The organism is Micromonospora citrea (assembly GCF_900090315.1).
Classification (GTDB): domain Bacteria; phylum Actinomycetota; class Actinomycetes; order Mycobacteriales; family Micromonosporaceae; genus Micromonospora; species Micromonospora citrea.
In genome coordinates, this window is sequence record NZ_FMHZ01000002.1 from 1,774,613 (window position 1) to 1,829,911 (window position 55,299).

Here is a 55,299-nt window from a genome sequence, read left to right on the forward strand (position 1 = left end):
CGGATCACTCTGGCGGGTGGGAGCGAGCTGGTGTTCTGTGGGCACCACGCGAACAAGTACGCGGAGGATCTCGTGAAGATCACCGTGCGGTACGCGACGGACCCGGAGTTCAGCTGGCGTGGCGCCGATCTGATGGCGAACTGAATCCGCAAACCCACGACATAGCCGGCCGGAGGCCCCCCACGGGGAGCCTCCGGCCGGCTTTTGCGTACCCGGTCACGGCAGCGGCCCGACGGACGGCCTGTACGGACCGGCGCGGAACGCATCACGCCGCGGGGCACGGCGCGGACGGGCCATACCCGGACCGCGTCACGCCGCGCGGGCGCGCCACGGACGGGCCATACCGGATCGCGTCAGGCCGTGCGGGCGCGGCGGCACGGACGGGCCCTCGTGCCGGACAGCGTCACGCAGCCGTCAGAGGGTCTGGACGGTGGCGATGCGCTCCTCGAGCTGTTCGATCGTGGCCTGGGCGCTCGGCGGGCCGCCGCAGAGGCGACGCAACTCGGCGTGGATCTTGCCGTGCGGTTGCCCGGTGCGATGGTGCCGCGCGGCCACGAGGGCGTTCAGCTGCCGCCGCAGGGCGACCCGACGCTGGGCGGCACTCATCGGTGCCGGCGGCGCCGTGGGCGCCTCTGCGGCCGTCTCAGCGGGCCTGGCGGCCCGTCGCCGCTGGGCCGCGAGCTGCTCCTGCTGGCGCTTGGTCAGCAGCAGGGCCACCTGGTCGGCGGTGAGCAGCCCGGGCAGGCCGAGGTATTCCTCCTCCTCGGGGGTGCCGGCCTGCGCGGCGGTGCCGAACGACGCGCCGTCGAAGATCACCTGGTCCAGCTCGGCCGTCGCCGAGAGCGCGGCGAAGCGCTTCTCCAGCTCGCCGCTGGCCTGGTCGTCGCGCTGGGCGCGCTCCAGCAGGTCGTCGTCGAAACCCTCGCGGTCCTTCGGTTTGCCGAGCACATGGTCCCGCTCGGCCTCCATCTCGCTGGCCAGGCCGAGCAGGTGCGGCACGCTGGGCAGGAAGACCGAGGCGGTCTCGCCCGGGCGGCGGGCGCGGACGAACCGGCCGATCGCCTGCGCGAAGTAGAGCGGGGTGCTGGCGCTGGTCGCGTAGACGCCGACCGCCAGCCGGGGGATGTCGACGCCCTCGGAGACCATCCGGACCGCCACCAGCCATCGCTGCTCGGACGCCGCGAACGTCGCGATCCGCGCGGACGCGCCCACGTCGTCGGAGAGCACCACCGCCGCCCGCTCGCCGGTCACCTGCTCGATCAGCTTCGCGTACGAGCGGGCGGCCTGCTGGTCGCTGGCGATGACCAGCCCGCCGGCGTCGGGCATCCCCGCGTTGCGCAGCACGGTCAGTCGGGCGTCGGCGGCCCGCAGCACCTGCGGCATCCAGTCGCCGGCCGGGTCCAGGGCGGTTCGCCACGCCTGCGCGACGAGATCCTGGGTCATCGGCTCGCCGAGCCGCGCCGCCAACTCCTCCCCGGCGTTGGTGCGCCACCGGGTCTCCCCCGAGTACGCCAGGAACAGCACCGGGCGGACGACGCCGTCGCGCAGCGCGTCGGAGTAGCCGTAGACCGAGTCGGCGCGGGAGCGGAGCAGGCCGTCGCCGCCCCGCTCGTACGTGACGAACGGGATGGGGTTGTCGTCGGAGCGGAACGGGGTGCCGGTGAGCATCAGCCGGCGCTCCGCGCCCTCGAAGGCGGCCTTCACGCCGTCACCCCACGAGCGGCTGTCGCCCGCGTGGTGGATCTCGTCGAGGATGACCAGCGTGCGCCGGGTCAGGGTGCGCCGCTTGTGCACCTGCGGCGCCATGCCCACCTGCGCGTACGTCACCACCGCGCCGTGGAAGTCGGCGGAGGAGTGCAGGTCGGCGTTGCGGAAGGCGGCGTCGAGCTGGATGCCGACCCGGGCCGCCGACTGCGCCCACTGGGTCTTCAGGTGCTCTGTCGGGGCCACCACGGTGACCGCCTCGACGGTGCCGTCGGCGAGCAGCTCGGCGGCGATCCGCAGGGCGAAGGTGGTCTTTCCGGCGCCGGGGGTGGCGACCGCCGTGAAGTCGGGGTCGCGCCGGCGCAGGTACTCCACCAGTGCCTTGCGCTGCCACGCGCGCAGTGCCGGAAACGTCTCGATCGCCGGCAACCGGGCCGCCACGCGAAGCTCCTCTCCGACCGCCTGATGGCGGACCCCGGCCGAGGGCCACGGGTACCGCCGCCCATGAAAACGCCTCCGCGCCGATGGTGCCGCGAAGGCCGACTCAGCATAACCAGCGCGGCCCGCCCGACCCAGCCGACACAACGCTGCTCACACCGACCCCCGCCGCCCGCCCACGGACGCGCGGGCCCGTCCTCCCGGACGACCTCCGCGATCTTGCACCTTCGGCCCCCGCTTCGCACCTTGAGCGGCTTTTGACGGGACAGAAAGTGCAAGATCGCGGGCGCGGCGGGGGCGGGTGGGTCAAGGGGTTAGGGGTGGGGGCCGGGGGTGTGGGTGCGTGGGGGGCGGAGCGTGGCGATCGGGGCCGACCAGCGTCGGCGCAGGGCGACCAGGCGGAGCAGGAAGACGAACGCCGCCGCGACGGTCAGCCAGGCGGCGTTGGCGTGCCCGAGGGCGTCCAGCAGCGCGACGGCGATCGAACCGGCGAGCGCGGCGACGGCATAGATCTCCCGCCGCAGCACCACCGGGATCTCGGCGGTGAGCAGGTCCCGGCCGAGGCCGCCGCCGATCGCGGTGAGCATGCCGATCACGCACGCCCCGACCGCCGGCACCTGTGCGTCGAGGGCCTTGACCGTGCCGGTGACCGTGAACAGCCCCAGTCCGGCGGCGTCCAGCACCAGCACGGTGGTGCGCAGGCGGGCGAGCTGGGGGTGCAGCCAGAAGACGGCGGCGGCGGTGACGGCGGCCGTGGCCGCGTACCGCCAGTCGGCGAAGGCCAGCGGCGGCACCTCGTCGATCGCCAGGTCCCGGAAGATCCCGCCGCCGAGCGCGGCGACGAAGCCGACGAAGACGACGCCGAAGAGATCGAGCCGCTTGGCCACCGCCGCCGAGGCCCCGGAGGCGGCGAAGACCGCCACTCCGGTCAGGTCGGCGAGGAGCAGGGCGGTGGAGGTGGTCACCGCCGAAGGTTACGCGGGCGGCCGGAACGACCGCCCGGGATCACTCGGCGTACGAGTCGTAGATCTCCTTGCACTTCGGGCAGACCGGCGAGCCGGGCTTCGCGGCCTTGGTCACCGGGAACGTCTCCCCACAGAGCGCGACGACGAAGGTGCCCATGACGGCACTCTCGGCGATCTTCTCCTTGCGCACGTAGTGGAACATTTCGGGACCGGTGTCGGCGTCCTTCAGCTCCGGACGCTCGAGTACCTGTGTGCTCACTTCTGCACCTCCGACCGACAAGTCTGGCAGGTCAACGCGGTCCGGTCCACTTCAGGCCACCCGGAGGGACGCCGTACGGTGGTGACGTGACCGACTTTCACATCCACTACGGCACCGAGGTGGCCGAGGCGCTGCGCGAAGGACGCCCCGTGGTCGCCCTGGAGAGCACGATCGTCTCGCACGGCCTTCCCCGGCCCGACAACCTGCGGGTGGCCCGGCAGATCGAGCAGGCGGTCCGGGACGCGGGCGCGGTCCCGGCGACGATCGGCATGGTCGACGGCCGGCTCGTGGTGGGCCTGGACGACGCGGAGCTGACCCGGCTCGCCACCGTCGACGGGGTCGCCAAGCTCTCCGTACGCGATCTCGCCGTGGCGGCCGCGACCGGCGCGGACGGCGCCACGACGGTGGCCGCGACCAGCGCGGTGGCCGCCGCCGCCGGGATCGGCGTGTTCGCCACCGGTGGCCTCGGCGGCGTGCACCGGGAGGCGGCGCAGACCTTCGACGAGTCGGCCGACCTGGTCACCCTGGCCCGGACCCCGATCGCGGTGGTCTGCGCCGGCGTCAAGTCGATCCTCGACGTGGGCGCCACCCTGGAGCGGCTGGAGACCCTCGGCGTCGGCGTCGTCGGCTACCGGACCCGGCGGTTCCCCGGCTTCTTCATCACCGACGGCGGTTTCGACCTCGACTGGTCGCTGGACTCCGCCGAGCAGGTCGCGGACGTCCTGGTGGCCCGGGAGCAGCAGCGCGTGCACCACGGCGGCCTGATCGTGGCCAACCCGCTGCCGACGGACGAGCAGCTCGACCCGGAGCTGCACGACCGGACCCTCGCCGACGGGCTGGCGCTGCTGGAGCGCGACGGGGTGACCGGCAAGGCGGTCACGCCCTACCTGCTCGCGCACTTCCACTCGGCCACCGAGGGCGCGAGCCTGGCGGTGAACGTCCGGATCATCCTGCGCAACGCCGACCTCGCCGCCCGGATCGCGGTCGCCGCGGCCGCCCGCCGCGCCGACGCATGACCGCAGGCCGCGTCCTCGTCGTCGGTGACCTGATCACCGACGTGGTGGCGGTGCTGGCCGGCCCGCCGGCCACCGGGTCGGACACCCCAGCGGCGATCCGGTTCAGCGGCGGCGGGCAGGCCGCCAACACCTCGGCCTGGCTCGCCGCCCAGGACGTGCCCGTGACCCTGGTGGGCGCGGTCGGCGACGACAGCCAGGGGCGGGAGCGGGTCGCCGAGCTGGAGCGGGCCGGGGTCGACTGCGCCGTCACGCGGCACCGGGACCACGCCACCGGCACCGTCATCGTGCTGACCGCCGCCGGCGAGCGGACGATGATCACCGAACGGGGCGCGAACCTGTGGCTGACCCCGGCGGACGTCGACGCCGCGCTGGCCGGCGCGCCCGACGCGCGGCACCTGCACCTGTCCGGGTACACCCTGCTGGACGCCGAGTCCCGCCCGGCCGGGCTGCGGGCGCTGGCCGCCGCCCGCGAGCGCGGGCTCACCACGAGCGTCGACGCGGCCTCCGCGGCGCCGCTGCGGCGGGTCGGCGCGCCGGCCTTCCTGTCCTGGGTACGCGGGATCGACCTGCTCCTGGTCAACGCCGACGAGGCGACGGTGCTGGCCGGCGGGCTCGACCCGGCGGCGCAGGGGCGGGCGCTGTCCGCCTCCGCCCGCCGGATCGTCGTCAAGCAGGGGGCGGCGGGTGCGGTCTGGGTGGACCGCGACGCCACCGTCGCCGCCGCCCCGGCCCGCCGGGTGGCGGTGGTGGACGTCACCGGTGCCGGCGACGCCTTCGCGGCCGGGCTGCTGGCCGCCTGGCTCGACGGCGCGGGCCCCGAGACGGCCCTGCGCCGGGCCGGCGACCTCGGCGCCCTGGCGGTCTCCCAGGTAGGCGCCCGCCCCATCCCCTGACCCGCCCCTCGCCCCTCGCCCCTCGCCCCTCGCCCCTCGCCCCTCGCCCCTCGCCTGCGCGATCTTGCGGTTTATGCCCCTCGTTCGCCCGTTCGGCGGCTTTTGCCGGGGCAGGAACTGCAAGATCGCGGCCGAGAGTGGGGTGGCGGCGGGGCCAGGGCTGGCAGGGTGGGGCGGGGTGGGTCAGGGTTCGGCGTCGATGATCTTGTGGGGGCGCTCCTCGGCGGTGAGGCTCATCGGCGGGGTCTCGTCCCGGTGTCGCGGCTGGAACCGGTTCGCCAGCCGGTGCTGTTCCTTGGGCGGTCGGTCGTTGGCCAGCAGCACGGCCAGCCACGGGATGAGCACCATGCCGAGGGCCACCAACGGCAGCCAGAGCCAGAGCATCGGGGCCTGCACCCCGACCAGGACGGCACCGACGATCACGCAGGCCACCCGGATCCCCATCATCAGCACGTAGCGCTTCTGCCGGCTGGTGAGCTGGTCGTCCTGGCTGCGCGAGGCGTCGGTGATCAGAATCGGCTGGTACGCCTGACGCTTCACCACGGACCTCCTCGAGGGATTACGCCCCATCCTGTCACCTCCCGCGCATGATCAGCGAAATTCGCTTCGGCCGGCTGCGTGTTACATCCGTGGTACGCTCGCGCCGTGGGCAGCAGGTTCAGCTTCACCGACGAGGCGTTGGCCAACCTGAGGGTCTACGACGTCACGCCCGGGGAAGTCTGGGAGGCGCTGCACAGCACCCGCCGGGTGATCCGTCACCTGGGTGACGACGTGATGGTCGTCTACGCCGCCGCCCGCCGGGGGCGCAGGCTGGCCGTGCTGCTCGCCGAGGCCGACGGCACCGACAACGACTGGGACATCCTCTCCGCCCGTGAGCTCAGCGACGCCGAGGCGAAGCGCTACGACGAGGCCGTGCGGAGATCTCGCCGATGAGGAGGCGGTGACGATGAACCGTAACGACGCGACCAAGCAGTTCCACAGCGGCGGTGACCGGCTCGCGGAGCTGATCGACGAGAGTCACCCTGTGGAGCTGCCCACCCCCGACACCGACACCCCCATGGTCAGCCGCTCGGTGCGCCTGCCGCTGGAGACGTACGAGCGGGTCCGCGCGGCCGCCGACGCGCGCGGCATCGGGGTCACCACGCTGATGCGGCAGTGGATCGAGGCGGGCCTCGCCGACCTGGACGACTCAGCGACGGTCTCCCTCGCCGACGTGCGGCGGGCGCTGGCCGCCCTGTCCCGGCCGACCGCCGCCTGACACCGCCCGCCGGCCGCCGCCTGAGACCAGAGTGCCGGCGGGCCGCCGCCTGACAGCGCGCGTCGACCGGCCGGCCCTCACGGGGTCCGGTGGTAGTCCCCTCCCCCGGCCTCGCCGTGCAGGAGTGGCGAGGCGGGCAGCTCCGGGGTCCGGCGGCGACTGCGCCACCCGTCGGCGATCGCGACCCCGGCCAGCGTCGCGGCGACCGCCGCCAGCGCCACCATCGGCGGCCCCAGGGTGAGCACCGGCGCCAGCAGGAGCAACGCCAGCAGACCGCCCCAACGTGACCAGGACACCCGGCCGAAGATCTCGTACTCGAAGCGGGCACGGGCGGCCAGGAAGATCGCCGGGCCGCCGACGACGAAGACCAGCCAGGCCGGGTCCATCCGGCCGAACGGGTGCACGATCACCAGTTCGTAGCCGACGGCGGTGCTCAGCACACCGACGACGATGACCAGGTGGGTGGCGGCGACGGAGGCGCCGAGCCGCCCGGGCGACCGGGCGACCCGCAGCGCCTCGGCGAGCACGTGACCCGCCCGGTGGAAGTAGATCCGCCAGAGCAGCGCCGTGGTGACGAACGCGACGGTGAACGCGCCGGCCCGGTTGGCGGTGAAGTCCGTGCCGCTGTACGTCAGTCCGATGACCAGGATGGTCTCCCCCAGCGAGATGAGGAAGATCTGCTGGTACCGGTCGGCGAGGTGCTCGCCGGCGATCAGCCAGCCGGACGCGCGCGCCGCGCCGAGCCGGGGCAACGGCCAGCCGAGCACGAGACCGGTGCCGTCGATGGCCAGCGCGAGCACCCACAGTGGCAGGCGCAGCTGGTCCGGCGCGAACGCCCCGGCCAGCCAGGGCACGGCGCCCACGGCCGCCCAGGCGGCGAGTTGCAGCGGCACCGTACGGCGCGGGTGGCTGCGCATCGCCGTGGCGATGACCAACGGCCGGCCCACCATCACCGTCAGGTACGCGAGCACGAACGGCAACGCCCGTCCCTCGAACGCCCCGGGCAGCGCCACCGCCATCACCATGGCGCCGAACATGGATCCCACCACGACGAACTGGATCACCGACCGCTCCGGCTCGTACCGGCTGGTGACCCAGGTGGTGATGGACCAGAGCAGCCAGAGGGCGAGGAAGAGCACGCCGGTGCGCGCGATCTCGGCGGCCAGCCCGGCGGCGGAGGCACCGGCGCCGTCGACCAGGCGCAGCGAGACGCGGGTCAGCGCGAAGACGAAGACCAGGTCGAAGAAGAGTTCCAGGAAGGTGGCCCGGGTCGAACTGATCTCCGGGCGCAGCAGCTGCCTACCGCGTCGGTCCGTCATCGGCTGCCCGTCGTCGCCATCCTGGCTACAACGACCGCGGCGGCGGACGGTTGCGTCAACCTTCGGCGGTCTTCGCCTTCGCCGCCGCCTTCGCCTGCTGCTTGTACTCGCGCACCCGGCGCAGCGACTCGGCGTCGACGACGTCGGCCACCGACCGGTGGGCGTCCGCGTCGCCGTATCCGCCGGCCGCCTCCCGCCAGCCCTCCGGCGTGACCCCGAACCGCTTGCCGAGCAGGGCGACGAAGATCTGTGCCTTCTGCCGGCCGAAGCCGGGCAGGTCGGCGACGCGCCGGAGCAGCTCCCGGCCGTCGGCGACGCCGGACCAGAGCCCGGCGGCGTCGCCGTCGTACCGGTCGACGAGGACCCGGCACACCTCCTGCACCCGGGACGCCATGGCCTTCGGGAACCGGTGCAGCGCCGGCGGCTGGGCGAACAGGGCGACCAGGACCTCCGGATCGTGGTCGGCGAGGCTGCGGGCGTCCAGGCCGCGCCCGAGCCGCTGGGTCAGCACGTACGGCGAGGAGAACGCCTTCTCCATCGTCACCTGCTGATCGAGCACCATCCCCAGCAGCAGGGCCAGCGGATCCCGGTTGAGCAGGTCGTTGGCCTCGGGGTCGATGGGCAGCGCGAGCGTCATGCAGGCCATGGTCGCGTACCCGGCGACGGCGATGTGTGCCGGCACGCCGGAAACCCCGCACGCGAGGTGCCGGGGTGTCGCGGGCACGGGGCGTACCGTCACCGACGGCGCTCCGCAGGTCGTCGCCGCCCCGTGCCCGCACCGCTCACCGCGCCTGCCGGCGGTCCTACCCCGTCCTCAGGAGGAGATCTCCGGGCTGCCGGTCAGGCTCCAGGTGAAGTCGCCCTTGCCGTCGCCGTCGATGTTGTACTTGACGTACCCGTCGGCGCTCCAGCCGCTTCCGCTCGTCACGCTGGTGGGTGCACCGTACAGCTCGATGCTGTCGGAGGCGCCCCAGTTGTTGATCTCGTCGGTCAGGTCGAAGCTGTCCATCCCGACAACCGCGTCGTTGCGCTCCAGCCGCAGGTGGAGGTCGAAGTTGTCGAACTCGTACCCGCCGGCGTCCGCCCAACGGACGTAGGCCATCGCGTCGTTGTAGTGGCTACGGAAGCAGAGCTTGATGTAGACGTCGACGTTGGCCCCCGGAGTGTCCATCTCCTTGTGCTGCTCGGCGCTGCACGAGGTGGCCGCCTGCGCCGGGGTGGCGCTGACCAGGGCGGCACCGAGCAGGGCGGCAGACGCGGTCAGGGCGGTGCCGAGCCGCGCCAGCGTACGCCTCTTCGTGAACATGTCGATCTCCTCGCTCAGCGGACGCGGCGAGCCGCGCCCGTCTTCCATTCGGTGAGGTGCCCGACGCCGCGCACCGCGCGGACCCGCCGTTCCGCCCCTGCCCGTGCCCCCGCGAGGGCTCGCTGTGGACGGCGACGGCGGCCTGGCCGGCGCCGCCGGCCGTACGGGACGTCGTCGCACAGGAGGTGGCGCGGTACGTGCCGCTGCGGCCCGCGCGACGACGGGCCCCGGCACCCGGCCGACCCTCGCCGGGCGGGTGCCGAGGGGAAACCTAGCCAGGGAGGAAAAGGTGTCCGCTCGGCCACCGTCGCCGGGTCCGCCGCGCGACGCCCGGGGCGCCGGCCGGGGTTGTCGCGGGTGGGTCCGCCCGGCGAGGGCGGCACCAGGCAGGATGGCGGCGTGGACGGACACGACATGCTGCTCTCCCCCGCCGGCGTCGAGGCGCTGCGGAGCGCGCTGACCCGGGCGGGCTACACCTCGAACGGGATCGCCGCCCGGCTCGGCCCTCAGGCCACCGGCGGGATGGCCCGCAACGACTTCCGGGCCGCCCTGCGGGCCACCCGGGACGGTGACCCGCTCGACACGCTGATCCGGGTGTTCATCTGCGAGCAGACCGAGCCGGAGGCCGCCGTGGCCGCCGCGCTGGCGCCGCTGGCGCTGGAGGAGGCGCTCGCCGGAGGCCTGGTCGAACGGCACGGCGACGGACTGCGGATGGGGCTGGACCTGGAGCCGTACGGGGACGACTGGTGGGTGCTCGCCGACGTGCCCGCCAGCGCCCGGCCCGGCCGCCCCCTGCACGCCGAGCACGTCCTCGGCATCGGCGGGGCGACCCAGACGCTGATCGGCGCGACCGTCCGCCGGCCCGTGGAGACCGCGCTGGACCTGGGCACCGGTTCCGGCGTGCAGGCGCTGCACCTGGCCACCCACGCCCGGCGGGTCACCGCCACCGACGTCTCCGCGCGGGCGCTGCGCTTCGCCGCCACGACGGCGGCCCTCAACGGCCAGGACTGGGAGCTGCTGCGCGGCGACATGGTCGCTCCCGTCGCGGGGCGCCGCTTCGACCTGGTGGTGAGCAACCCGCCCTTCGTGGTGGGGCCGGGCACCACCACGCACGTCTACCGGGACTCCGGACGCGTCGGCGACGCGATCGGCGCGGAGCTGGCCGCCGCCGCGCCGGGCCTACTCACCGAGGGCGGCACCATGCAGTACCTGGCCAACTGGGTGCACGTCACCGGCGAGGACTGGGGCGAGCGGGTCGCCGGCTGGTTCGCCGGGACCGGCCTGGACGCCTGGGTCATCCAGCGGGAGGTGGCCGACCCGATGGCGTACGTCAACCTGTGGCTCACCGACGTCGGCGAGAGCGCCGACCCGCGCCGGGCCGCCGACTGGCTGGACTGGTTCGACGCGCACAAGGTGGAGGCGATCGGGTTCGGCATCGTGTCGCTGCGCCGTTCCGGCCACGACGACCCGGTGGTCCGGGTGGAGGACCTGCGTCAGCGCGTGGAGGCGCCGCTGGGCGACCGGATCGGCGCCTGGTTCGACCGCCAGGACTGGCTTCGCCCACGCGACACCGACGCCCTGCTCTCCGCGCGCTACCGGGCGGCCGAGGGTCTCCAGCTCCGGCAGGAGGCCACGATGGGTGACGAGGGTTGGGCGGTGGACCGGCAGGTGCTCGCCATGCCGCACGGGCTGCGCTGGACCGAGGAGATCGACCCCCTGGTGCTGGCCCTGGTCGGCGGGGCCGACGGGCGGCTGCCGCTGCGCGACCAGCTCGCCCTGCTCGCCGCCGCGCACGACGTCGCCCCGGAGGAACTGGCCGACGCGGCCGGGCCGATCGTGGCGCACCTGGTCGAGCGCGGCTTCGTCGAGCCGGTGGACGGCTGATGCGGGCCGTGGTGCAGACCGTCGGCCGGGCCGCCGTGACGGTCGACGGCGAGGTGGTCGGCGCGATCGAGGACGGGCTGCTGGTGCTGCTCGGGGTGACCCACACCGACACGGACGAGATCGCGCGCACGATGGCCCGCAAGGTGCACGAGCTGCGCATCCTGGACGAGGAGCGGTCTGCCGCCGACGTCGGCGCGCCGATCCTGGTGGTCAGCCAGTTCACGCTCTACGGCGACGCCCGCAGGGGACGCCGCCCGAGCTGGACGGCGGCGGCCCCCGCCGAGGTAGCGGAGCCGCTGGTGACGGCGGTCGTGACGGCGCTGCGGGACCGGGGCGCGACGGTGGAGACCGGCCGCTTCCGTGCCCACATGCTGGTGGAGAGCGTCAACGTCGGCCCACGCACACTGCTCCTCGACCTCTGAGCCCACTTCCCCACCTCCCGCCGGCCCCAGCGCGGTTGGCCATGAAGTCGTTGCCGCGACACGCTGCGGCGGATGGCGACAACTCCATGGTCAACCCGCGCCTGTCGGGGGAAGGGGTCAGGAGAAGAGGCCGCGGCGGTGGAGGGACTGGCGGATCCAGCCGTCGAGCTGGGCCGTCCAGTCGGTGCGCTCGGCGGTGGCGTGGTCGATGGTGAAGCGGCCGAAGGCGTCCCGGCCCTCGGTGAAGAGGCCGCCGCGCTTGTCGAGCTCCAGCACCACCTGGATCTGCTGCGGGTCGGTGACGAACGTGACCTCGAGCTGGTTGATGGCGCCGGCGTACTGCGGGGCGGAGTGGAACTCGATCTCCTGGTAGAAGGGCAGGCTCTGCCGCACGCCGTAGATGTGGCCGCGCTCCACGTCGGCCCGGGCGAAGCGGAAGCCCAGCCGCAGGAACGCCTCCAGGATCTTCTGCTGGGACGGCAGCGGGTGCACCGCCACCGCGTCCAGGTCGCCCTTGTCGACCGAGCGGGCCACCTCCAGCTCCGTACGCAGCCCCATCGTCATCCCGTGCAGGTGCTGCCCGTACAGCTCGGTCAGCGGCGTCTCCCACGGCACGGCGAAGCGGAACGGGATGTCGTGACGCTGGCCCGGCTCCAACCGGAAGGCGCCGGTCGCGGCCTGCCGGTGGAACTCCTGCGTGGTCTCGTAGTCGTTGTCGCCGCTCTCGACCTCGACGCGGGTGACCAGGCCCAGCGCGACGTAGGAGATGTCGACGGCGTGGTCACCGCCGGCCACGTGCACGACTCCCTCCAGCTGGCCACCGGGGCGGCAGTTCGGGTTCGCCAGCACCGTCTCGACCGACGGGCCGCCGACGCCCATCGCCTGCATGAGCCGCTTGAAGACCACGACACCCTCCACAACCTGTTCCGGTGCGCCGACGTCGTCGGCGGCGTCGGCCCCACTGGCCGACCGCTGGCACCGTAGCCGCTTCCGGCAAGGAACGCTCGGCGACGGCCCGGGCACGCCGAGCAGGGCTGCGACCGGATTCCTGTCGGGTCTCCGATCGCCTCACCCCCGTTTCACGCCCCGCCCGCCAAGCTTGTGTCACACCGGCACCACTGGGCCGGAACGACGGCACAGACGTGGACACGGGGAGAAACCGAGATGGCCCTGCAGATGATGGAGCACCGGATGCGCCCGGCCGGCACCACCGAGGCCGACCACGCCACCGACACCCTGACCGACCTGGACGCCACCGACGAGCGCGGCGTCTCCACGGACCTGGTCCGGGCATACCTGAACGGGATCGGGCGGACGAAGCTGCTGACCGCCGCGCAGGAGGTCGACCTGGCCAAGCGGATCGAGGCCGGGCTGTTCGCCGAGGAGAAGCTGGCGACGTGCACCCCGGTCTCCGCCGAGCTGCGGGCCGACCTGGAACTGATCGTCGCGCAGGGCCGCGCGGCGAAGGACCACCTGCTGGAGGCGAACCTGCGCCTGGTGGTCAGCATCGCCAAGCGCTACACGGGCCGCGGGATGGCCTTCCTCGACCTGATCCAGGAGGGCAACCTCGGCCTGATCCGCGCGGTCGAGAAGTTCGACTACGCGAAGGGCTACAAGTTCTCCACCTACGCCACCTGGTGGATCCGGCAGGCGATCACCCGGGCGATGGCCGACCAGGCCCGCACCATCCGCATCCCGGTGCACATGGTCGAGCAGGTCAACCGCATGGTCCGGGCCCGCCGCGAGCTCTCCGTCTCGCTGGGCCGCGAGCCCACCGTCGCCGAGGTGGCCCGGGCGATGGAGATCCCGGAGTTCCAGGTGATCGAGCTGATCTCGTACGACCGGGAGCCGGTGAGCCTGGACCAGGCGGTCGGCGAGGACGGCGAGAGCGCGCTGGGCGACTTCGTCGCCGCGGTGGACCCGAGCGCCGAGCCGGGCGACGCCGCCGCGCAGGGCGAGCTGCGCAACGAGGTGAGCATCGTGCTGGCCACCCTCTCCCAGCGGGAGCAGGCGGTGATCCGGCTCCGGTTCGGGCTCGACGACGGCCGGCAGCGCACCCTCGACGAGGTGGGGCGGGAGTTCGGCCTGTCCCGCGAGCGGATCCGGCAGATCGAGAAGGTGACGCTGCTGAAGCTGCGCGCCCCGGAGCGGGCGCAGCGCCTTGAGGCGTACGCCTGCTGACTCCCGAGCCACGCGAGGCCCCGGCGGTTCGCCGGGGCCTCGCGTGCGTCGGCGCGCCGAGCCGGTGCTTGACCGGGACCGGCGGACGCGATAGAAACCAACTGGTTATGAAACCAGGGGGTTATCGGCAGTGGACACCGACGGCTTGGACGCCACCTTCGCGGCGCTGGCCGACCCGACCCGGCGGGCCATCCTGGCCCGGCTGGCGGCCGGCGAGGCGACGGTCACCGAGCTGGCCGCGCCGTTCGCGATGAGCCAGCCCGCCATCTCGAAACACCTGCGGGTCCTCGAACGGGCCGGGCTGGTCAGCCGGGGGCGCGACGCGCAGCGGCGACCGTGCCGCCTGGAGGCCGGCCCGCTGCGGGAGGCCACCGCCTGGCTGGCCGGCTACCGCGACTACTGGGCCGAGAGCTACCAGCGCCTCGACGCCCTGCTCGACGAACTCCAGGCCGTCGACCGGGCCGCCACCGGTACCGACGCGCCCGGCCGGACTCCGGGTCCCGGGCGGGGCGAGGCCGGCCAAGCCGGACGGGACGAGGCCAGCCGGACCGGACGGGACGCGACCCCGGCCACCGGCCGGGACGAGGCCAACCGAGCCGCGCGGGACGAGGCCAGCCAAGCCGCGCGGGACGAGGCCAGCCAAGCCGCGCGGGACGAGGCCAGCCAAGCCGCGCGGGACGAGGCCAGCCGAACCGGGCGGGACGAGGCGCCGGGCGGCGGGCGGTGAGCGGACCCGATGATCCGCTGGTGGTGCACGCCCCGGGTGATCGCGAGATCGTGCTGAGCCGGATGTTCGACGGCCCCGCGCCCCTGGTCTTCGCCGCCTTCACCCGGCCGGAGCTGCTCGTCCGTTGGTACGGCGCGCGCGGCTGGCGGCTGGTCGAATGCGAGGTGGACCTGCGGGTCGGCGGGCGGTGGCGTTTCGTCTCGGCGGGGCCGGGCGGCGAACGGATGGGCCAGAGCGGGGTCTACCAGCAGGTCGAGCCGGCCCGGCGGCTGATCTGCACCGAGCTCTTCGACGACCAGTCCTACCCGGGCGAGACCCTGGTCGCCCACGAGTTCACCGAGCTCGTCGGGCGGACCACGGTCACCACCACGCTGCGCTACGCCACCGCCGAGGGCCGGGACACCGTGCTGCGCTACCCGATGGCCCGCGGCGTCGGGGAGAGCTTCGCGCGCCTGGCCGACCTGCTGCACCAGACATCGACGACACGAGGAGAGGCACCATGAACTGGACCCTGGAAGTGGTGATCGTCCCGGTCTCCGACGTGGACCGGGCCAAGGCGTTCTACGCCGACCAGCTCGGCTTCAACGTGGACCACGACACCGTGGTCGGCGACGAAGGACGGATCGTGCAGCTCACCCCGCCCGGCTCGGGCTGCTCGATCGTGATCGGCAGGGGCGTGGTGCCGGAGATGCCGCCGGGCTCCCTCAAGGGCCTCCAACTGGTCGTGCCGGACCTGCACAAGGCCCGCGCCGAGCTGGTCGAGCGCGGCGTGCGGGTCAGCGAGATCCAGGTGGTGGGCAAGAACCCTCGCCCCGTGCCGGATCCGTTGGACAACGTCGGCTTCGTCTTCTTCAGCGACCCGGACGGCAACGCCTGGGCCGTGCAGCAGATCTCCGAACGGGCCTGACCGCCCGCCGTCGCCCCCGCACCGGGTCTCCGCCGCGGGCGGCCCCCGTCCTCACCGCCCGGCAAGGGCCGGTGTCGGGGCGGAGTGCCCGTCCTCACAGCCGACGGGGGCCGGTGTCGGGACGGGTGACGGCGGAGCCGACGCGGACGGTGGCGTGCAGCACGGAGATGCCGTCCGGGCGGGCCAGCACCGGGTTGAGCGTCAGCGCGCGGACCCGGGGCTGCTCGTCGGCGAGCTGGCCGACCCGCAGCAGCAGGTCGGCCAGCGCCGCCCGGTCCACCGGCACCGCGCCCCGGTGCCCGCGCAGCAGCGGCGCCGCCCGCGGCTCGTCGACCAGCTCGGCGGCGTCCAGGTCGGTCAGCGGCACCGCCCGCCAGGCCCGGTCACCCAGCAGCTCGGTGGCGACACCGCCGAGCCCGAAGCCGACCACCGGGCCGAACGCCGGGTCCTCGACCAGCTCGACGACGCAGGCCACGCCCGGCGGCACCATCGGCTGGACCAGCACGTCCGCGCCGAACACCGCCGCCATCTCCGCGTACGCGCGGTGCACCGTGGCCGCGTCGGGCAGGTCGAGCCGGACCGCGCCGAGGTCGAGCCGGTGCCGCAGACCGGGAGCGGCGGCCTTGAGGGCCACCGGGAACCCGAGCCGGGCCGCCGCCTCCACGGCCTCGCCGGCCGAGCGCGCCGGCACCGAGTCGACCACGTCGATGCCGTACGCCGCCAGCAGCCCCATCGGGTCGAGGGCCTCGGGTCGCAGGGCCGCGTGCGCGGCCTCCCGGTCGACCCGGGGCAGCTCCGGCGGCACGCCCGCCGGGCGGCGGAGCCAGTCGGCGTACGCGGCGACCCGGGCGAGGGCGCGGACGGCCTCCTCCACGCTCGGGTACGCGGGCACCCCGGCCGGCGCCCGGCCGACCAGGAACGTCGCCACGGTCGGCTTGCCGGCGGCGAGGGCGGCCGGCAGGGCGGCGGTGAAGTCCGCCTCGGTGTCGGTGAGCTGCCCGGGCAGCGGCGGGGCGAAGACCACCACCAGCGCGTCCACGCCCTCGTCGGCGGCGGTGTCGGCGAGCGCGGCGGCGAACTCGGCCGCGCCGGCGCGGGGCCCGACGTCGCGCGGGTAGCCGTGCGCCACGGTGAGCCCCTGCGCGGCGCAGGCGGTGGCCGCGAGCCCGGTCAGCGCCGAGGAGTTGCCGACCACGCCGACGCGCGGCCCGGCCGGCAGGGGCTGGTTGGCCAGCAGCACCCCGACGTCGAGCAGCTCGGCGACCGTGTCCACCCGGATCACGCCGGACTGGGCGAACAGCGCGCCGACGGCCACCTCGTCCGGCCCGGCGGAGTCGCCAACGCCGGGCGGGCGGGCCGGCGAGGCGAGCGCCACGACCGGCTTGTCCCGGCCGATCCGGCGGGCCAGCCGGGCGAACTTGCGCGGGTTGCCGAAGGTCTCCAGGTACAACATGATCACGTCGGTGCCCGGGTCGTCCTGCCAGTACTGGAGCAGGTCGTTGCCCGAGACGTCGGCCCGGTTGCCGGCCGAGACGAAGCTGGACAGGCCCAGCCCACGCCGGTCCGCCTCCGCCAGCAGCGCCACCCCGAACGCGCCGGACTGGCTGAAGATGCCCACCCGGCCGGGCACCGGCAGCCGCGGGGCGAGGGTGGCGTTGAGGCGTACCGCGGGGTCGGTGTTCGCCACCCCGAGGCAGTTCGGGCCCACCACGCGCATGCCCGCCGCGTGCGCCGCCCGCACCAGCGCGCGCTGCGCGGCCGCGCCCTCGCCGCCGGCCTCGGCGAAGCCCGCGGAGATGACCACCAGGCCGTGCGCGCCCGCCGCCGCCGCGTCGGCGACCACCTCCCGCGCCGACTCCGGCGGCACCGCCACCACGGCCAGGTCGACCGGCACCTGCGCGTCGGCCGCCGACCGGTACGCGGGCAGCCCGGCGACGGTGCTGGCGCTCGGGTGCACCGGGACCAGCGGACCGGAAAACCCGAAGTCACGCAGGTGCCCCAGCACCGCCGCGCCGACGCCCTGCCCGGTGGCGCTGGCCCCGTAGACGGCGACGCCGCGCGGGGCGAGCAGCCGGGCCACGGAGCGCGCCTCGGTGCGGTGCTCCCGGCCGCGCTGCACCTCCAGCGTCGCGTCGGTGGGCGCGATCGGGAAGGTCAGGTGCACCACGCCGTCGGCGAACTGCCGCTGGACCTGGTAGCCGAAGTCGGAGAAGACGCGCAGCATCGCGCCGTTGGCCGGGAGCACCTCGGCCACGAAGGTCACGATGCCGCTGCGGGCCGCCGCGTCGGCCAGGTGCTCCAGCAGCACCGAGCCGATGCCCCGGCCCTGGTAGGCGTCCTCGACCACGAACGCCACCTCGGCGTCCGGCGCCGCCGGGCCGAGCCGCTCGTAGCGGCCCACGGCGACGATCCGGTCGCCGGCCAGCACCACGAACGCCTCCCGGTCGCGGTGGTCGACGTTGACGAAGCGTTGCAGGTCACGCTCGGGGATGCGCGGGTACGGCGAGAAGTAGCGCAGGTAGCGGGTGCGCTCGGAGAAGCGCGAGTGCATCGCCACGATCTCCGGCGCGTCCGACGGGCGGATCGGTCGCAACTGGACTGTCGTACCGTCGCTGAGCAGCACGTCCACCGGTTGTTCCACCGTGGTCATCGTCCCGGCCCTCCCCGGCCGGCTCAGTCGCGCGGGTCGTGCGGATCGAGCCCGAACAGCGGGAACGCCGTCTTGCGGGCCGCCGCGATCGCCCGGTCCACCGCGGTCGGCTCGCCGGTCGGCTGCCACGGCTCGTACGACGGGTCGACGTCGTCGGTCATCCGCAGCGGGATGTCGCGGCCCGGCCGGCGCGCGGCGGCCAACTCCCGCCAGGCCGGCGGGGTCAGCGTGGCCGGCGCGATCGGCTCGCCGGTCGCCACCGCGAGCAGGTGCGTCCAGGCCCGGGGCACCACCTCGACCAGGGCGTACCCGCCGCCGCCGGTGGCCACCCAGCGCCCCTCGCACAGTTCGTCGGCGAGCGCCCGCAGGGCCAGGTAGGTGGCGCGCTGCCCGTCGACCGAGAGATTCAGGTCGGCGAGCGGGTCGAGCCGGTGCCCGTCCGCCCCGCACTGGGTCACCAGCACCTGCGGCCGGAACGCGCGCAGCACCGACGGCACGACCGCGTGGAAGGCGCGCTGCCAGCCCGCGTCGTCCACCCCGGGGGGCAGCGGCAGGTTGACGGCGCTGCCCTGCGCCTGCGGGCCGCCGGTCTCGTCGGGGAACCCGGTGCCGGGGAAGAGCGCCAGCGGCGTCTCGTGGACGCTGACCGTCAGCACCCGCGGGTCGTTCCAGAAGACCTGCTGCACCCCGTCGCCGTGGTGCACGTCCACGTCCACGTACGCGATCCGCTCCGCGCCCAGGTCGAGCAGGCGGGCGATCGCCACCGCCGGGTCGTTGTAGACGCAGAACCCGGCGGCGCGGGCCGGCATCGCGTGGTGCAGCCCGCCCGCCACGTTGACCGCCTGCCGGGCCTCGCCCCGCCACACCGCCTCGGCGGCGGCCACGGTGGCCCCGGCGACCAGCGCGCTCGACTCGTGCATCCCCTCGAAGACCGGGTTGTCGGAGGTGCCCAGCCCGAAGCCGGCGAAGAGCGGGTCGCGCGGGGCGATGCGCACCGCGTCGAGGTAACGCTGGTCGTGCACCCGGGTCAGCAGCGCGTCGTCGGCCGGCGCGGGCTTGACCAGCCGCACCCCGGGACGCTCCAGGACACCCAGCTCGCGGGCCAGCGCGACGGTCAGCTCCACCCGCACCGGATCGAGGGGGTGATCCCCCATGTCGTAGGCGAGCAGCGACTCGTCCCACACCACCACCGTGTCGTCGGACATGGCCACATCGTCGCACGCGCCCCGGCGTGCCCCCGGCGCACGCGCTGCTCACGTGGGCGGTGTCGCTCCGGTGGCCACCGGGCGGGACGGGTCGGCGACCCAGTTGCTCCACGATCCGACGTAGAGCGCCGCGTCCGGCCGACCGGCCAGGTGCAGGGCGAGCACGGCCTGCGCGGCGGTCACCCCCGAGCCGCAGTACGCCCCCACCGGCACGCCCTCGGCCACCCCGGCGTCGGCGAACCGCTTCCGCAGCGCGTCGACGGCCGGGAACCGGCCCTCGGCGACGTACTCGCCGGCGGGCAGGTTCACCGCGCCCGGCACGTGCCCGGCGACCGGGTCGATCGGCTCCGTCTCGCCCCGGTAGCGCGGCGCGGCTCGCACGTCCAGCAGGACGCCCTCGCCGGCGGCGGCCAGCCGGGCCGCCTCCCCCGCGTCGAGCACCGGCAGCGCGCCGGGGCGCACCTCGACGTCGCCCGGCTGCGGGGTCGGCACCGCCGTGCTGACGGGCAGCCCGGCGGCCTGCCACGCCGGGAAGCCGCCGTGCAGCAGCCGTACCGGCCGGTGGCCCGCCCAGCGCAGGGTCCACCAGGCGCGGGCGGCGGCCATGCCGTCGCCGCCGTCGTACACCACCACCGGACGACCGGCGCGGACGCCGGCGGCCCGCAGCGCGGCCTGGAGCGCGGCGGGGTCGGGCAGCGGGTGCCGGCCGGCGTCGCCCGGCGGACCGCAGAGCGCGGTGTCGAGGTCGACGAAGACCGCGCCGGGCAGGTGACCGGCGGCGTAGTCGTCCCGGCCGGGCGGGCCGGCGAGGCGCCAGCGGACGTCGAGCAGCGTGGGCGGGTCGGCGCGGTCGAGCTCGACCGCGAGCCGGTCGGCCTCGACCAGCAGATCCTCGGTTGCGGACATGAGGTCAAGTCAACACCATCCGGGGCCGCACCCCGCGGTTCGTCAAGGGTCGTTCGGCCTTTCCCGAGGTAGCATCGTGGGCCGGAGGGCCGCTGACGTGAAGCATGATCTGGTCGACACGACCGAGGATTTCGGTAACCACCGCCACGGTATGGAGGTCGTGACGCTGTGAAGTCCCACGACCTGGTGGACACGACCGAGATGTACCTCAAGACCATCCTCGAGCTGGAGGAGGAGGGGGTGCCGCCCCTGCGCGCCCGGATCGCCGAGCGGCTCGGGCAGAGCGGGCCCACCGTCAGCCAGACCGTCGCCCGGATGGAGCGCGACGGGCTGCTCACCGTCGAGGGCGACCGGCACCTGGCGCTCACCCCGCACGGCCGCAGCACCGCCGTGTCCGTGATGCGCAAGCACCGGCTCGCCGAGCTGCTGCTGGTCAACGTCATCGGGATGCCCTACGAGGAGGCCCACGAGGAGGCCTGCCGGTGGGAGCACGTGATGAGCGACGCCGTCGAGAAGCGGGTCTACGACCTGCTCAACCGGCCGACCCGCTCCCCCTACGGCAACCCGATCCCGGGGCTGGAGGAGCTGGGCATGCCGGAACCCGAGACCGCCGAAGCGGCCGAGGGTGAGCGCAACCTGGCCTTCCCCGGCCTCTCCGGGCCCGTGGTGGTCCGGCGGATCTGCGAGAGCGTGCAGACCGACGCCGACGTGCTCCGGCAGCTGCACGCCGCCGGCGTCGACCCGGGCGCGACGGTGACGGTGGCGCAGGAGCGCGACGGGGTGTCGATCGACCGCTCCGGCGACCGCATCCGACTCCCCCGCGAGGTCGCCTCCCGCGTCTTCGTAGCCGCCCACTGATCCCTGCCCTCCCTGTCCCTCCTCCCGCCCCGCCGCGGCCCCCGCGCCCCCGCTCGGCGCGGCGATCTTGCACTTTGTGCCCCGATATCTCGGGCACAAGGGGCAGACCGGGGGCCGAAAGTGCAAGATCGCCGCACACAAGGCGGCGCGGGGCAGAGTGCGGGGCGCTCCGCCGGGCCGGGCAGGCGCGGGGCGGGGCAGGCCGCGTCAGAGGGCGCGGATGTCGAGTTGCTTAGCCAGTGCGACGAGGGCGTCGGCGAGTTTGTCGGCGTCGGGCTTCGCCGTGTCGGGCGAAGCGGCGTAGCGGAGGGTGGCGAGGCGGCCTCCCGGGCTCAGCCAGCCCACCTCCGCGACCGGGCCGGCGGCGCCCTTGGCCGAGGTGGTCCGCTGGTACGCCTTCTGACCCAGCCCGGTGACCTTGGCCGCCTTGTCCGGCACCACGTCGGCGGTGAAGGTGGCCGCGTCGATCGACGAATCGGTGACGGTCAGCGTCAGCTCCGGCAGGGTGGCCTGCTCCGCGCGGACCACGCACGTGTGGCTGTCGCCGGTCGCGCTGGCGGCGGCCACGTCGAAGCGGAACCCGGCGTGCTGCTCGATCACGCCGAAGTCGAGCAGCCGGCACGCCCCGCCCGACGAGGCGGCGGCCACGTCGACCGCGATCGGCGCGGGCGGCGGCACCGCCACCGGTTCGTCGGCCTCCGCGCCGCACCCCGTCGCCAGCAGTACGGCCACCCCGGCGCCCACGATCCGCCCCCGCACGATCACTCCTCCGCTGTCCACCCCGACGTGTCCGCCGGACACCGTACGACCTGCCCCGCCCGCGCGGTAGCCCTCGATTCGGTCACTGTCAGTCGTCGACGTACGGGCAATGCCGGCAGCCGCGACCGCAGCAGGTGCCGCGCCGGGCCAGGAATCCCGCGCTGAGCACGAAGAGGCCGGTGGCCGGGTCGAGGTAGCCGGCCTCGCCGGCCGCCAAAGCGGCTGCGTGCGCGGCAATGATCCGCGCCCGGTCCGGGTGCTCCGGCGACAGCCGGGACGGGTGCGGCTCGGTCAGCGGCCGGTCAGCCAGCGGTCGTCGCTCTCCGGTCACCGGCGCAGTCTAGAGAACCTCGCCGCCAGCCGTGCCGGGCCAGGGCGGCGGCGATCTCCGCACGGCCCGCGCCGGCCGCGAGCAGCAGCCGCAGCAGCACCTTCGCCTTGTACGGGTCGAGCAGCCCGCCGTCGTCGTCGAGCGTCACGGTGTGCAGCGCGACCCGGGTGGCGTCGAGTCGCGCCGGGTCACCGCCCGCGAGGCGACGCCGACCACGTCGAGCAGTTGGCGGTACGTCAGGTGCGCGCTCGGCACCGCGTGGGTGTCGCGGACGTCCAGTGGCAGGCCCAACTCGTCCAGCCCGGGCGCGGCGGCGGTCAGGTCCGTGCCGGTCAGCCGGGTGACCACCCCGGCCCGGCTGGGATCCGCTCCGCCCATCGCGATCGTGCCGCCGAGGGTGAACAGGGCGATCGACACGCCGGCCTCCCGTCCGCCGCTGCGGAAGGCGACCCCGCAGACCGTACCGCCCGGGTCGGATAACCGGTGGCGCCGGTCCGCGTGCACTCGGCAGGCTGGCCCGATGGATCACCGCCGCACCTTCCCGCAGCGTGCCCTGCGCTCGTCGGGCGTCGGGGCGTCGCCGCTATCCCGCCGGCGGTCGTCGGCGCGGGCCGGGGACGGGACGTGACACAGCAGGTGGCCCGGCCCGTCGAGGCCGGCCCACCGGCGCGGTCGTCGCTGCTGCGCAGCCGGAACTTCGGGCTGCTCCTGGCCGGGCAGACGGTCAGCGAGCTGGGCACCCGGATCTCCGGGGTGGCGGTGCCCCTGCTCGCCGCCGGCACCCTCGACGCCGGCGTCTTCCAGGTCTCGCTGCTGACCGCGCTCGCCTGGCTGCCGTACCTGCTCTTCTCGCTGCCCGCCGGGATCCTCGCCGACCGGGTCGACCAGCGGCGCCTGATGGTCGCCTGCGACCTGGGCCGGGCCGCGTTGCTGCTGTCGGTGCCGGTGGTCGCGCTGGTCGACCGGCTCACCCTCGGTTTCCTGTACGCGGTGGTCGGGCTCTCCGGCATGCTCACCGTGCTGTTCACCGTGGCCCACAGGAGCGTGCTGCCCCGGCTGGTGCCGTCGGCCCGGCTCGTGGACGCCAACGCGAAGCTCACCGTCACCCACGACTCCGCCGAACTCGTCGGCCCGACGGTCGGCGGGGTGCTGGTCGGGCTGGTCGGCGCCGCGAGGACCTTCGTCGTCACCGGCCTGGCCTTCGCCGTCAGCGGGGTGACCCTGCTGCTGATCCGCGACGCGCCGACGGCACCGGAGTCCCGGGACCGGGTGCCGCTGCGGGTGGAGATGACGGAGGGGCTGGGCTTCATCCGGCGCCAGCCGATCCTGCGCAGCATCCTCGCCTGCACCACCGTCTCCAACTTCTTCGTGATGGCGTCCGCCTCCATCGAGGTGGTCTTCCTGCTCCAGGAGCTGCACGCCCCGCCGGCGCTGGTCGGGTCGGTCTTCTCGGTCAGCGCCGTCGGCGGGCTCGTGGTCGGCGCGCTCGCCGACCGGTTGACCGCGTGGCTCGGCTCGGCCCGGCTGGTCTGGGTGGCGATGGCAGCCCCCGGCCCGCTCTATCTGCTCATGCCCCTGGCGCAGCCGGGCTGGGGCGTGCTGCTCTACGGCGTCGGGCTGGCCGCGTTCTCCGCCAACGCGGTGCTCTACAACGTCGCCACCCTGACGTACCGGCAGCGGATCACCCCGCCGGCCCTGCTGGGCCGGGTGAACGCGGCGTTCCTGTGGATCTGCTTCGGCGTGATCCCGCTCGGCGCGCTCGCCGGCGGCACGCTCGCCAGCCAGCTCGGGCTGCGGCCGGCGCTGTGGATCTGCGTCCTGGGCACGTGGAGCGCCGCGCTCTTCGTCGTCTGCTCCCCGCTGCGGCGGATGCGGGACATGCCGGCGACCTGACCCGTCGCGTCGCGGGCCGACGACCAGCGCGCTCACGGCTGACGGGCGCCCTGCCGGGTGAGGCCGGTCTCCGGGCCGACGGAAGCACGTTGGCTTTCCGATCCGCCCGGCCTATGGTGGCTGCATGTGTTCGTACGGTCAGCAGAGGAGCACCGCCGTCCCGGTGACGACGGCGTCCCCTGCTGCCCGTCGGTGTGTCCTGTCCGTGACCGTCGCGACCCGGGTGGTGCGATCCGCCGTCGCGCCGTCGTGCCTCGGCTCGGTCGCCTCTCGACTGCCGAGCCCCGTCCCCGCCGGACGTAGCCCTCCTGGACCGCTTGCAATTACGCGAACGGCCACCAGGGCGAAGCTTCCCAAGCTTCGGCCCTTTTTCTTTTTCCGAGGAGCTACGCCATGACCACGCACACCCAGCCGGACCAGAAGTGGCTCGATGAGCTGCGGGCGACACTGACGACCGACTTCGAGGCGCAGACCGTCCGGCTCACGCAACTGACGGCCGACACGGGCGACCCGGGCGAGGCGCACACCCAGAGCGCGATGATCGCCGCGACCCGGCAGAGCCTGGACCAGATCAGCGGTGCGCTGCGGCGCATCGCCGAGGGTCGCTACGGCATCTGCGAGAAGTGCTCCGCGCCGATCCCGCGGGAGCGCCTGGAGGTGCTGCCGCACGCCCGCTTCTGCGTGCCCTGCCAGCAGAAGCAGCACTGACCTGAGGGGGCGTGGGCTGCCTCGGGACGACGAGGCAGCCCACGACGCCTGAGCACGTGCCGGTCGGCTCCCGGCGCCGATCACCCGTTGCGGGGCGTGCGGAACTCCTCGATCAGCACGGGATACTGCTCTCCACCGTGTCCGGCGGCGATCGCCCGGTCGGCCATCGCCCTGATCAGCTTCGGCAGTTCGGCGTTGACGCCCACCGCCTCGCTCTCCTCGACCAGGTGCGCCATCGCCCGCGCGTCGGTCTCCAGGGCCGACACCTCGGCCGGGAAGGATCCCTTGTCGATCTGCTCGGCGTACCCGGGCAGCCACTCCGCCACGCCGACAGCGATCTGGCGCGCGAACTGCGCGTACGTCGCGGCGTCGACACCGGCCGTGGCGAGCATGGCGGTGCCCTGGAGCCAGGCGTTCAGGATGCTCCACATCATGGCCAGGCCGGCGACGTCGTACAGGGAGGCCAGCCCGTGGTCCGCGCCGAGGTGGGTGACGGTGCCGAGCGCGCCGAGGGTCGACTCGTGCGCCGCGAAGTCCGCCTGCGGCCCGCTGTGCAGGATCACCGCCTCGGCGGTCCCGATCGCCGGCGGGACGGCCATGATGGCGCCGTCGAGGTAGCGGGCGCCGCGCTGCTCGGCCCACCGGGCGGCCTCCCGGGCCTGGGCAGAGGAGCCCGAGGTCAGGTTGACCAGCGTGGTGCCGTCCAGCGCGACGTCGGTCGCGCCGAGCAGTTCGTGGACGGCCTGGTAGTCGGTGAGGCAGATGACGGTCAGAGGGCTCGCCGTGAGCGCGTCGCCCACCGACGGCGCCAGCCGGGCGCCCTCGGCCACGAGCCGGTCGGCCTTGGCGGTCGTACGGTTCCAGACCGTCGTGGAGTGCCCGGCCTTCAGGAACGCGCCGGCGAGCGCCTGGCCCATCAGTCCGAGCCCAATGACCGTCACGGATGTGTCGTGGTTGTTGTTCATGGCAACATCGTCAACGTTGATACCGGTATGAAGGTCAAGCGGGGATTTTCGATGCGGATCGGTGAACTGAGTCGTCGGACGGGCGTCAACGCCCATCAGCTGCGCTACTACGAGGCCCAGGGCCTGCTGGAGGCCGACCGCGGCGCGAACGGTTACCGCGCGTACGGCGAGGACGCCGTGCTGCGGGTGAGGCAGATCCGGCACCTGCTCGGTGCCGGCCTGTCCTCCGAGGACATCGCCTATCTGCTGCCCTGTGCGGTCGGCGAGGCCCCGGAGCTGTTCGGGTGCCCCGAGTTGCTGGCCGCGATGCGGTCACGGCTGCGGCGGCTCGACGACCAGATGGCCAGGATCGCCCAGTCCCGCGAGGCTCTCGCCGACTACATCGACGCGGCCGAGCGGACGGGGGCCGAGACCTATCCTCCCTTCGACGCCGCGAACCTGGAGCCGGTGCCCGCCTGAGCGGTCGGGGCACCGGTCCCGGCCTTGTCGACGGGGAACGGCGGCAGGCGGTACCCGCTCGCCGCGCGACGGGCAGGCCGCCCTCGGCGGCCCTCATACCGGGCGACCGCGTTCGGCGCCTCCTGTCGTCCGCTCCCCGGGTCGCGGCGCCCTGCGCCGCGAGATCTCCTCCAGGTGCTGGCGCTTGTGCTGCCGCACCATCTCGTCCCAGACATCCTGGTCGTAGTCGGGATCGGGCGGGATCCACCTGTGGGAGCCGTCGCTGTAGTGGAATCGCTCGTCGCCGCGCCGGATCACGCTCATCGGACCCACCCCAGGAAGCGCCGGTGCAGCAGCCCGGCGGGCACCCAGGTCAGATCTTCGGCCGCCCACACCAGGTAGGACCCCATGTAGAGGGCCAACGACACCGGCGCGCCCTCGAACTCGGCGTGCAGCTCCCTGCGCCGGGTCCCGCACGGCCAGGGCGCGTCGCACCCACCGCAGGTCCACACCGGAAGGACCGGCCCGTGGGTGGTCACGACGAGCCGTCCAGGAACAACCGGGTCGCGACCCGGGCACGCCAGCGGGCGGCCCATTCGGCCTGATAGCAGGGGTACGGCACCAGCCGCGCCCACCACCGGCGGCATCCGGCGCACAGGCCGTCGACGCCGGGCAGGTGGACCGCCAGGACCCGCCCGACCTGATCCTCCGTCACTGCTGCTCCTCCCCCGGCCAATGACCGCGGCAGATCGGCGTTCGGTGTCGGGCCCGGCAGGGCAGCTCCGACCCGCACCGACAGATCCGGCGCCACCGCCGCCAGGACCAGACCGGGCGGTGCCTGCGGGCCAGCGTCAGCGCCACCGCCAACAGGTACTCGTCGTACGACACGGTTCGCCTCACACCGCCCCCAAAACTTGGACTCCTATTTTGGTAGTCCAACCAGGGTAGAAGCTGGACTTCCAATTTGGGAATCTGCTGCGGCGTGTCGCGGCATCACCGGCGGACGGGGCCATAATCGGCCGATGGTCAACCCGACGATCCAACGGCGACGACTTGGACTTGCGTTGAAGCGCGCCCGTGAAAGCGCCGGCAGAACGCAGGACGAGGCAGCGGTCGTCATCGACGCAGCGGCAAGCAAGATCAGCAGACTTGAGCTGGGGCAGTCAGGGATCAAGCTGACCGATCTGAATCTGCTGCTCGCCTTCTACGGCATCAGTGGCGAGGAGGCGGAGTCACTGCGCGAGCTCGCACGGGCAGGACGCCAGCGCGGCCGCTGGAGTACGTATCGCAATGCCGTACCCGACTGGTTCCGCCAGTACCTCGACCTGGAAGGCGACGCGTCGGAGATCCGCTGGTATCAGCCGGAGGTCGTCCCCGGGATCCTCCAGATCGAGCCCTACATCCGCGCGATGAACGCCACCGCTCAGCCGCTCCCAGCCGCTGAGGATGTCGACCGGCAGGTCAGGGTCCGCCTGGAACGTCAGGCGATCCTGCGCCACGACGGTGGCCCCGAACTGAGCTTCATCCTGAGCGAGTCGGCGTTGCGGCGAAGCATCGGGGCCACGGCAACGATGCACAGCCAATTACTGCACCTGGCCGAGGTCGGCAAGCAGCCGAACGTCGCACTCCAGGTCTTCCCGTTCGACGCGCAGACCTACGAGACGGCGTCCTTCAACTTCGTCATCCTGCGATTCAACGACGATGCGGCATCGGACGTCATCTACGTCGAGACGTTCACCGACGCCGATTACCTCGACCGTCCGGACGCCGTGCGGGCCTACACTCGCCTGTGGGACCGACTCCGGGCAGCCGCTCTCGGGCCGGTAGAGTCGCGCAAGCTCATCCTGCGGATGGCGCACGACATGGAGCGGCAAGGGACCTGAGAGAGTGATCATGGAGACCTCGGATCGCCCGGTCTGGCGCAAGTCGAGCTACAGCGACAACAACGGCGGCGCCTGCGTCGAGGTCGCCACCAGCAGTGCTGGGATCCGCGTCCGGGACAGCAAGGACCCCAGCGGACCCACGCTGGGCTTCTCTCGTGAAGCGTGGACCTGGTTTGTCAGCGAGTTCCGGGCTCGCCGATAACCGTTCTCCCGTCTGTTCGGGTCGCTGATCCGTCCACGCGCCCTCGATCCAGGCTCGCGCAGCGGCGACACTGCTGATGAGCCGTGCGTGACAAGCGCAGACCTTCACCCCGGTGAAGCGACCGCGCTTGTACGGGCCCGGCGAGTTGGCCGCCCTGTTCGGCGTGTCACGACAGCGGGTCCTGGAGATCACCCGCAGGCCCGGCTTTCCTGAACCTGTCGCCCGCCTGATCGGGACGACCGCCTGGGACGCGGACGAGGTGGACGAGCGCGCGAGCCGTGGCCGCGGCCGGCGTCCGCGGAGTCGATCAGGAACCGTAAGAAACGGATGAGCCCCGGGCGCAGAACGCCCGGGGCTCATCGCGGTCGAACGTCAGCTGCAGCCGCTGGTGGAGCCGCAGCCCTCGCAGACGTAGCAGCTACCGGCCGGGCGCATCTTCGTACCGCAGGTGAAGCAGAGCGGCGCGTCGGCGGCCTTGCCGATCACGGCCTCCAGCAGCTCGGTGCTGGAGCCGACGGACGGCGCCGGCTTGGCGGCGGCGACGTCGGCCACTTCCTGCGCCGGCTGGGCGACCGGGCCGGTCTTGGGCTCGGCGTGCGTCTCGACCGGGGCGGAGGCGGCCATCGCGGTGAGGTCCGCACCGTTCGCCTCCGCCTCCGCCTCGGCCCGGAGCTGGGCGGCCCGCTCCTTGGCGGTGAAGATGCCCAGCTCCGCGCGGCGCTCGTACGGCAGGAAGTCCAGCGCCAGGCGACGGAAGATGTAGTCCATCACCGAGGCGGCCATCCGCACGTCCGGGTCGTCGGTCATGCCGGCCGGCTCGAAGCGCATGTTGGTGAACTTGCTGACGTACGTCTCCAGCGGGACGCCGTACTGGAGACCGATGGAGATGGCCACCGAGAAGGCGTCCATCACGCCGGCCAGGGTCGAGCCCTGCTTCGACATCTTGAGGAAGACCTCGCCGAGGCCGTCGTCCGGGTAGGACGAGGCGGTGAGGTAGCCCTCGGCGCCGCCGACGGAGAAGCTGACCGTCTGGGACGGGCGCTTCTTCGGCAGCCGCTTGCGCACCGGGCGGTACTCGACGACCTTCTCGACCACCTTCTCCGCCTCGGCCGGAGCCTCGGTGGTGGCGGCGGCCTTGCCCGGCTTGGCGGCCGACAGCGGCTGGCCGACCTTGCAGTTGTCGCGGTAGATCGCCAGCGCCTTGAGGCCGAGCTTCCAGCCCTCGAAGTAGATCTTCTCGACGTCCTCGACGGTCGCCGCCTCCGGCATGTTGACCGTCTTGGAGATGGCGCCGGAGATGAACGGCTGGACGGCCGCCATCATCCGCACGTGACCCATCGGGGCGATGGACCGCTCACCCATGGCGCAGTCGAAGACCGGGTAGTGCTCCGGCTTCAGGCCCGGGGCGTCCACCACGTGACCGTGGTCGGCGATGTGCTCGACGATCGCTTCGACCTGCTCCTCGGGGTAGCCGAGGCTGCGCAGGGCGCGCGGCACGGTCTGGTTGACGATCTGCATGGAGCCGCCGCCGACCAGCTTCTTGAACTTGACCAGCGCCAGGTCCGGCTCGACGCCGGTGGTGTCGCAGTCCATCATCAGGCCGATGGTGCCGGTCGGGGCGAGCACGCTGGCCTGCGAGTTGCGCCAGCCGAACTTGTCACCGATCTTGTTGCCCTGGGTCCATTGCTTCGTGGCCTCGCGGACGATCGCGGTGGCCACGGTGCCCGAGGGCTTGATCTCGTCGTTGGCGGCGGCGTGCTTGCGCATGACCCGCTTGTGCGGCTCCGCGTTGCGGGCGTAGCCGTCGTACGGGCCGACGATGCCGGCCAGCTCGGCGGAGCGGCGGTAGGCGGTGCCGGTCATCAGCGAGGTGATCGCCGCGGCGACGGAACGACCCTGCTCCGAGTCGTACGGCAGGCCGGAGGCCATCAGCAGGGCGCCGAGGTTGGCGTAGCCGATGCCGAGCTGCCGGTAGGCGCGGGTGGTCTCGCCGATCTTCTCGGTCGGGAAGTCGGCGAAGCAGATCGAGATGTCCATCGCGGTGATGACCAGCTCGACCGACTTGACGAACTTCTCCACCTCGAAGCCGCCGTCGGCGCGGAGGAACTTCATCAGGTTGAGCGAGGCCAGGTTGCACGAGGAGTTGTCCAGGTGCAGGTACTCCGAGCACGGGTTCGACGCGGTGATCCGCCCGGTCTCCGGGCAGGTGTGCCAGTCGTTGATGGTGTCGTCGTACTGCAGGCCGGGGTCGGCGCACTCCCAGGCGGCCTGGGAGATGCTGCGGAACAGGCCCTTGGCGTCGATGGTCTCGATCACCGCGCCGTCGAGGCGGCCGCGCAGGTCGAAGCCGCCGCCGTTCTCCACGGCGGTCATGAACTCGTCGGAGACCCGGACGGAGTTGTTGGCGTTCTGGTACTGCACGCTGACGATGTCGGCACCGCCGAGGTCCATGTCGAACCCGGCGTCGCGCAGCGCGCGGATCTTGTCCTCCTCGCGCGCCTTGGTGACCACGAACTCCTGGATGTCCGGGTGGTCCACGTCGAGGATGACCATCTTGGCCGCGCGCCGGGTGGCGCCGCCGGACTTGATGGTGCCGGCGGAGGCGTCCGCGCCACGCATGAAGCTGACCGGGCCGGAGGCGTTGCCGCCGGAGGAGAGCAGCTCGCGGGAGGAGCGGATCCGCGACAGGTTGACGCCGGAGCCGGAGCCGCCCTTGAAGATCAGCCCCTCCTCCTTGTACCAGTCGAGGATCGAGTCCATCGAGTCGTCGACGGCCAGGATGAAGCAGGCGCTGACCTGCTGCGGCGACGGCGTGCCGACGTTGAACCAGACCGGCGAGTTGAAGCTGAACACCTGGTGCAGCAGCATCCAGGTCAGCTCGTGGGCGAAGACCTCGGCGTCGGCGGGGCCGGCGAAGTAGCCGTACTCCTCACCGGCGGTTCGGTAGGTGGTGACCACCCGGTCGATCAGCTGCTTGAGCGACCACTCCCGCTCCGGGGTGCCCACCGCGCCCCGGAAGTACTTGGTGGTCACGATGTTCGCCGCGTTGACGCTCCACGACTCGGGGAACTCGACCCCCCGCTGCTCGAAGTTGACCGAGCCGTCGCGCCAGTTGGTCATCACGACGTCGCGGCGCTCCCAGGCGACCTCGTCGTAGGGGTGCACCCCCTCGGTCGTCCAGACCCGCTCCACCTTGAGCCCCGCGCCGGCCTTGCTCCGTGCCCTGCTCGTCGTCACACCATCCCCCGACATCTCATCCGCCCCCTCGTCCGCGCGGCCACCCGCCGCGCGATCCGACTGTAAAACTGCTCAAGAACTTCAACTGGTACGGCCGGCGGCCTCGACCGCGTCGGCCCCGGCGCCCTCCCGGGCGCGTGCGGCGGCCCGCAGCGTCTCGATCTCGCGCTCGAAGTCGGCGAGCGAGTCGAACGACCGGTAGACGCTGGCGAACCGCATGTAGGCGACCTCGTCAAGGTCCCGCAGCGGGCCCAGGATGGCCAGCCCCACCTCGTGGCTCGGGATCTCGGCGGCCCCCTTGGCCCGGACGGTCTCCTCGACCTTCTGCGCGAGCAGCGCGATCGAGTCGTCGTCCACCGGCCGGCCCTGGCACGCCTTGCGCACCCCGCCGATGATCTTCGTGCGGCTGAACGGCTCGGTGACCCCGCTGCGCTTGACGACCGCGAGGACCGCCTCCTCCACCGTGGTGAACCGCTTGCCGCACTCCGGGCAGGAGCGCCGCCGGCGGATCAACTGGCCGTCGTCGGCCTCCCGCGAGTCGACGACCCGGGAGTCAGCGTGTCGGCAGTACGGACACCGCACAGCACCCGACCTCCTTCATCGATCGCGGGCGCGCCGACCGCCTCCCGGGCACGCGGCAGCGCGGCGGAGCCATCTGCCGATGGTCTGCGCCGTGCCGACGGTACGGGAGTGCGGTCGGTAGTCGAACCCAACCTGTAGGCGACTTACGCCCGTGTGACTACTACATCTAGGGGTTGACCGTATGCCGCCGACGATCCGCGGTCAAGTTGGGCGGCGTGTCCGGCGCGTCACCGCCATCCGGAGTCCACCGGCCACCGCCGCCCACCCGAGGACCAACCGCCGGACACCCCCTCGGGTTATTCGTCCGGCCGCCCGGAAAGCGTTCGACCGCCGGGCGGATGTCGAACACCCGTTCGATCCGACGTACCATTTATCAGAACGTGAGTACGAGCAGGCCCGTTTTTCACCCCGACACGCCGAGGCGATGTCGTACAGACGTTTGAAAATGACTGATCTCACCTATACGGTCATCAACAACCGGGCGCGGATTCTGCCGCAACCGGCCACCGGGCACCACCGCGCGCACCCGGCACCGCCGGGGGTGCCAGGCACCACCGACAGCGCCGCCGCACGCACCAGCACCACCGCACGCACCACGAGCCGCCAAGGCACCCAGCGCCGACCAGGGAGGACGGACGTGACCGAGGACCGGGCCAGCCGGCCCAAGAGCCCGCAGCAGATCACCGAGGCGGGCCCGCCGGCCACCCGACGCCGGGGCGCCGCGCGCAGCCGGACCGGGCAGCCCGCCGTGCGCCCGGTCACCCCGGTGGTCAGCGCCTTCCCCGACCCGGCGACGGTGGACCTCACCGCCCGACAGCGCCGGATCCTGGAGTTCATCCGCACCTGGGTGGACCGGCACGGCTATCCGCCGAGCGTGCGCGAGATCGGCGAGGCGGTCGGCCTGGTGTCGCCGTCGAGCGTCGCCTACCAGCTCAAGGAGCTGGAGAAGAAGGGCTTCCTGCGCCGCGACCCCAACCGGCCGCGTGCCGTCGACGTCCGGGCCCCCGGCGACGTCGACGACGAGCTGACCCGCTCGCAGCGCCCGGCCCCGGCCTACGTGCCGATGCTGGGCCGGATCGCCGCCGGTGGTCCGATCCTGGCCGAGCAGGCCGTCGAGGACATCTTCCCCCTCCCCCGCGAGCTGGTAGGTGAGGGCGAGGTCTTCATGCTCCAGGTCAAGGGCGACTCGATGCTCGACGCGGCGATCTGCGACGGCGACTGGGTGGTCGTCCGGCAGCAGCCCACCGCCGACGCCGGCGACATCGTCGCCGCCATGCTCGACGGCGAGGCGACGGTCAAGACCTACCGTCGCCGCGACGGGCACGTCTGGCTGATGCCGCAGAACCCGGCCTTCGACCCGATCCCCGGCGACGACGCCACCATCATGGGCCGGGTCGTCGCGGTGCTGCGCCGGATCTGACCCGGGCCGACCCTCCGGGTGTCCGCCGACGGCGGTCCCCCGTGGGCCGGCCGGCATCAGTGCCCGCGTCGGGAATCACGCCTGGGCGGTGTCCGGGTCGACCGGCGCCCCGGGCCGCGTCGGGGACCAAGCCGACCGGGCCAGCAAGCCGTGCCCGGCAACCACGCCGGTCCGGCCAGCCAAGCCAAGCCGGGCTGGCCAGCCAAGCCGGGCCGGCCAGCCAAGCCGGGCCGGGCCGGGAACCGAGCCGGCCGGATCGGGTATCGGGCCCCGTGCGTAGTTCAGTAACGGTCGCCCCGGTAGCTCCGGCCGCTGCCGGGCGGCTGGCCGTAGGGGGCGCCGCGACCATCGTCGTAGCCGTCGTCGCGCCGGCGGGCCGGGCGCTGGCCACGAGGATCCGGCTCGCCCCGGCGCGGTGGTTCCGCCCGACCGCCGCCGGGGCCCGGTTGGCCGCCGTAGACGCCGCCACCGGAACGCCCGCCACCCTGGCGACCGCCGCCACCGCCGGCAGGGCCAACGGGGCCGGGCTGCCGGCCGCCGCCGTAGACCCCGCCACCGGCCGGGCGGCCACCACCGCCGTAGGTGCCACCGCCCGCCGGTCGACCGCCACCGTAGACGCCGCCACCGGCCGGCGCGGCCCCGCCGCGTCCACCGGCCGGCACCGCACCGCCGCGACCGCCGCCCGGCGGCACCGCACCGCCGCGACCGCCGCCCGGCGGCACCGCGCCGCCGCGACCGCCGTACACGCCGCCGGAGGGCGCGCCGCCGTAGACGCCGCCGCGCGCCCGGTCGCCGGGCGGCAGGTAGTCGTCGTCCGCCAGGCCCCTTAGGTCGTCGGCGGGGGCATCGTGACGATCCGGGCCGTCGCCGTCGCGCCTCGGGGCGGCCGGTTTGCGCCGGGCCCGCAGGATGCCGAAGACGCCGGCCGCCACCATCAGCGCACCGACCACGCCGACCGCGGCGATCAGGTACGTGATGTCGGCCAGGCTGAGACCGTCGAGCCAGGACTGACCGGCCGCCTTCTTCTGCCCGTCGCCCTCGCCGGCCAGCGGCTTCGCGCCCTCCGTGGACGGGGTGTAGGCGAGGATGTCGACCGCCTCGCCGTCGTCGAGCTGGCCGCCGTCGGACACGGTGAGGAAGGTCTTGCCGTCCGGCGTGTAGGCGATCGCCTCACCGAACGGGTCGGCCAGCGCCGTCACCCGTGGCTTGCCGGTGGTCAGGGCCGCGACGATGTCGCCGCCGGCCACGTCGTACTCGAAGGCGTCGGCGTAGGTGCGCACCACCACCCGGGACCCGTCGGGGGACCGCGCCGCTCCGGTGATCGCCACCCGGCCCGGTGCGCCGAGCCGATTGTCCGTGTCCGTCCTCGGCAGGGTGATCTCGCCGACCTTCTTCATCGGCACCGGTTCGGTGTCCCCGCTCTTCATCTTCGCGGCGGGGGTGAAGATCTGCGCCTTGCCCGACATCACCTTAGTGATGATCAGTGGGTTGCCGTCGTCGCCGATCAGCAGCGCCTCGGCGTCGTGCGGCTTGCGCTCGGGATAGGAGAGTCGGTGCAGCACCGGCCGCTTGGACCCGCTGACCGGCATGCTCCACAGCGCCACCCGGTCACGGCGCTCCCGGCTGGTGATGTTGTCACCCGTGTCGGCGATCCAGAGCGTCCTGCCGTCGGGAGAGAGCGCCAGGTCCTCCGTGTCGAACGGCCCCTGCCCGGAGTAGCGGACCGGCTCCTTGGCGATCCCGCACTTGCTGTCGAGGAAGAAGACCCGCTTGCGGCTCTCCACCTCGGTGCCGTCGTTGATCACGATGTAGCCGGTCCTGGTGGCGACCAGGCCCGACAGCTCCCGCAGCCGCTCGTCGGTCACCGTGCACCGCTTCTTGCCCGGGGCGGCCGCGAGCGGGGACGAGGCCGAGGCGGGCGCCGCCGAGGCGACCCCTGCACACGCCACGGTCGCCCCCAGCAAGCCGAGGGCGACCGTGACCGAAGAAACAGCGCGGCGCATTGAATCAGTGTCGCATGCCGCAGGTTTCCGCCGGGTGACGCCGGGACGCCGTCACCGTGCCGCGGCGACCGCCTGATCCTCCGGCGTCGTCCGGAACGGAGCCAGCTCGGCGGCGAGCGCGTCGCCCACCCGGACGTGCACCAGCGTCCCCTCCGGCAGGTGGGAGGTGCTCAGCACCTCGCCCTGCCGGTGCACCCGCGCGACCAGGTCACCCCGGTCGTACGGCAGCACCGCGCGGACCTCCACCGCCGGGCGGGGCAGCCGCGCCTCGACGGCCTCGCGCAGCCCGTCGATCCCGCGGCCCGTGTGCGCGGAGACGAAGACCGCCTCCGGCCAGAGCCGCTTGAGCCGAAGCAGCGTCTCCTCGTCGGCGGCGTCGGTCTTGTTGACCACCAGCAGCTCGGGCAGCCGGTCGGCGCCCACCTCGGAGAGCACCTCGCGGACCGCGCGGACCTGCTCCTCCGGGTCCGGGTGGGTGCCGTCGACGACGTGCACCACCAGGTCGGCCTCGGCCACCTCCTCAAGCGTGGAGCGGAACGCCTCGACGATCTGGTGCGGCAGGTGTCGGACGAAGCCCACCGTGTCGGAGAGCGTGTAGAGCCGCCCGTCCGAGGTGGTGGCCTTGCGGGTGGTCGGGTCGAGGGTGGCGAAGAGGGCGTTCTCGACCAGCACGCCCGCCCCGGTCAGCCGGTTGAGCAGGCTCGACTTTCCGGCGTTGGTGTAGCCGGCGATGGCGACCGCCGGAACGGCGTTGCGGGACCGCCGGGCGCGCTTGGTCTGGCGTACCGTCTTCATGCCCTTGATCTCCCGGCGCAGCCGGGCGATGCGGTGGCGGATCCGGCGTCGGTCGGTCTCCAGCTTGGTCTCACCGGGACCGCGCAGGCCCACGCCGCCGCCCGCGCCCCCGCCGCGACCGCTGCCACCGGTCTGCCGGGAGAGCGTCTCACCCCAACCGCGCAGGCGGGGGAGCAGGTATTCGAGCTGGGCCAGCTCGACCTGCGCCTTGCCCTCCTTGCTCTTGGCGTGCTGGGCGAAGATGTCGAGGATCAGCGCGGTGCGGTCGACCACCTTGACCTTGGTGCGCTGCTCCAGGTTGCGCAGCTGGGACGGCGACAGCTCACCGTCGCAGATCACCGTGTCGGCGCCGCTGGAGAGCACGACCGAGCCGAGGTCGTCGACCTTGCCCCGGCCGATGTAGGTGGCCGGGTCGGGGCGGCTGCGCCGCTGGATCAGCCCTTCGAGCACCTGCGAGCCGGCGGTCTCCGCCAGCGCGGCGAGCTCGGTGAGGGAGTTCTCGGCGTCGTTCTGGGTACCCTCGGTCCAGACACCGACCAGCACGACGCGCTCCAGGCGCAGCTGGCGGTATTCGACCTCGGTGATGTCGGCGAGCTCGGTGGAGAGGCCAGGGACCCGCCGCAGTGCCTGCCGCTCTGACAGCTCGAACTCCCCGGTGGTGGCGTCGAGCTCGTCGTCGGTGTGGGGGAGGAAGGTCTCCTGGTTGGTCAAGCTGATCTCCTGTCCGTTCTGCCCCGTACGCGCAGGTTCTGTCGCGTACCGAGCAATCCTGACATGTGTCAACGCCGGACGCACCTCCTATATGCCCACCCTGACGCGCCACAAAAGTGGGGGCGGCCCGTCGGCCCGCCCGGGTGGGCGAGTAGAAATGCGGTGCGAGCCGCTCAGCGTCGACGGAGGGATCCTGTGGCCATCACCCGACTTCCGAGTGCCGGATTCTCGATCACCATCCGGATCGCCGTGCCCGCGGACGCCTCCTCGATCGGCCGGCTGACCACCTCCGTCGGCGAGGCCGGTGCGATCGTCACCGCGCTCGACGTGGTGGACTCCGATCCCACGCACGTGCTCGTCGACCTGACCTGCGACACCGCCGACGCCAGCCACGCCGACCAGGTGGTCGACGCGCTGACCGCGCTGGACGGCGTGGACGTGCGCAAGGTCTCCGACCGCACGTTCCTGCTGCACCTCGGCGGCAAGATCGAGGTCAGCTCGAAGGTGGCGCTGCGCACCCGCGACGAACTGTCCCGCGCGTACACGCCGGGGGTGGCGCGGGTCTGCCAGGCGATCGCCGAGAACCCGGCCGACGCCCGCCGGCTGACCATCAAGCGCAACACCGTGGCCGTGGTCAGCGACGGCTCGGCCGTACTGGGCCTGGGCAACCTCGGCCCGGCCGCGTCGCTGCCGGTGATGGAGGGCAAGGCGGCGCTGTTCAAGCGCTTCGGCGGGGTGGACGCCTGGCCGGTGGTGCTCGACACCCAGGACACCGACGAGATCGTCCAGATCGTCAAGGCCATCGCCCCGGCGTACGGCGGGATCAACCTGGAGGACATCGCCGCGCCCCGCTGCTTCGAGATCGAGGCGCGGCTGCGTGAGGCGCTGGACATCCCGGTCTTCCACGACGACCAGCACGGCACGGCGATCTGCGTGCTGGCCGCGCTGACCAACGCGCTGCGCGTCGTGGGCAAGCAGCTCGCGGACGTCCGGGTCGTGGTCTCCGGCGCGGGCGCGGCCGGCACCGCGATCATGAAGCTGCTGCTGCGCCAGGGCGTGGGCGACATCATCGCGTACGACCGGCAGGGCGCCCTGCACCGCGGCCAGAGCGGGCTCAACCCGGCCTGGCAGTGGCTGGCCGAGCACACCAACAAGGAGAACTACTCCGGCGACCTGGCCGGGGCGGTCCGCGACGCCGACGTCTTCATCGGGGTCAGCGCCCCGAACCTGCTCACCGGCGACGACATCGCCACGATGGCCAAGGACGCGATCGTGTTCGCGCTGGCCAACCCCGACCCGGAGGTCGACCCGCGCGAGGCGCGCAAGCACGCCGCCGTGGTCGCCACCGGCCGCTCCGACCAGCCGAACCAGATCAACAACGTGCTGGCCTTCCCGGGCGTCTTCCGCGGCATGCTGGACGCGCACGCCGAGGAGTTCACCGAGGAGATGGCGATCGCGGCGGCCCGGGCCATCGCGGACGTCGTCGGCGAGGACAAGATCAACCCGACGGTGATCGTACCCAGCGTCTTCGACTCGCGGGTCGCCCCGGCGGTCGCGGCGGCCGTCCGCGCCGCCGCGCAGAACCCGGCCCCGGCCCCCGCCGCCGACCCGGGCCCCGCCGACCTCCCCGAGATCGCCGCCGAGGCCAGCGCCACCCCGTAAAAACCCACCCCGCGCCCTCCGCCCGCGCCCGCCGACCCGCGCGCCCGCCCTCCGCCGCGTTGATCATGACGTTAGCGCGTCCGGAAAGCGCTCTCTCAGCCGGTAACGTCATGATCAACGCGCGCAAGGGCGGGGGTGGGGGTGGGGGTGGGGGCGGGGGCGGACCGAGGGCCGGGGTGGGCCGGGTGGGGTCAGGGGGTGGTCAGGGTGGTGGGGTTCAGGGTGCCGGTGGCCACCAGGGTGGCGGGGCCGGCCAGCCAGCAGGAATCCTCCGTCACCGTGACCGAGAGCCGGCCGCCCGGAACGTCCACCGCCATCACCCCGGTCTCCCGGCCGGCGTCGCGCAGGGCCACGGCGGCCACCGCGCAGGCGCCGGTGCCGCAGGAGAGCGTCTCGGCGGAGCCGCGCTCGTACACGCGCATCAGCACGTGGCCGTCGGCGCCGTCGACCGGCTCGCCCGGCGCGGTGAACTCCACGTTCACCCCGGCCGGGAAGACCGTCGGGTCGACCTCGGGAGCCCGCGTGAGGTCCAACGCGGGCAGCTCCAGCCCGGCCGGCAGCGCGCAGACCAGGTGCGGGTTGCCCACGTCCACCGCGGTCCCGGGCAGGGTCAGCCCGCCGAGGCTGGCGTTCGCCGTGTCGTACAGCCGGGGGCGGCGCATCTCGACGGCGATGGCGTCGGCCGTGACCAGCGCGCGCACGACGCCGGCCCGAGTGGCCACCGGCAGCGCCTCACCCGCCGGCTCGGCGAGCCCGGCGGCGAGCAGGTAGCGGACGAAGACCCGGGCGCCGTTGCCGCACATCTCGGCGAACGACCCGTCGGCGTTCCAGTAGTCCATGAACCACTCGGCCTCGCCGGCCAGGTCGGCGCCCTCGGGGTGCTTCGCCGCCCGGACGACCCGCAGCACGCCGTCGCCGCCGATCCCGCGCCGCCGGTCGCAGAGCGCCGCGACCAGGCCGGGCGTCAGCTCCAGCCGGTCGTCGGGGTCGGGCAGGATGACGAAGTCGTTGCCGGTGCCGTGGCCCTTGGTGAACTGCACGCCCCCATCATCGCGCAGCGGCCGGCACCAGTCGCAGGGCGGCCGGGATCAGCTCCGGCGCGGCCGAGTCGAGCCAGTGGATCCGCTCGTCCCGGCGGAACCAGGACCGCTGCCGCCGCACGAAGCGCCGGGTGGCGCGGATCGTCTCGTCGTGCGCCTCGGCCTCGGTCAGCTCCCCGGCGAGGAAGCGCAGCACCTGCTGGTAGCCGAGCGCCCGGCTGGCCGTACGCCCCTGCGGCAGGCCGCGCCCGACCAGCTCCCGGGTCTCGGCGACCAGGCCGTCGGCCCACATCCGGTCGACCCGCAGGGCGATCCGCTCGTCCAGCAGCGCCGTGTCCAGGTCCACCCCGAGCTGCACCGACGGATAGTAGGGCGTCGGGTCGGGCAGCGACGCGGTGAAGGGCGCCCCGGTCAGCTCGACGACCTCCAGCGCCCGCACGATCCGCCGGCCGTTGCCGGGCAGGATCCCCGCCGCGGCGGCCGGGTCGGCCTCGCGCAGCCGGGCGTACAGGGGGGCGGGGCCGGCCTCGGCCAGCTCCCGCTCCAGCCGCTCCCGCACGACCGGGTCGGTGCCAGGGAACTCGAACCGCTCCAGCACCGCCCGCACGTAGAGGCCGGAGCCGCCGACCAGCAGCGGCACCCGGCCCCGGGTCAGGATGTCGTCGACCGCCGCGCGGGCCAGCCGCTGGTATTCCGCCACGCTCGCCGGTTCGGTGACGTCCCAGATGTCGAGCAGGTGGTGCGGCACCCCCTCGCGCTCGGCCGGGGTGAGCTTCGCGGTGCCGATGTCCATGCCCCGGTAGAGCTGCATGGAGTCGGCGTTGACCACCTCGCCGTCGAGGGCGTGCGCGAGGGCGATGCTGAGCGCCGACTTTCCGGCCGCGGTGGGCCCGACCACCGCGACCACCGTGCCGGCCGGCGGGCGGCCGTGTCCGGCCCCGCCCGGCGCCGTCACGCCGGCTCCCAGCTGGCCACGAGGTAGGCCACGCCGTAGGGCGCGGCGTCGTAGGTCACGTCGCCGCGCCACTGCCCGCCTGTCGCTTCCGCCGCGCCGGCGAGCACCTGCCAGGCCGCCCGGCCGGCGACCTTCAGCTCCGCCGACAGCCCCGGGTTCAGGCCGCGCAGGGCGTCGGCGTCCGCGCCGGCCAGGGCGCGGGCGACCCCGTCGTCGTACGCCTCGGCGCGCGGGTCGTCGTAGCCGGGCGCCTTCTCGCCCCGGCAGGCGGAGCCGTCCCCCAGCACCAGCAACGCGACCCGGCCCTCGGTGCCGCGCACCAGCTCCGCCCCGAGCGCGGCGCACTCGTCCGGGCCGGCGTCGGCGGCGACCGACTGCGCGAACCGGGGCAGGTCGGTCCCGGCGCGGCCAACCAGCCACGCGCCGACGGTCAGGCTCAGCGGCAGCCGGTCGCTCCCGGCGCAGTTCACCTTCCACAACCGCACGTGCCGGTCGAGGCCGTACGGCCGCAGCGAGCCGTGGTCGGCCGCGTTGAAGCGGGCGGTCTCCGGACCGCCGCCGACCAGGACGATCACGTCGGGCCTGGCGGCGATCAGCCCGGCGACGGCGGCGTCACAGGCGGCGCGAAGCTCGTCCAGCTCGGGTGCGGCGGCACCCGCCAGCTCGGGGACGATCAGCGGCGGGTGGGGGCAGACGGCGGCGGCGACCAGGGGCACCAGGCAACGGTATCGGCACGACTGCGCCCGGCGCCCCGCACCCACCGCTCAGCCTGCCTGGCCGCCCCAGCCGCCCTGCACCATGGTCTGGAAGCGCCACTGGCCGCCGGCCTTCACCAGCAGGTCGGCGTAGCGCACCTGCTGCCGCTCGCCGTCGATCGTGAACTCCGCCTCGGTGAAGACGATGACCAGGCTGGGGGTGAGGAAGTACGGGGTACGACGGGATTCCATGGTCAGGTCGCCCCCGCCGCCGAGGACGCCGCCCATCTTCTCCAGGTACGCCGGGCGGTCGAGTTGCTGGGCGGAGCCTTCCCCGGCGGCGTCGTCGGTGACCGTGTTGAGCGGGAACATCGCCAGGTCGGCGGTGCCCGCCACGTCGCCCGCCTCGGCCAACGCGTCGTAGCGGCGGAACCATTCGTCCAGCTCGTCGAGGGCGGCCGGGTCCGGCACGAAGCTCTGGTCGACCGGGGGCGTGATCCGGCTGCGGGACTGCGTCATGTGCTCCTCCTTCATCGGCCGGCGACTGCGGGTCGCTGGCCCGTACGCCGTACGGTACAGCGTACGGGCAAGTTCGACAACTTCCTTTCAGGTTGCCGGTCGCAGGCGGTAGGACACCGTATGGTCACGGTCGGCGATAGGCGCTCGACGGGAACCGGGTCGCACCTGTGACAATGCCGGGGGAAACTTTGCTGCGCCGTGGCGGCGATCGTGGGACTGCTCCCCGACGCCGGGAGAACGAGGATGGGCACATGAGCGACTGGACTGCCTTCGGACGGGTGGACGCGGACGGCACCGTGTACGTCAAGACCGCCGAGGGCGAGCGGGTGGTCGGATCCTGGCAGGCGGGAGCGCCCGAGGAGGGGCTGGCCCACTTCGCCCGCCGCTTCGACGACCTGGTGACCGAGGTCAACCTGACGGAGGCGCGGCTCAACTCGGGTGCGGCGGACGCCGGCCACTCGCTGACCACGATCCGCCGGATCCGCGCCTCGCTCGCCGACGCGCACGTCGTCGGCGACATCGACGCGCTGGCCGCCCGGCTGGACCGGCTCGCCGCCGTCGCCGAGGAGAAGGCCGGCGAGGCCAAGGCCGCCAAGGAGGCCGCCCGGGGCGAGGCGCTCGCCCGCAAGCAGGCCCTGGTGGAGGAGGCGGAGAAGCTGGCCGCCGAGTCGACCGGCTGGAAGACCGCCGGCGACCGGCTCAAGGAGATCCTCGACGAGTGGAAGACCATTCGCGGGGTCGACAAGAAGACCGACGGTGAGCTGTGGAAGCGGTTCGCCGCCGCCCGGGACGGCTTCACCCGGCGCCGGGGCGCCCACTTCGCCTCGCTGGACGCGCAGCGCAAGCAGGCGCAGTCCGTCAAGGAGGAGCTGGTCGCCGAGGCGGAGAAGCTGAAGGACTCCACCGACTGGGCGGCCACGGCTAACCAGCTCAAGGACCTCATGAACCAGTGGAAGGCCGCCCCGCGCGCCTCCAAGGAGGCGGAGCAGAAGCTCTGGGAGAGGTTCCGGGCCGCGCAGGACGAGTTCTTCACCCGGCGCAGCGAGGTCTTCTCGGCCCGCGACAACGAGCAGCGGGCCAACCTGGAGCGCAAGCAGGCGCTGCTCGCCGAGGCCGAGGCGCTGGACGTCGACGGCGACCCGAAGGGCGCGCAGGCCAGGCTGCGGGAGATCCAGGCGCAGTGGCACGAGGCCGGCCGGGTGCCCCGCGAGGCGGCCGCCGGGCTGGAGCGGCGGCTGCGCGCGGTCGACGAGAAGGTCCGCGAGGTGATGGACTCGGCCTGGCGGCGGACCACCAAGGAGGACAACCCGCTGCTGGCCCAGATGCGGGCGCAGGTCGCCGAGGCCGAGGAGCGGCTGGCCCGCGCCCGGGCCGCGGGCGACGCCAAGCGGATCCGCGAGGCCGAGCAGGCGCTTGCCTCGAAGCGGCAGTTCCTCCAGCTCGCCGAGCAGGCCGGCTGACCCGACTTTCCCTGGAAGCCCCTGGCCCCTGACGGGAACCGGGGGCTTCCGCGCATCCCGACCCCCGCGCCCCTCACCCTCACCCTCTCGCTCTCGCCGCTCTCGCTCTCGCCTCGATGGCCCGAGATCGCGCAACTTCCGGGAAGTAGTGGCATCCGGGCGTCGGGACACCACTACTTCCCGGAAGTTGTTCGGATCATGGCGTCTCGGCGCCCGCGCGGGGGCGGGGCCACGGCGCGCGGGGCACCGGCGCGGGCGCCGTGAGGGCCAGGGTGTGCGGGTGCCAGGGTGTGCGGATGCCACAGGGCGCGGATGCCAGGGTGTGCGGGTGCCACAGGGCGCGGGTGCCAGGGTGTGCGGGTGCCGCGGGGTGCGGGTGCCACGGGGTGCGGACCGAGCGGGGGCGGGTCACCCCGGAGGGGCCCGGCCGGGTCAGTGGGCGGCGCAGCCCGTCGTCGGCGCCGGCACCGCGGCCGGCGCGCCGATGGTGGGCAGCCCGAGCAACACTCCGGGGGTACGCGGGGCGCGTCCCGCCTCGGCCGCGTCGCCCGCGCGGGTGCGCCGGTGCGACAGCGGCGCGCCGTCGGCGTTGAGGTGGTGCGGGGCGGCGTACGTGACGACGGTGTGCACGATGTCGCCGGGGCGGATCGGCCCGACGGGAGAGCCGCCCTCCCCGTGCTGGCCGTCAGCCCCGACCGCGCCGTGCTGGCCGACCGCGCCGTGCTGGCCGTTCGCCCCGGGCTGGCCGTTCGCGCCGGTGGCGAAGTGGACGAGGCGGCCGTCGCGGGCCCGGCCGGACATCCGCCCGGTGCGCTCGTCCTTGCGCCCCTCGCCGACGGCGACCAGCACCTCGACGGTCTCCCCCACGAGCTTCTTGTTCTCCGCCCAGGTGATCTCCTCGACGCAGGCGATGAGCCGCTCGTAGCGCTCCTGGACGACCTGTTTGGGGAGCTGACCGTCCATGGTGGCGGCGGGGGTGCCGGGGCGCTTGGAGTACTGGAAGGTGAACGCCGACGAGAAGCGCGCCTCGCGGACCACGTCGAGGGTGCGCTCGAAGTCGGCGTCGGTCTCGCCGGGGAAGCCCACGATGATGTCGGTGGTGATCGCCGCGTCCGGCATCGCCGCCCGCACCTTCTCGATGATGCCGAGGTAGCGGTCGGCCCGGTAGGAGCGGCGCATCGCGCGCAGCACGTCGTCCGAGCCCGACTGCAGCGGCATGTGCAGCGAGTGGCAGACGTTCGGCGTCTCGGCCATCGCGGCGATGACGTCGTCGGTGAAGTCCTTGGGGTGCGGGCTGGTGAACCGGACCCGCTCCAGCCCGTCGATGTCGCCGCAGGCACGCAGCAGCTTGCCGAAGGCGAGCCGGTCGCCGAACTCGACGCCGTAGGAGTTGACGTTCTGCCCGAGCAGGGTCACCTCCAGCACGCCCTCGTCGACCAGGGCGCGCACCTCGGAGAGGATGTCGCCGGGGCGGCGGTCCTTCTCCTTGCCGCGCAGGGAGGGCACGATGCAGAACGTGCAGGTGTTGTTGCAGCCGACGGAGATCGACACCCAGCCGGCGTACGTGGACTCGCGCCGGGTGGGCAGCGTCGAGGGGAAGACGTCGAGGGACTCGAGGATCTCCACCTCGGCGGCGGCGTTGTGCCGGGCCCGCTCCAGCAGCACCGGCAGCGACCCGATGTTGTGCGTGCCGAAGACCACGTCCACCCAGGGTGCCTTGCGCACGATCTCGCCGCGGTCCTTCTGGGCCAGGCAGCCGCCGACGGCGATCTGCATCCCAGGGTGCCTGGACTTGACGGGGCGCAGGTGACCGAGGTTGCCGTAGAGCCGGTTGTCGGCGTTCTCCCGGACCGCGCAGGTGTTGAACACCACCACGTCCGGGTGGTCGTCGGCCTCGGGGGCGCGCACGTAGCCCGCCTGCTCCAGCAACCCGGAGATGCGCTCGGAGTCGTGCACGTTCATCTGGCAGCCGTACGTGCGCACCTGGTAGGTGCGCGGGCTGCTCGCCGCTGCGGTAGTCATGACCCGCACAGCGTATCCGGGCCGAGAAGTCCGAACGAACGAGGAGGAGCCGTGTGCCGCAGCATCAAGACCCTTCGTGAGCCGTACGTCCCCGAGGTGACGCCCGCCGACGTCGAGGCCGCCGCCCTGCAGTACGTCCGGAAGATCTCGGGCTTCCGCAGGCCCGCCGCGCACAACGCCGCGGCCTTCGACGCGGCGGTCGCCGCGGTCGCCGCGGCCACCGCGACCCTGCTGAGCGAGTTGGAGGTACGCGGCGGCCGCTCCGCCGGCCCGGCCCGCTGACGCCGGCGGCCGGCGCGACCGTCGTGCTCGAGCCCGCTGACCCCGGCGGCCGGCGCGACCGTCGTGCCCGAGCCCGCTGTCCGACGGGGTCGGGCACGACGCCGGCCGGGGTGGGGTCAGGCGGCGGCGAGCGCGGGGAGGATCGAGTCGGGGGCCCAGCGCGAGCGGTGGCACTGCGACCAGCCGCGGCAGCGGGGGTCGGCGTCGGTGCAGAGCCGCTGGTTGCCGAGCACCTCGCCGTCGTCGGTCTCCCGGACGTCGAAGTGCACCGGCCGGATCGTGCCGTCGGGCGCGACGAGCAGGTGCCGGCCGGCGTCGAGGGTGTCGTCACGCAGCAGGCAGTTGCGGTCCAGCAGCCGCGCCAGCGCGGCGATGCTGGCGTGCTCGGGCAGCCGGTCGGGCACCCCGTAGCAGTCCACGATCGTGGCGAACTCCCCTGGCGCCTGCCAGACGTCGCAGATCACCGCGTACGTCGGCAGCCGGGCCGGATCCGCCGCCGCCAGGGGCATCACCACCCGGCCGAGCGCCTCGGCCAGTGCCGGATAGACCTCCACCGGCCGCACCTGGTCGATTCTCCAGTTCCACAGCTCGGTCATGCCGCCTCCTCGCTGTGCTCGTCCCACCGGCCTCCGGATCGGGCCTTAATGACGATGGTGGGGTGCATATGACCTCAGCCGGGGGCAAGTTACCGGTCTGTGACCATTCCGGGCAAAATTTCCTCGAGCGCCGTTGCTCGGAGTAGCGGAAAGGCGACAGTTTATCGGGTACGGTGGCCCGCCCAGGGCTCCCTCGCCGGTCGCGTCGCCCGTTTCCCGACCGAACCCGGCGGCCCGGCCGGGCGGCGGTCACGGCCCGCCCCAGACGCGCACCCCCGCCCCGCACCCATGCCCGCGCCCGCGCCCGCCCCTGTGCGTCGATCTTGCACTTTCGGCCCCCGGCATGCCTCGGATGCCCGGTGTGTCGGGGCAGGAAGTGCAAGATCGACGAGGACGGACGGCGGGCGCGGCGCGGGGCGGCGGGCGCCGGTCAGCGCACGATCAACCGGTGCTCGCCGGGCGGCAGCAGCTCGCCCACCACCGTCGCGCCGGGCAGTTCGCCCGCCACCAGCAGGCCGCCCGAGGTCTGCGCGTCGGCCAGCAGCAGCCGCACCTGCTCGGGTGTGCCGCCGAAGTCGGTCCAGGGCGTCACCCAGTCCAGGTTGCGGCGGCTGCCGCCGCTGACGTACCCGTCGCGCGCCGCCTCCCGCGCGCCGGGAAGGAACGGCACCCGGGCGGCGTCGATCGCCACCGTCAGCCGGCTCGCCCGGGCCAGTTTGGAGGCGTGCCCGAGCAGGCCGAAACCGGTCACGTCGGTGCCGCAGCGGATGCCGGCCGCCACCGCGGCCCGCGCGGCGTCCCGGTTCAGGGTGGTCATCGCGGCGACCGCCTCGGGGAAGCTCTCGCCGGTGGCCTTGTGCCGGGCGTTGAGCACCCCGACGCCGAGCGGCTTGGTCAGCGACAGCGGCAGCCCGGGCCGGCCCGCGTCCAGGGTGATCAGCTCGTCGGGGCGCACCACCCCGGTGACGGCCAGCCCGTACTTGGGGCCGTCGTCGTCGACGCTGTGCCCGCCGGCGAGGTGGCAGCCGGCGGCCCGGGCCACGTCCTGCCCGCCGCGCAGCACCTCCCGGGCCAGCTCCAGCGGCAGCACGTCGCGCGGCCAGCACAGCAGGTTGAGCGCGACGAGCGGGGTGCCGCCCATCGCGTACACGTCGGAGAGCGCGTTGGTCGCGGCGATCCGGCCCCAGTCGTACGCGTCGTCGACGACCGGGGTGAAGAAGTCGGCGGTGGTGACCAGGCCGGTGCGTTCGTCGAGCCGGACCACCGCGGCGTCGTCGCCGTGGTCGAGCCCGACGAGCAGCTCGGCGGCGCCGCTGGCCGGGCCGAGGCCGGCGACCATCGCCTCCAGCTCGCCCGGGGGGATCTTGCAGGCACATCCGCCGCCGCGGGCGTACCGGGTCAGCCGCACCGGTTCGGTCACCCCCACATGATCTCCACACCATCCCCGGCCGCGCCACCGCACGGGTCGGTTTCGTGGTCAAAATCCGACTCTCGACCCCGACGGCGAACGGTGTTACCGCTCCGTGACCAACCGGGTTGCGTGCCGCCACATCCCCCCGCCTACAGTTGCCCAACCGGGGGTCAACCGACCCCGCGCGACGACAGGGACGGTGGACGAACGTGACGACGGGCGAACCGCTCATCGTGCTGGACTCGGTCAACAAGTGGTTCGGGCCGCTGCACGTGCTGGACGACGTCTCACTGTCGGTCGGGCGCGGCGAAGTGGTCGTGGTCATCGGCCCGTCCGGCTCTGGCAAGTCAACGCTCTGCCGCACCATCAACCGGCTGGAGCCGATCACCTCCGGCACCATCACCTTCGACGGGCAGCCACTGCCGGCCGAGGGCAAGGCGCTGGCGAAGCTGCGCAGCGAGGTCGGCATGGTGTTCCAGTCGTTCAACCTCTTCGCGCACAAGACGATCCTCGAGAACGTCGTCCTCGGGCCGGTCAAGGTCCGCAAGGAGAAGCCGGCGGCGGCCCGCGAGCGCGGCCTGGCCCTGCTCGACCGGGTCGGCATCGCCAACCAGGCCGACAAGTTTCCCGCCCAGCTCTCCGGCGGCCAGCAGCAGCGTGTCGCGATCGCCCGGGCGCTCGCCATGCAGCCCAAGGCGATGCTCTTCGACGAGCCGACCAGCGCGCTCGACCCGGAGATGGTCGGCGAGGTGCTGGACGTGATGACGTCGCTGGCCCGCGAGGGCATGACCATGGTCGTGGTGACCCACGAGATGGGCTTCGCCCGGCACGCGGCCAACCGGGTCATCTTCATGGCCGACGGCCAGCTGGTCGAGGACGCCCCGCCGGCCGAGTTCTTCGCCAACCCGCGCAGCGAGCGGGCCAAGGACTTCCTCTCCAAGATCCTCACGCACTAGGCGTCCGTACCTGGAGCGCGCCGTCCCCCGGCGGTTCCGTCCACAAAGGAGATCAACATGCGTATCACGCGCGTAGCGGCGCTCGCGGCGGCCGCCACCCTGGCGCTCGGCATGACCGCGTGCGGTGGCGACGACGCCGAGAAGGGCACCGGCGCCGGCAGCAAGTCCTTCGCGGCCGGCAGCACGATGGAGCGCCTCAACAAGGCCCAGGCCATCAAGGTCGGCACGAAGTTCGACCAGCCCGGCTTCGGCCAGAAGGGCCTGTCGGGCAAGCCGGAGGGCTTCGACGTCGAGGTCGCGAAGATCATCGTCAAGGAGCTCGGCATCCCCGAGGACAAGATCGAGTGGGTCGAGGCCCCCTCGAAGGTCCGCGAGGACGTCATCGTGAACGGCACGGTCGACCTGGTCGCCGCCACCTACACGATCAACCCCAAGCGCAAGGAGCGCATCGCGTTCGCCGGGCCGTACTACGAGGCCGGTCAGAACATCATGGTGAAGAAGGACGACACCACGATCACCGGGCCGGACTCCTTCAAGGACGGCACCAAGAAGGTCTGCTCGGTCACCGGCTCCACCCCGGCCGAGGAGATCAAGAAGTACGTCAAGGACGTCGCCACCCAGCTGGTGCTCTTCGACACCTACGACAAGTGCCGCGACGCCCTCAAGGGCGGCCAGGTCAACGCCGTCACCACGGACAACGTGATCCTGCTCGGCTACATCGCCAAGGACGAGGCGTCCTTCAAGCTGGCCGGTGACAACTTCACCAAGGAGCCGTACGGCATCGGGGTGAAGAAGGAGGACAACGACTTCCGCACCTTCATCAACGACACGCTGGAGAAGGCGTTCGCCGACGGCCGCTGGCAGAAGGCCTGGGACGACACCGCCGGCAAGTTCGGCGCCGAACTGGGCTCCGCACCGACCGTCGACCGCTACTGATCTGATTCCTTCGATCTGGAGGGTGGGGAGGAAGACCGACCCGTGAGTGTGCTCATCGACAAGTTCGACGTCTTCGCGGGTGGTTTCTGGCTCACCCTCCAAATCTGCGTACTCGCCGCGATAGGCGCCCTGATCCTGGGCGCCGTCGTGGCGGTGCTGCGGATCTCGCCGGTGCCGCCGCTGCGGGCGCTCGGCACCGGCTACGTCAACATCTTTCGGAACATGCCGCTGACCGTGGTGATGTTCTTCGCCGCGTTCGGCCTGCCGGCGCTCGGCTCCAACGCGGACTTCCTGCGCATCCCCGGCCTGGACGCGGTGTTCAGCCGGCTCGACACCGACCTGCCGTACTTCCGCTTCGCGCTGATCGCGCTGGTGCTCTACACCGCCGCGTTCGTCTGCGAGGCGCTGCGCTCCGGCGTCAACGCCGTCCCCGCCGGCCAGGCGGAGGCCGCCCGGTCGCTCGGCCTCACCTTCGGCCAGAACCTGCGGCACGTGGTGCTGCCGCAGTCCTGGAAGGCCTCGGTGGTGCCCCTCGGCTCGGTGATCATCGCGATGATCAAGAACTCGGCCCTGATCGGCTTCTTCGGCGTCGTCGGCGACCTCTCGGCGACCGCCGACCAGCTCACCTCGGCCGAGGGCTACGCCTTCGTCCCCGTCGCCATCGGCATCTCGATCGGATACCTGATCATGACCGTCCCCCTCGGCGCGCTCCTCGACCGGATCGAGAAGCGACAGGCGGTGGCCCGATGAGCCAGCAGAGCGTCCTCTACGACGTCCCCGGCCCTCGGCAGCGCCGGATCACCCTCGTCAGCAGCGTGGTGGCGACCGTGCTGCTGCTCGCGGGCGCGTACTTCCTGATCTACAAGCCGTTGGACGCCAAGGGCCAGTTCTCGATGGAGCTGTGGGGCCCGCTGGTCGACCCCTCCAACGAGAGCTTCTCGCTGGTGTGGGACCGGATCGGCCTCGGCCTCAAGAACACGCTCACCGCCGCCGTCCTGGCGATCGTCGCCTCGCTGGTGGTCGGCACCCTGCTCGCGGTGCTGCGGATCCAGCTCAAGAGCCTGACCCGCCGCCGCTTCACCGGGCTGGCCACCCCGGTCTCCTACCTGCTGCGCGGGCTGAGCACGCTGCTGTCGGCGGTCACCCGCGTCTGCGTCGAGATCTTCCGAGGCCTGCCCGTGGTCATCACGATCTTCTTCGTGGCCCGCGGCTTCCCCGAGTTCGGGGTCACCTTCGACAACCTGTGGTACCTCGTCATCGGCCTGACCGTCTACAACTCGGTGGTCATCGCCGAGATCCTCCGCTCCGGCATGGAGGGCCTGCCCGGCGGGCAGTCCGAGGCGGCGGCCGCGATCGGCCTCTCCCCGTTGCAGACCACCCGGATGATCCTGTTGCCGCAGGCGTTCCGCATCATGCTGCCGGCGCTGATCAGCCAGCTCGTGGTGGTGCTCAAGGACACCTCGCTCGGCTTCATCATCAGCTACGAGGAGACCCTCAACATCGGCAAGCAGATCATCGGCGTGCTGGACAACCCGATCCAGGTCTACGTCGTGATCGCGGTGATGTTCATCCTGGTGAACTACTCGCTGTCGAAGCTGGCCCAGTACGTCCAGCACCGGCTGTCCCGGGGCCGCAAGACCTCCGGCACCCCGGCGCAGAACCCGCCCCCGGCGGCGCTCATCTCGCAGGCCGAGAGCGGCGGTCAGGGCATCTGATCCCGACCCACGACGAAGGGCCGGCCCGACATCGGGCCGGCCCTTCGCTTTGCGCCGTCAGCGGTCCACCGAGTGACGGGCACCTCGGTCAGCGGGCGATCTCGGTGACCCGGGACTCGCGGACCACGGTCACCCGGATCTGCCCCGGGTAGGTCAGCTCCTCCTCGATCTGCTTCGCCACGTCCCGGGCCAGCACGGCGGCGCCGATGTCGTCCACGTCGTCCGGCTTGACCATCACCCGGATCTCCCGGCCCGCCTGCATGGCGAAGACCTTCTCCACGCCGAGCTTGCCCGCCGCGATCTCCTCGATCCGCTCCAGCCGCTTGACGTACGCCTCAAGGCTCTCCCGCCGGGCGCCGGGCCGGCCGCCGGAACAGGCGTCGGACGCCTGGGTGAGCACCGCCTCGACGGTCTGCGGCGGCACCTCGTTGTGGTGCGCCTCGATGGCGTGGACGACGTCCTCGCTCTCGCCGTACTTGCGGGCCAGGTCGGCGCCGATGATGGCGTGGCTGCCCTCCACCTCGTGGGTGAGCGCCTTGCCGATGTCGTGCAGGAACGCCGAGCGCTTGATGGTCGGCACGTCGAGCCGCAGCTCGGCGGCCATGATGCCGGCGATGTGCGCGGTCTCCACCAGGTGCTTGAGCACGTTCTGCCCGTACGACGTCCGGTAGCGCAGCCGGCCGAGCAGGGTGACCAGTTCCGGGTGGATCTCGGTGATGCCGACCTCGACCAGGGCGTCCTCGGCGGCCCGCTGGCAGAGCTCCTCCACCTCGTGCCGGGCGGAGTCGTAGACCTCCTCGATGCGGTGCGGGTGGATCCGCCCGTCCAGGACCAGCTTCTCCAGGGTCAGCCGGCCGACCTCCCGCCGCACCGGGTCGAAGCAGGAGAGCAGCACCGCCTCGGGGGTGTCGTCGATGATCAGGTTGACGCCGGTGACCGACTCGAAGGCGCGGATGTTGCGGCCCTCCCGGCCGATGATCCGCCCCTTCATCTCGTCGCCCGGCAGGTGCAGGACGCTCACCACGCTCTCCGCGGTCTGCTCGCTGGCGACCCGCTGGATGGCGTCGACGACGATGTGCCGGGCGCGCTGCTCGGCGGTGTTGCGCGCGTCGGCCTCGATGTCCCGCACCAGCAGCGCGGCCTCCCGCTTGGCCTGGACCTCGATCACCTCGATCAGCTCCGCCCGGGCCGTGTCGGCGGTGAGCCCGGCGACCCGCTCCAGCTCGCGGCGGCGCTGCTCCTCCGCCTCGGCCAGTCCCGCCTCCCGCTGCTCCAGCGCGGCCTCCCGGGCGGCCAGGGCCGCGCTGGCGGCGCTGAGCTGCCGCTCCCGCTCGGCGAGCCGCTCCACCTCCTCGGTGTGCAGCCGCTCGCGCTCGTCCATCCGGGCCGCCCGCCGCTCCACCTCGGCGGCCTGCTCCCGGGTGGTGGCGGCGAGCACCGCGACCTCGCGTTCGCCGCTGCGCCGGGCCGTGGCCCGGAGCTGCTCGGCGTCCGCCTCGGCCTGCTTGTGGGCCCGCTCCAGGATGGTGTCGGCCTCGGCCCGGGCGTCGTCGAGCACCCGGCGGGCCTCGGCGCGGGCCGCCTTCGCCTCGGCCTTCGCGGCGGCGGCCTCGGCCCGGGCCGCCGCGGCCGCGGACTTCGCCACGTCGATCGTGCTGTTGGCCTCGTCGGCGGCGTTGCGCAGCGCGGCCAGGGACTGCTCCTGCCGGTCCTTCTCGGCGATGAAGGCGGGATCCTCGGGTGCCGGCGCCGAGCCGAGCCGGCGCAGCGTCCGTACGCCGAGCAGCACCGCCCCGAGCACGACCACGGTCAGGACCAGCACCACCGCGAGGATCACGACGTCGAACCCGCTCATGCCGGGGCTCCGTTCGCCCCGACGATCCCGGGGGCCGGCCCGACGTGCGGCCCGCTCATGTCGGCACCCCGGTGGACCTGCGCCGCCTCGCCATGGCCGCCTCCCCTGAACGTCGGGACCGCAGCGACGGTGCCGGTTGGGCACGCACCCCTGCGGCTGTGGACGCCCGACCGGAGCGACTGGCCGTGGGTAGGTTTCCGTCGACGGTGCCCACGTGGGGCATCGCCGGCGGTCAGGTGCAGTTGTCGCGCCAGCCCCGGACCGGCCTGTCCGAAGCTGCCGCCAGTGGCCGAACGGGTCGGCCAAAGTGATGCTGTTCCGTTACGCGATCTATGTTGTGCGCTTAGCCTGCGCTGGTCGGGCAATGTGAGCCTGTATGGCGAGGCTAGGTCTCCCGGGGCGGTCTGGTCAAGAACTCATGATCAAACCCCCCGAACGGAGAGAAGTTGTCACGTCACGATGCGCTGAACTTGTGACGGACACCAGCGGACAAGCCGGGCACGGCTGAGCCGCGCGTGCCGCATCGGCCCTGCTCAGGGCCGGACGGTGCGCTCCGCCCGGGCGTCGTCCGCAGCGCGGCCAACGAGCGCGGACCGCACGCTCCGTCCCCCCGTGTCGTCCGCGGCGCGGTCAGCGGGCGCCGGCGGCCACCGCCGCCGCCACCAGTTCGGCGTTGCCGGGCGCGAGCTCCCCGTCGGGCAGCCGCAGCGTGTCCTCCAGGCCGATCCGGCTGTGCAGGCCCCGACGGACCGCCTCGGCCAGGACCGGCCAGGTCGCCGGGCCCTCGGCGTGCAGGAGCACCGGCGGGGCCCCGGCGGCCGGGGCCGGCAACGCGGCGAGGATGTCGGCCGCGTCGGCCACCGCCACCGCGGGATCGTCGGCCATGCACTCGACCAGGATCCGCCCCGCCGGCACCCGCCAGCCCTTGTACGCCTCGACCGCCTCGCGCGTCCAGAGCCCCGCCTCCACGCCGACGCCCCGTTCCCGCAGCGCCGCGGCGACCGCCTCCGCGCCGGGCTCGTGCGCGTTGACGGAGGCGAAGTCCGGCAGGACCGTCCAGGCGCGGACCGCCGCCACCCGGGCGGCCGGATCCGGTTCGATCCAATCCCCGGTGCTCACCCCGACCGGCAGCCCCGGAACGGCGGCCCGGATCGCGTCCAGCGCGGCGGCGACCACCGACGGGTGCAGGGACTCGCGGCCGGCGGCGTCCCGGGGGTGCACGTGCACCGCCCCGGCGCCGAGCCCCGCGCAGCGGGCCGCGTCGGCGGCCAGGTCGGCCGGGGTGACCGGCACCGCCGGGTGCTCGTCACGCCCCCGGCCGCCGTTGAGGCACGCCTTCAGCACAGGGATCTCCCTCCGGTCGCCGCCCGGGTCACCCGGCGGCGCGACCGTCGCGATCGAGCTCGCCCTCGGCGTCGGCGAGCGCGTCGGCGTCGATCTGCTCGGCGAACTCGGCCGCCTCGGCGCTCTGGGCGGCCAGCGCGTCCTTCACCGCCCGGATCGCCACGCCGGGCGGATAGCCCTTGCGGGCGAGCATGGCCACCAGCCGCCGGAAGACCGCGTCCGGCTCGCCCCGGGCGGTGCGCAGCTTCCGCTCGACCAGCGCGCGGGCGGTTTCGGCCTCGGTCTCCTCGTCGAGCTCGCCGAGGGCCTCGCTGGCGACCTCGCCGTCGACGCCACGCTGGCGCAGCTCGTTGGCGAGCGCCCGACGGGCCAGGCCCCGGCCGGCGTGCCGGCTGGACACCCAGGCCCGCGCGAAGGCGGCGTCGTCGATGATGCCGACCTCGTCGTAGCGGTCGAGCACCTCCGCCGAGACCTCCTCGGAGATCCCCCGCTTCGCCAGCGCGCCGGCCAGCTCGGCCCGGGTGCGCGGCCGGACGGCGAGCTGGCGCAGGCAGATCTCCCGCGCCAGCTCTCCCTCGTCGCGCGGGGCGGCGGGAGGCGCTTCCGGGTCGGATTCCTCGATGCGGCCACGGCGGCCCCGCCGGGCCCGGGGCGCCGCGGTGTCGTCGCCCGCGCGGGACGGACTGGCGTCCCAGCCCCGCCCCGTGCGGGCACGTCGTCCTGCCACGGGTCAGTGACCGGTCAGAAGTCGACCGGCGGCAGTTCCGGGCCACCGGCGGCGTCGCCCGCGCCGACCCCGACGCCGAGCTTCTCCAGGATCTTCTTCTCGATCTCGGCGGCCACGTCCGGGTTCTCCCGGAGGAACTCGCGCGCCTTCTCCTTGCCCTGGCCCAGCTGGTCGCCGTCGTAGGTGTACCACGCGCCGGACTTGCGGATGATCGCCTGCTCGACGCCGACGTCGATCAGCGAGCCCTCGCGGGAGATGCCCTTGCCGTACATGATGTCGAACTCGGCCTGCTTGAACGG

58 protein-coding genes and 1 pseudogene (2 of these 59 only partly in view) are annotated in these 55,299 nt (G+C 73.3%); 25 read left to right on the plus strand and 34 right to left on the minus strand.

The features are described 5' to 3' along the window. Positions 1 to 144 carry the 3' portion of a DUF7455 domain-containing protein gene (locus GA0070606_RS08155; protein ID WP_036374862.1) on the plus strand. The gene continues 90 nt to the left of window position 1, outside the view, so 144 of the gene's 234 nt are visible here — the last part of the coding sequence; its start codon lies off the left edge, out of view; it ends in the stop codon at positions 142 to 144. 270 nt (positions 145 to 414) lie between these two features. On the opposite strand, the gene GA0070606_RS08160 is transcribed toward GA0070606_RS08155, so the two are convergent. From GA0070606_RS08160 to GA0070606_RS08170, 3 genes are all read right to left on the minus strand, one after another. Then, positions 415 to 2,145: a DEAD/DEAH box helicase gene (locus GA0070606_RS08160; RefSeq protein ID WP_091096465.1), complete on the minus strand. Its 1,731-nt coding sequence runs from the start codon at positions 2,143 to 2,145 to the stop codon at positions 415 to 417. Between the two features lie 311 nt (positions 2,146 to 2,456). After that, positions 2,457 to 3,107, minus strand: a complete 651-nt coding sequence (locus GA0070606_RS08165; RefSeq protein ID WP_091096467.1) for a trimeric intracellular cation channel family protein — start codon at positions 3,105 to 3,107, stop codon at positions 2,457 to 2,459. Between the two features lie 40 nt (positions 3,108 to 3,147). Further along, the gene (locus tag GA0070606_RS08170; protein WP_091096469.1) at positions 3,148 to 3,366 is read right to left on the minus strand and encodes a DUF3039 domain-containing protein; all 219 of its coding nucleotides are present in this window, start codon (positions 3,364 to 3,366) and stop codon (positions 3,148 to 3,150) included. Positions 3,367 to 3,452: 86 nt separating this feature from the next. Here GA0070606_RS08170 and GA0070606_RS08175 point away from each other — a divergent pair, with 86 nt between their 5' ends. Further along, positions 3,453 to 4,382 (plus strand): pseudouridine-5'-phosphate glycosidase, encoded by a 930-nt coding sequence (locus GA0070606_RS08175; RefSeq protein WP_091096471.1) that lies wholly within the window; start codon positions 3,453 to 3,455, stop codon positions 4,380 to 4,382. Further along, on the plus strand, positions 4,379 to 5,275 hold the full coding sequence (locus GA0070606_RS08180) for a carbohydrate kinase family protein (RefSeq protein WP_091096473.1): 897 nt from the start codon (positions 4,379 to 4,381) through the stop codon (positions 5,273 to 5,275). Before GA0070606_RS08175 ends, GA0070606_RS08180 begins: the two co-directional genes overlap by 4 nt. A gap of 183 nt (positions 5,276 to 5,458) precedes the next feature. On the opposite strand, the gene GA0070606_RS08185 is transcribed toward GA0070606_RS08180, so the two are convergent. Beyond that, the gene (locus tag GA0070606_RS08185; protein ID WP_091107455.1) at positions 5,459 to 5,815 is read right to left on the minus strand and encodes a DUF3099 domain-containing protein; all 357 of its coding nucleotides are present in this window, start codon (positions 5,813 to 5,815) and stop codon (positions 5,459 to 5,461) included. Positions 5,816 to 5,920: 105 nt separating this feature from the next. Between GA0070606_RS08185 and GA0070606_RS08190 the strand changes: the two genes are divergently transcribed. Together GA0070606_RS08190 and GA0070606_RS08195 are read left to right on the plus strand one after the other, a co-directional pair. Continuing rightward, positions 5,921 to 6,208 carry a hypothetical protein gene (locus tag GA0070606_RS08190; protein ID WP_245724613.1) on the plus strand — a complete coding sequence of 96 codons (288 nt, stop codon included), beginning with the start codon at positions 5,921 to 5,923 and terminating at the stop codon, positions 6,206 to 6,208. 13 nt (positions 6,209 to 6,221) lie between these two features. Continuing rightward, a complete protein-coding gene (locus tag GA0070606_RS08195) occupies positions 6,222 to 6,533 on the plus strand; it encodes a hypothetical protein (RefSeq protein WP_091107457.1) in 312 nt (103 codons plus the stop codon). A gap of 77 nt (positions 6,534 to 6,610) precedes the next feature. On the opposite strand, the gene GA0070606_RS08200 is transcribed toward GA0070606_RS08195, so the two are convergent. From GA0070606_RS08200 to GA0070606_RS08210, 3 genes are all read right to left on the minus strand, one after another. Further along, positions 6,611 to 7,852, minus strand: coding sequence for a low temperature requirement protein A (locus GA0070606_RS08200; RefSeq protein ID WP_091096477.1), 1,242 nt, complete (start codon positions 7,850 to 7,852; stop codon positions 6,611 to 6,613). Between the two features lie 55 nt (positions 7,853 to 7,907). Further along, positions 7,908 to 8,489: an HhH-GPD-type base excision DNA repair protein gene (locus GA0070606_RS08205; RefSeq protein WP_425413088.1), complete on the minus strand. Its 582-nt coding sequence runs from the start codon at positions 8,487 to 8,489 to the stop codon at positions 7,908 to 7,910. Between the two features lie 177 nt (positions 8,490 to 8,666). Further along, the gene (locus GA0070606_RS08210; protein ID WP_141721620.1) at positions 8,667 to 9,158 is read right to left on the minus strand and encodes a hypothetical protein; all 492 of its coding nucleotides are present in this window, start codon (positions 9,156 to 9,158) and stop codon (positions 8,667 to 8,669) included. A gap of 399 nt (positions 9,159 to 9,557) precedes the next feature. On the opposite strand from GA0070606_RS08210, the gene GA0070606_RS08215 reads away from it, so the two are divergent. Next, the gene (locus GA0070606_RS08215; RefSeq protein WP_245724614.1) at positions 9,558 to 11,042 is read left to right on the plus strand and encodes a DUF7782 domain-containing protein; all 1,485 of its coding nucleotides are present in this window, start codon (positions 9,558 to 9,560) and stop codon (positions 11,040 to 11,042) included. Beyond that, positions 11,042 to 11,464 carry a D-aminoacyl-tRNA deacylase gene (gene dtd / locus GA0070606_RS08220; RefSeq protein ID WP_091096481.1) on the plus strand — a complete coding sequence of 141 codons (423 nt, stop codon included), beginning with the start codon at positions 11,042 to 11,044 and terminating at the stop codon, positions 11,462 to 11,464. Before GA0070606_RS08215 ends, dtd begins: the two co-directional genes overlap by 1 nt. Positions 11,465 to 11,581: 117 nt before the next feature. Here the strand turns inward: dtd and GA0070606_RS08225 are convergent, their stop codons facing one another. Continuing rightward, positions 11,582 to 12,370, minus strand: coding sequence for a sporulation protein (locus tag GA0070606_RS08225; RefSeq protein ID WP_091107463.1), 789 nt, complete (start codon positions 12,368 to 12,370; stop codon positions 11,582 to 11,584). Positions 12,371 to 12,628: 258 nt separating this feature from the next. On the opposite strand from GA0070606_RS08225, the gene sigB reads away from it, so the two are divergent. The 4 genes and pseudogenes from sigB (at position 12,629) to GA0070606_RS08245 (ending at position 15,279) form a co-directional block, all read left to right on the plus strand. Continuing rightward, positions 12,629 to 13,645 (plus strand): RNA polymerase sigma factor SigB, encoded by a 1,017-nt coding sequence (gene sigB, locus GA0070606_RS08230; RefSeq protein WP_425413032.1) that lies wholly within the window; start codon positions 12,629 to 12,631, stop codon positions 13,643 to 13,645. A 130-nt stretch (positions 13,646 to 13,775) separates the two neighbouring features. Then, positions 13,776 to 14,141: pseudogene (locus tag GA0070606_RS08235) on the plus strand (ArsR/SmtB family transcription factor); the annotation flags it as partial. Between the two features lie 293 nt (positions 14,142 to 14,434). Beyond that, complete coding sequence (locus GA0070606_RS08240) at positions 14,435 to 14,875, plus strand: SRPBCC domain-containing protein (protein WP_091107467.1); 441 nt, start codon at positions 14,435 to 14,437, stop codon at positions 14,873 to 14,875. Next, complete coding sequence (locus tag GA0070606_RS08245; RefSeq protein WP_091096483.1) at positions 14,872 to 15,279, plus strand: VOC family protein; 408 nt, start codon at positions 14,872 to 14,874, stop codon at positions 15,277 to 15,279. Before GA0070606_RS08240 ends, GA0070606_RS08245 begins: the two co-directional genes overlap by 4 nt. Before the next feature lie 94 nt (positions 15,280 to 15,373). Here GA0070606_RS08245 and GA0070606_RS08250 read toward each other — a convergent pair whose 3' ends face one another. Genes GA0070606_RS08250 through GA0070606_RS08260 form a run of 3 tightly spaced genes read right to left on the minus strand, consistent with a single transcriptional unit; the run spans position 15,374 to position 20,040 of the window. After that, complete coding sequence (locus GA0070606_RS08250; protein WP_091096485.1) at positions 15,374 to 17,929, minus strand: bifunctional acetate--CoA ligase family protein/GNAT family N-acetyltransferase; 2,556 nt, start codon at positions 17,927 to 17,929, stop codon at positions 15,374 to 15,376. Positions 17,930 to 17,952: 23 nt separating this feature from the next. Next, a complete protein-coding gene (locus tag GA0070606_RS08255) occupies positions 17,953 to 19,134 on the minus strand; it encodes an acetoin utilization protein AcuC (protein WP_091096486.1) in 1,182 nt (393 codons plus the stop codon). Between the two features lie 48 nt (positions 19,135 to 19,182). Continuing rightward, positions 19,183 to 20,040, minus strand: a complete 858-nt coding sequence (locus GA0070606_RS08260) for a sulfurtransferase (protein ID WP_091096488.1) — start codon at positions 20,038 to 20,040, stop codon at positions 19,183 to 19,185. Positions 20,041 to 20,208: 168 nt separating this feature from the next. Between GA0070606_RS08260 and GA0070606_RS08265 the strand changes: the two genes are divergently transcribed. Next, a complete protein-coding gene (locus tag GA0070606_RS08265; protein WP_091096491.1) occupies positions 20,209 to 20,898 on the plus strand; it encodes an iron-dependent transcriptional repressor DtxR in 690 nt (229 codons plus the stop codon). A 207-nt stretch (positions 20,899 to 21,105) separates the two neighbouring features. Here GA0070606_RS08265 and GA0070606_RS08270 read toward each other — a convergent pair whose 3' ends face one another. The 4 genes from GA0070606_RS08270 to GA0070606_RS08280 form a co-directional block, all read right to left on the minus strand. After that, the gene (locus GA0070606_RS08270; protein WP_091107469.1) at positions 21,106 to 21,657 is read right to left on the minus strand and encodes a hypothetical protein; all 552 of its coding nucleotides are present in this window, start codon (positions 21,655 to 21,657) and stop codon (positions 21,106 to 21,108) included. A gap of 88 nt (positions 21,658 to 21,745) precedes the next feature. Further along, complete coding sequence (locus GA0070606_RS08275; protein WP_091096492.1) at positions 21,746 to 21,988, minus strand: DUF5522 domain-containing protein; 243 nt, start codon at positions 21,986 to 21,988, stop codon at positions 21,746 to 21,748. Continuing rightward, the gene (locus GA0070606_RS32435) at positions 21,960 to 22,136 is read right to left on the minus strand and encodes a hypothetical protein (RefSeq protein WP_176737269.1); all 177 of its coding nucleotides are present in this window, start codon (positions 22,134 to 22,136) and stop codon (positions 21,960 to 21,962) included. Before GA0070606_RS32435 ends, GA0070606_RS08275 begins: the two co-directional genes overlap by 29 nt. Further along, positions 22,133 to 22,405: an asparaginase domain-containing protein gene (locus tag GA0070606_RS08280; protein WP_141721621.1), complete on the minus strand. Its 273-nt coding sequence runs from the start codon at positions 22,403 to 22,405 to the stop codon at positions 22,133 to 22,135. Before GA0070606_RS08280 ends, GA0070606_RS32435 begins: the two co-directional genes overlap by 4 nt. Before the next feature lie 207 nt (positions 22,406 to 22,612). On the opposite strand from GA0070606_RS08280, the gene GA0070606_RS08285 reads away from it, so the two are divergent. Continuing rightward, positions 22,613 to 23,881, plus strand: a complete 1,269-nt coding sequence (locus GA0070606_RS08285) for an MFS transporter (RefSeq protein ID WP_176737270.1) — start codon at positions 22,613 to 22,615, stop codon at positions 23,879 to 23,881. Positions 23,882 to 24,274: 393 nt separating this feature from the next. Further along, complete coding sequence (locus tag GA0070606_RS08290; protein ID WP_091096498.1) at positions 24,275 to 24,589, plus strand: TraR/DksA family transcriptional regulator; 315 nt, start codon at positions 24,275 to 24,277, stop codon at positions 24,587 to 24,589. An 80-nt stretch (positions 24,590 to 24,669) separates the two neighbouring features. On the opposite strand, the gene GA0070606_RS08295 is transcribed toward GA0070606_RS08290, so the two are convergent. Beyond that, the gene (locus GA0070606_RS08295; protein ID WP_091096500.1) at positions 24,670 to 25,554 is read right to left on the minus strand and encodes an NAD(P)-dependent oxidoreductase; all 885 of its coding nucleotides are present in this window, start codon (positions 25,552 to 25,554) and stop codon (positions 24,670 to 24,672) included. On the opposite strand from GA0070606_RS08295, the gene GA0070606_RS08300 reads away from it, so the two are divergent. Next, positions 25,540 to 26,013: a MerR family transcriptional regulator gene (locus GA0070606_RS08300; protein WP_245724615.1), complete on the plus strand. Its 474-nt coding sequence runs from the start codon at positions 25,540 to 25,542 to the stop codon at positions 26,011 to 26,013. The genes GA0070606_RS08295 and GA0070606_RS08300 overlap by 15 nt on opposite strands. Positions 26,014 to 26,106: 93 nt before the next feature. Here the strand turns inward: GA0070606_RS08300 and GA0070606_RS08305 are convergent, their stop codons facing one another. From GA0070606_RS08305 to GA0070606_RS33200, 3 genes are read right to left on the minus strand one after another with little or no spacing between them, the layout of a single operon-like run. After that, positions 26,107 to 26,316 carry a hypothetical protein gene (locus GA0070606_RS08305; RefSeq protein WP_091096504.1) on the minus strand — a complete coding sequence of 70 codons (210 nt, stop codon included), beginning with the start codon at positions 26,314 to 26,316 and terminating at the stop codon, positions 26,107 to 26,109. Then, the gene (locus GA0070606_RS08310; protein ID WP_091096505.1) at positions 26,313 to 26,531 is read right to left on the minus strand and encodes a hypothetical protein; all 219 of its coding nucleotides are present in this window, start codon (positions 26,529 to 26,531) and stop codon (positions 26,313 to 26,315) included. The genes GA0070606_RS08305 and GA0070606_RS08310 overlap by 4 nt, the downstream gene beginning before the upstream one ends. Beyond that, complete coding sequence (locus GA0070606_RS33200; protein WP_091096507.1) at positions 26,528 to 26,707, minus strand: hypothetical protein; 180 nt, start codon at positions 26,705 to 26,707, stop codon at positions 26,528 to 26,530. The genes GA0070606_RS08310 and GA0070606_RS33200 overlap by 4 nt, the downstream gene beginning before the upstream one ends. Positions 26,708 to 27,014: 307 nt before the next feature. Here GA0070606_RS33200 and GA0070606_RS08325 point away from each other — a divergent pair, with 307 nt between their 5' ends. Next, entirely contained in the window at positions 27,015 to 27,875 is an 861-nt protein-coding gene (locus tag GA0070606_RS08325; RefSeq protein ID WP_091096510.1) for a helix-turn-helix domain-containing protein, read from the plus strand. 10 nt (positions 27,876 to 27,885) lie between these two features. After that, positions 27,886 to 28,077: a DUF397 domain-containing protein gene (locus tag GA0070606_RS08330; RefSeq protein WP_091107470.1), complete on the plus strand. Its 192-nt coding sequence runs from the start codon at positions 27,886 to 27,888 to the stop codon at positions 28,075 to 28,077. A gap of 372 nt (positions 28,078 to 28,449) precedes the next feature. Here the strand turns inward: GA0070606_RS08330 and GA0070606_RS08340 are convergent, their stop codons facing one another. Then, on the minus strand, positions 28,450 to 31,329 hold the full coding sequence (locus GA0070606_RS08340; protein WP_091096514.1) for a vitamin B12-dependent ribonucleotide reductase: 2,880 nt from the start codon (positions 31,327 to 31,329) through the stop codon (positions 28,450 to 28,452). A 66-nt stretch (positions 31,330 to 31,395) separates the two neighbouring features. Continuing rightward, a complete protein-coding gene (gene nrdR / locus GA0070606_RS08345) occupies positions 31,396 to 31,896 on the minus strand; it encodes a transcriptional regulator NrdR (protein ID WP_091096517.1) in 501 nt (166 codons plus the stop codon). Positions 31,897 to 32,533: 637 nt separating this feature from the next. On the opposite strand from nrdR, the gene lexA reads away from it, so the two are divergent. Then, positions 32,534 to 33,316, plus strand: coding sequence for a transcriptional repressor LexA (gene lexA / locus GA0070606_RS08350; RefSeq protein WP_091096519.1), 783 nt, complete (start codon positions 32,534 to 32,536; stop codon positions 33,314 to 33,316). 281 nt (positions 33,317 to 33,597) lie between these two features. Here the strand turns inward: lexA and GA0070606_RS08355 are convergent, their stop codons facing one another. Next, positions 33,598 to 35,319: a hypothetical protein gene (locus GA0070606_RS08355; RefSeq protein WP_091096521.1), complete on the minus strand. Its 1,722-nt coding sequence runs from the start codon at positions 35,317 to 35,319 to the stop codon at positions 33,598 to 33,600. 51 nt (positions 35,320 to 35,370) lie between these two features. Beyond that, complete coding sequence (gene hflX / locus GA0070606_RS08360) at positions 35,371 to 36,825, minus strand: GTPase HflX (RefSeq protein WP_091096523.1); 1,455 nt, start codon at positions 36,823 to 36,825, stop codon at positions 35,371 to 35,373. A 195-nt stretch (positions 36,826 to 37,020) separates the two neighbouring features. Here hflX and GA0070606_RS08365 point away from each other — a divergent pair, with 195 nt between their 5' ends. After that, positions 37,021 to 38,487: an NAD-dependent malic enzyme gene (locus GA0070606_RS08365; RefSeq protein WP_091096525.1), complete on the plus strand. Its 1,467-nt coding sequence runs from the start codon at positions 37,021 to 37,023 to the stop codon at positions 38,485 to 38,487. Positions 38,488 to 38,678: 191 nt separating this feature from the next. Here GA0070606_RS08365 and dapF read toward each other — a convergent pair whose 3' ends face one another. From dapF to GA0070606_RS08385, 4 genes are read right to left on the minus strand one after another with little or no spacing between them, the layout of a single operon-like run. Next, the gene (gene dapF, locus GA0070606_RS08370; protein ID WP_091096528.1) at positions 38,679 to 39,527 is read right to left on the minus strand and encodes a diaminopimelate epimerase; all 849 of its coding nucleotides are present in this window, start codon (positions 39,525 to 39,527) and stop codon (positions 38,679 to 38,681) included. 7 nt (positions 39,528 to 39,534) lie between these two features. After that, on the minus strand, positions 39,535 to 40,482 hold the full coding sequence (gene miaA / locus GA0070606_RS08375; RefSeq protein WP_091096531.1) for a tRNA (adenosine(37)-N6)-dimethylallyltransferase MiaA: 948 nt from the start codon (positions 40,480 to 40,482) through the stop codon (positions 39,535 to 39,537). Further along, the gene (locus tag GA0070606_RS08380) at positions 40,479 to 41,198 is read right to left on the minus strand and encodes a class III extradiol dioxygenase subunit B-like domain-containing protein (RefSeq protein ID WP_091096533.1); all 720 of its coding nucleotides are present in this window, start codon (positions 41,196 to 41,198) and stop codon (positions 40,479 to 40,481) included. Before GA0070606_RS08380 ends, miaA begins: the two co-directional genes overlap by 4 nt. Positions 41,199 to 41,246: 48 nt before the next feature. After that, complete coding sequence (locus GA0070606_RS08385; protein ID WP_218105996.1) at positions 41,247 to 41,696, minus strand: hypothetical protein; 450 nt, start codon at positions 41,694 to 41,696, stop codon at positions 41,247 to 41,249. A gap of 251 nt (positions 41,697 to 41,947) precedes the next feature. On the opposite strand from GA0070606_RS08385, the gene GA0070606_RS08390 reads away from it, so the two are divergent. Further along, a complete protein-coding gene (locus GA0070606_RS08390) occupies positions 41,948 to 43,156 on the plus strand; it encodes a DUF349 domain-containing protein (RefSeq protein ID WP_091096535.1) in 1,209 nt (402 codons plus the stop codon). 432 nt (positions 43,157 to 43,588) lie between these two features. Here GA0070606_RS08390 and miaB read toward each other — a convergent pair whose 3' ends face one another. Beyond that, the gene (gene miaB / locus GA0070606_RS08395; protein ID WP_091107474.1) at positions 43,589 to 45,178 is read right to left on the minus strand and encodes a tRNA (N6-isopentenyl adenosine(37)-C2)-methylthiotransferase MiaB; all 1,590 of its coding nucleotides are present in this window, start codon (positions 45,176 to 45,178) and stop codon (positions 43,589 to 43,591) included. Positions 45,179 to 45,229: 51 nt separating this feature from the next. Here miaB and GA0070606_RS08400 point away from each other — a divergent pair, with 51 nt between their 5' ends. Further along, a complete protein-coding gene (locus tag GA0070606_RS08400) occupies positions 45,230 to 45,460 on the plus strand; it encodes a DUF2277 family protein (RefSeq protein ID WP_091096537.1) in 231 nt (76 codons plus the stop codon). Positions 45,461 to 45,576: 116 nt separating this feature from the next. Here the strand turns inward: GA0070606_RS08400 and GA0070606_RS08405 are convergent, their stop codons facing one another. Together GA0070606_RS08405 and selD are read right to left on the minus strand one after the other, a co-directional pair. Then, positions 45,577 to 46,056 (minus strand): hypothetical protein, encoded by a 480-nt coding sequence (locus GA0070606_RS08405; protein WP_091096539.1) that lies wholly within the window; start codon positions 46,054 to 46,056, stop codon positions 45,577 to 45,579. A gap of 430 nt (positions 46,057 to 46,486) precedes the next feature. Then, positions 46,487 to 47,482, minus strand: coding sequence for a selenide, water dikinase SelD (gene selD, locus GA0070606_RS08410; RefSeq protein WP_425413033.1), 996 nt, complete (start codon positions 47,480 to 47,482; stop codon positions 46,487 to 46,489). 194 nt (positions 47,483 to 47,676) lie between these two features. On the opposite strand from selD, the gene GA0070606_RS08415 reads away from it, so the two are divergent. From GA0070606_RS08415 to GA0070606_RS08430, 4 genes are read left to right on the plus strand one after another with little or no spacing between them, the layout of a single operon-like run. After that, the gene (locus GA0070606_RS08415) at positions 47,677 to 48,423 is read left to right on the plus strand and encodes an amino acid ABC transporter ATP-binding protein (RefSeq protein ID WP_091096541.1); all 747 of its coding nucleotides are present in this window, start codon (positions 47,677 to 47,679) and stop codon (positions 48,421 to 48,423) included. A gap of 57 nt (positions 48,424 to 48,480) precedes the next feature. After that, on the plus strand, positions 48,481 to 49,359 hold the full coding sequence (locus GA0070606_RS08420; protein ID WP_091096543.1) for a glutamate ABC transporter substrate-binding protein: 879 nt from the start codon (positions 48,481 to 48,483) through the stop codon (positions 49,357 to 49,359). Between the two features lie 42 nt (positions 49,360 to 49,401). Next, complete coding sequence (locus GA0070606_RS08425; RefSeq protein ID WP_091096545.1) at positions 49,402 to 50,109, plus strand: amino acid ABC transporter permease; 708 nt, start codon at positions 49,402 to 49,404, stop codon at positions 50,107 to 50,109. Continuing rightward, a complete protein-coding gene (locus GA0070606_RS08430) occupies positions 50,106 to 51,074 on the plus strand; it encodes an amino acid ABC transporter permease (RefSeq protein WP_091096547.1) in 969 nt (322 codons plus the stop codon). The genes GA0070606_RS08425 and GA0070606_RS08430 overlap by 4 nt, the downstream gene beginning before the upstream one ends. An 88-nt stretch (positions 51,075 to 51,162) precedes the next feature. Here the strand turns inward: GA0070606_RS08430 and rny are convergent, their stop codons facing one another. The 4 genes from rny to recA form a co-directional block, all read right to left on the minus strand. Beyond that, positions 51,163 to 52,929, minus strand: coding sequence for a ribonuclease Y (gene rny / locus GA0070606_RS08435; protein WP_091096549.1), 1,767 nt, complete (start codon positions 52,927 to 52,929; stop codon positions 51,163 to 51,165). 630 nt (positions 52,930 to 53,559) lie between these two features. Beyond that, positions 53,560 to 54,273 (minus strand): 3-keto-5-aminohexanoate cleavage protein, encoded by a 714-nt coding sequence (locus GA0070606_RS08440; protein ID WP_091096551.1) that lies wholly within the window; start codon positions 54,271 to 54,273, stop codon positions 53,560 to 53,562. Positions 54,274 to 54,301: 28 nt separating this feature from the next. Beyond that, positions 54,302 to 55,000 (minus strand): regulatory protein RecX, encoded by a 699-nt coding sequence (locus GA0070606_RS08445; protein ID WP_091096553.1) that lies wholly within the window; start codon positions 54,998 to 55,000, stop codon positions 54,302 to 54,304. A 14-nt stretch (positions 55,001 to 55,014) separates the two neighbouring features. Further along, a protein-coding gene (recA, locus tag GA0070606_RS08450; protein WP_088995380.1) for a recombinase RecA crosses the window boundary here: on the minus strand, positions 55,015 to 55,299 show its final stretch. The gene runs 762 nt beyond the window's last position; the window shows 285 of its 1,047 coding nt (coding positions 763-1,047); its start codon lies beyond the right edge, outside the window — the gene reads right to left on this strand; it ends in the stop codon at positions 55,015 to 55,017.

Coding starts and splice junctions, on each gene's coding strand:
- GA0070606_RS08385 (WP_218105996.1), bottom strand. CDS start 41,696: ATGACGCAGTCCCGCAGCCGGATCACGCCCCCGGTCGACCAGAGCTTC.
- GA0070606_RS08195 (WP_091107457.1), top strand. CDS start 6,222: ATGAACCGTAACGACGCGACCAAGCAGTTCCACAGCGGCGGTGACCGG.
- GA0070606_RS08295 (WP_091096500.1), bottom strand. CDS start 25,554: ATGAACAACAACCACGACACATCCGTGACGGTCATTGGGCTCGGACTG.
- dtd (WP_091096481.1), top strand. CDS start 11,042: ATGCGGGCCGTGGTGCAGACCGTCGGCCGGGCCGCCGTGACGGTCGAC.
- GA0070606_RS08240 (WP_091107467.1), top strand. CDS start 14,435: ATGTTCGACGGCCCCGCGCCCCTGGTCTTCGCCGCCTTCACCCGGCCG.
- GA0070606_RS08325 (WP_091096510.1), top strand. CDS start 27,015: ATGGTCAACCCGACGATCCAACGGCGACGACTTGGACTTGCGTTGAAG.
- GA0070606_RS08200 (WP_091096477.1), bottom strand. CDS start 7,852: ATGACGGACCGACGCGGTAGGCAGCTGCTGCGCCCGGAGATCAGTTCG.
- miaB (WP_091107474.1), bottom strand. CDS start 45,178: ATGACTACCGCAGCGGCGAGCAGCCCGCGCACCTACCAGGTGCGCACG.
- GA0070606_RS08390 (WP_091096535.1), top strand. CDS start 41,948: ATGAGCGACTGGACTGCCTTCGGACGGGTGGACGCGGACGGCACCGTG.
- GA0070606_RS08305 (WP_091096504.1), bottom strand. CDS start 26,316: ATGAGCGTGATCCGGCGCGGCGACGAGCGATTCCACTACAGCGACGGC.
- GA0070606_RS08290 (WP_091096498.1), top strand. CDS start 24,275: ATGACCACGCACACCCAGCCGGACCAGAAGTGGCTCGATGAGCTGCGG.
- GA0070606_RS08250 (WP_091096485.1), bottom strand. CDS start 17,929: ATGACCACGGTGGAACAACCGGTGGACGTGCTGCTCAGCGACGGTACG.
- GA0070606_RS08245 (WP_091096483.1), top strand. CDS start 14,872: ATGAACTGGACCCTGGAAGTGGTGATCGTCCCGGTCTCCGACGTGGAC.
- GA0070606_RS08355 (WP_091096521.1), bottom strand. CDS start 35,319: ATGCGCCGCGCTGTTTCTTCGGTCACGGTCGCCCTCGGCTTGCTGGGG.
- rny (WP_091096549.1), bottom strand. CDS start 52,929: ATGAGCGGGTTCGACGTCGTGATCCTCGCGGTGGTGCTGGTCCTGACC.
- GA0070606_RS08180 (WP_091096473.1), top strand. CDS start 4,379: ATGACCGCAGGCCGCGTCCTCGTCGTCGGTGACCTGATCACCGACGTG.
- sigB (WP_425413032.1), top strand. CDS start 12,629: ATGGCCCTGCAGATGATGGAGCACCGGATGCGCCCGGCCGGCACCACC.
- GA0070606_RS08430 (WP_091096547.1), top strand. CDS start 50,106: ATGAGCCAGCAGAGCGTCCTCTACGACGTCCCCGGCCCTCGGCAGCGC.
- GA0070606_RS08210 (WP_141721620.1), bottom strand. CDS start 9,158: ATGTTCACGAAGAGGCGTACGCTGGCGCGGCTCGGCACCGCCCTGACC.
- GA0070606_RS08330 (WP_091107470.1), top strand. CDS start 27,886: ATGGAGACCTCGGATCGCCCGGTCTGGCGCAAGTCGAGCTACAGCGAC.
- GA0070606_RS08340 (WP_091096514.1), bottom strand. CDS start 31,329: ATGTCGGGGGATGGTGTGACGACGAGCAGGGCACGGAGCAAGGCCGGC.
- GA0070606_RS08420 (WP_091096543.1), top strand. CDS start 48,481: ATGCGTATCACGCGCGTAGCGGCGCTCGCGGCGGCCGCCACCCTGGCG.
- GA0070606_RS08255 (WP_091096486.1), bottom strand. CDS start 19,134: ATGTCCGACGACACGGTGGTGGTGTGGGACGAGTCGCTGCTCGCCTAC.
- GA0070606_RS08205 (WP_425413088.1), bottom strand. CDS start 8,489: ATGACGCTCGCGCTGCCCATCGACCCCGAGGCCAACGACCTGCTCAAC.
- GA0070606_RS08260 (WP_091096488.1), bottom strand. CDS start 20,040: ATGTCCGCAACCGAGGATCTGCTGGTCGAGGCCGACCGGCTCGCGGTC.
- GA0070606_RS08405 (WP_091096539.1), bottom strand. CDS start 46,056: ATGACCGAGCTGTGGAACTGGAGAATCGACCAGGTGCGGCCGGTGGAG.